The sequence below is a fragment of the Pseudomonas morbosilactucae genome (assembly GCF_023241665.1).
Taxonomy (GTDB): Bacteria; Pseudomonadota; Gammaproteobacteria; order Pseudomonadales; family Pseudomonadaceae; genus Aquipseudomonas; species Aquipseudomonas morbosilactucae.
Window position 1 is genome coordinate 1 of sequence record NZ_JALQCX010000047.1, and the last position, 57,671, is coordinate 57,671.

Sequence of the window (57,671 nt, forward strand, 5' to 3'; positions counted from 1 at the left end):
GAACGAAAACGAACCGAAAGATTCGAGATGCTCACAAAACACCGAAAGCTATCACATACCCAATTTGCTGAAGCGAGGCCATCTGGTCACGACTCAGTACCCGAATTTCTTGACGACCATAGAGCGTTGGAACCACCTGATCCCATCCCGAACTCAGCAGTGAAACGATGCATCGCCGATGGTAGTGTGGGGTTTCCCCATGTGAGAGTAGGTCATCGTCAAGATTAAATTCCGAAGCCCCAATTGCGAAAGCAGTTGGGGTTTTGTTTTTGCGCGAGAAAAAAACTTTTATCCGTTGATGCAACCCTCGCGTTACTGCTTCAGGCTGCCAGCACCCAGCCACAGTGCTAAGGTTCGCCCCTAGCTTTTTGCATTTTCCAAGGAAGCCTTTATGCCGGACACCACGTCCCTCAACGCCGGTTTCATGGTGGTTCACGGTAATCGCCTGGATGAGCTGCGCAGCCTGGTGGTCAGCTGGATGCGGCGTTATCCCCTGGCGCCCTTGGAAAATGAAATCGCCCTGGTGCAGAGCAACGGCATCGCCCAATGGCTGAAGCTGGCTTTGGCCGAAGACCCTGAAGATGACGATATGGGCGGTTGCGGTATCGCCGCCGCGATCGACGTGCAATTGCCCGGCAGCTTTATGTGGCAGCTCTATCGCATGGTCTTGGGACGAGATGAAATTCCGCCCAAGTCCCTGCTGGATAAAGCCCCGCTGACTTGGCGCCTGATGCGCTTGCTCCCTGAACTTATCAACGAGCCGCACTTCGAGCCGTTACAGCGCTTCCTGACCCACGACACCGACCTACGCAAACGCTACCAACTGGCCGAGCGCCTGGCGGATCTGTTCGACCAATATCAGGTCTACCGCGCCGACTGGCTGGAAGACTGGGCCGCTGGCCGGCATCAGCTGCGCAACGTGCGTGGAGAGGCCAAGCCCCTGACCCCGGCCAATGCCTGGCAAGCTGAACTCTGGCGTGCCCTGCTGCTGGATGTGGGGGAGGAAGGCATGGCGCAAAGCCGCGCCGGTGTGCACCAGCGTTTTATCGAGCGGATCAACAGCCTTGAAGTGGCGCCCAAGGAATTACCCTCGCGAGTGATCGTTTTCGGGATTTCTTCGTTGCCCGCCCAAGCCCTGGAAGCCCTGGCTGGTCTGGCCCGTTTTAGCCAAGTCCTGCTCTGCGTGCACAACCCTTGTCGTCACCATTGGGCAGACATCGTCGCCGATAAAGACCTGTTGCGGCACCAATACAAACGCCAAGCGCGTAAGGCAGGCATGCCTATGGCGCTGGACCCGCAAACCTTACACCAACACGCCCATCCGCTGCTGGCTGCCTGGGGCAAACAGGGTCGTGACTACATCAATCTGTTGGACAGCTACGACGATCCCAACAGCTATCGTTCGGCCTTCCGTGACGGTCGCATCGACCTGTTCAGCGACGCACAGCCGCACAGCCTGCTCAACCAACTGCAGGATGACATCCTCGAACTGCGCCCCTTGAATGAGACCCGGGAACACTGGCCCGCCGTCGATCCGCAAGACGATCAGTCGATCCGTTTTCACATTGCCCACAGTGCCCAGCGCGAAGTGGAAATCCTCCACGATCAGTTGCTGGCTCGCTTCAGTGCCGACCCTGATCTGCGTCCTCGGGACGTGATCGTCATGGTCCCCGACATCGACAGTTACGCGCCACACATCCGCGCCGTATTCGGCCAGCTGGAACGTGATGACCGACGCTTCATCCCCTTCACCCTCACCGACCAGGGCCAACGCGGCCGCGACCCCTTGCTGATCGCCGTGGAGCACTTGCTCAAGCTCCCCGACAGCCGCTTCCCGGTCAGTGAGATTCTCGATCTGCTGGACGTCCCCGCCTTGCGCGCGCGCTTCGGTGTGGAAGAGGCCGACCTGCCGACCTTGCACCGCTGGATCGAAGGTGCGGGCATTCGCTGGGGCATGGACGCGCCACAGCGTGCAGCCCTCGGTTTGCCTGAAGAGCTGGAGCAGAACAGCTGGCGTTTCGGCCTGCGGCGCATGCTCCTGGGATACGCCGTGGGCCGCTCCGACGCCTGCGAAGGGATTGAGCCCTACGACGAAATCGGGGGCCTGGACGCGGCCTTGATCGGCCCGTTGGTGGCCCTGCTCGACGCCTTGCAGATCGCCTATCAGCAACTCACCCAGCCCGCCAAACCGGTTGAATGGGGTGAGCGCCTGCAGCGCCTGATGCAGTTGTTCTTCCTGGCCAGTACCGAGCACGACGACTACCTGCTTGGCCAACTGGAAGACCTGCGAGAAACCTGGCTGGAGACCTGCGAATCCGTTGGCCTGCAGGACGCGCTACCACTGACCGTGGTCCGCGAAGCCTGGCTGGCCGGCCTTGACCAAGGGCGCTTGTCGCAACGCTTCCTGGCCGGCGCGGTGAACTTCTGCACCCTGATGCCGATGCGTGCCATTCCCTTCAAGCTGGTCTGCCTGTTGGGCATGAACGACGGCGATTACCCCCGCGCCCAACCGCCCCTGGATTTCGACCTGATGGGTAGCGACTACCGACCCGGTGACCGCTCCCGGCGTGAAGACGACCGCTACCTCTTGCTGGAGGCGCTGCTGTCTGCGCGAGACCAGCTTTACGTCAGTTGGGTCGGTCGTAGCATCCGCGACAACAGCGAACGCCCTGCGTCGGTATTGATTGGCCAGCTACGCGACCATTTGGCCAGCGGCTGGGCCCTGGGCGACCCGGAGCATTCGCTGCTTGAAGCCTTGACCCAGGAGCACCCGCTGCAACCCTTCAGTGCTCGCTACTTCCACGACGGCGACACGCTCTTCAGCTACGCCCGGGAATGGCAGTTGCTGCATCAGGATCAACCCGAACAGGGTGCGGTGGAACTGTTGCCGCCTTACCTCCAGGAAGAGCCCTTGAGCCTGGCTCAATTGCAGGATTTCTTACGCAATCCTGTGCGGCATTTCTTCAGTCAGCGTCTGAAAGTGTTTTTCGAGGCCCTGGAAGCGCCCCTGGCCGATGAGGAGCCTTTTGTCCTCGACGCCCTGCAACGCTATAGCCTCAGCGACAGTTTGCTGGAGGCCGCATTGAACAGCGGTGACCCCGAGCACGCCCTGCAAGCCCAAGCACAACGCCTGCAAGCCAGCGGTCTGCTGCCCATGGCCGGTTTTGGCGAATGCCTGCAACGGGAGTTGATCGAGCCCCTGCCTGACCTGTTGCAACGTTATCAACAGCTGTTGAGCCTGTGGCCTACGCCCCTGACCAGCGCTTCGCCCATCAGCCTCGAACTGGGCGGTGTGTTGCTGGAAGGTTGGTTGAGTGGCCTGCATCAGCGCAGTGACGGCGGGCTGCTGTCGATCACCGCTATTCCCAACAGCATCGGTTCGATCAAGAGCCGCAAATGGCACCGCCTGACCCGGGCCTGGGTCGAGCACCTGGCCGCCTGCGCCAGCGGTTATTCGTTGACCACCGCCCTGGTGGCCAGTGACGACAGCCTGCTGCTGGCCCCCCTTGAGCGCCAGGCGGCCCTGGACTGCCTCGGCGAGTTGTTGCTGGCCTGGCAAGCCGGTATGTGCCGGCCATTGCCGGTGGCTGTGAAAACCGCTTTTGCCTGGCTGGCCCAGAGCGATCCGGACAAGGCCGAGGCCGCCGCACGCAAAGCCTATGAAGGCGATGGCGTGACCAGCGACGGCGAGCGTCGAGAAAGCCCAGCCCTGGCGCGACAATATGCCGATTACAACGCCTTGATTGCCGATGAAACCTTCGGTGGTTGGGCCGAAACCCTTTACCGTCCGTTGCTGCAAGCACCTTGGCGCTCGGCGCTCAGCGAGGAGGCCGGATCATGACCGCCCCACAACGGCCCCTGGCCCTGGCGTTCCCACTGCGTGGCAGCCAACTGATCGAGGCCAGCGCCGGCACCGGCAAGACCTTCACCATCTCGGCCCTGTACCTGCGCCTGGTGCTCGGCCATGGCGGCGAAGCGGCAGGCTTTACGCGGGAGTTGCTGCCCCCGCAAATTCTGGTGGTGACCTTTACCGATGCCGCCACCAAGGAGCTGCGTGAGCGAATTCGTACGCGCCTGGCCGAAGCCGCCCGATTCTTTCGTGATGAGCTGGAGGCGCCCGACAGCCTGATCGCCGAGCTGCGGCAACAGTTCAGCCCCGAGCAATGGGCCGCCTGTGCCAATCGCCTGGATATCGCCGCGCAATGGATGGACGAGGCCGCGGTCTCGACCATCCACAGTTGGTGCCAGCGCATGCTCCGCGAGCACGCCTTCGACAGCGGCAGCCTGTTCACCCAGACCCTGGAAACCGACCACAGCGACCTGCTGGGTGAAGTGCTGCGCGATTACTGGCGGCTGTTTTGCTATCCGATGCAGGGCGATGCACTGAACTGGGTAAGGGCCAACTGGGGCGGGCCGGCCGCGCTGTTGCCGCGGGTCCGGGCCTTGTTCGGTGGCGAGCGGCGCGAGGCGCAAAGCCTGACACCCAGCGAGCTGATCGAGGCCAGCCTACAAGAGCGTCGCGAAGCCCTGGTGGCGATCAAGGCGCCTTGGCGGCAATGGGCCGGAGAGTTGCGGGATATCTGCCTGCAAGGCGTGGCCAGCAAAACCGTGGACGGCCGCAAGATGCAGGCCCGTTACTTCGAGCCCTGGTTCGAGAAGATCAGCGCCTGGGCCGAGGACGAGTCCGCCGAGCAATTGGACATCGGCACCGGCTTCAGCCGCTTGACCCCTGACGGCATGAGTGAGGCCTGGAAAGGCCAAGCCCCAAGCCACCCTGGCATCGACGCCATGCCCGGCCTCAAGGCCGCCCTCGACGCGCTGCCGAGCCCCGATGCGGCGGTGTTGCAACATGCCGCTCAGTGGGTCGGCGCACGCTTTGAGGAAGAGAAGCGCCGGCGCGCCGAGATGGGCTTCGACGACATGCTGCTGCGCCTCGACGCGGCCTTGCAGGCGGAGTCCGGCGAGCGCCTGGCGGAGCTGATTCGCGAGCAGTTCCCAGTGGCCCTGATCGACGAATTCCAAGACACCGACCCGGTGCAGTACCGGATCTTCGAAAGCATCTACCGCATCGAAGACAACAACCCGGACACCGGCCTGTTTCTGATCGGCGACCCCAAGCAGGCGATCTACGCCTTCCGTGGCGCCGACATCTACACCTACCTGCGGGCGCGCCAGGCCACCAGCGGCCGCCTGCACACCCTGGGCACCAACTTCCGTTCCAGCCACGCCATGGTCAGTGCAGTGAACCATGTGTTCCAGCGCGCCGAGGCTCGGGAGCAGGGCCGAGGTGCCTTTCTGTTTCGTGAGGCCGGTGACAACCCGGTGCCGTTCCTGCCAGTGGCGTCCCAAGGGCGCAAGGAGCACTTGCAGGTTGACGGCCAGACGCTACCGGCCTTGAACATCTGGCACCTGGAAACCGAGCAGCCCTTGTCGGGGGCTCAGTATCGCCAGCAATTGGCGGCGGCCTGCGCCAGTGAAATTGTCGAGTTGCTCAATGGCGGCCAACAGCAGCGCAGCGGTTTTGTACGTGACGATCAGCCCCTCAGGGGCTTGTTGCCGGCGGACATCGCGATCCTCGTACGCGACGGCAAAGAGGCCCAGGCGGTGCGTGGCGAACTGGCGGCGCGCGGGGTGCGCAGCGTCTACCTGTCGGACAAGGATTCAGTGTTCGCCGCCCAGGAAGCCCGGGACCTGTTGGTCTGGCTCAAGGCCTGTGCCGAGCCGGATGTGGAGCGCCCTTTGCGGGCGGCCCTGGCGTCGTTGACCCTGAACCTGTCGCTGACGGAACTGGAGCGCCTGAACCAGGACGAACTGGCCTGGGAAGCGCGGGTCATGCAGTTCCGCGGATATCGCGGAATCTGGCGCAGCCAGGGCGTGCTGCCGATGCTGCGGCGCTTGCTGCATGACTTCCAGTTGCCCCAGGCCCTGGTGCAGCGCAGCGATGGCGAACGGGTCCTGACCAACCTCTTGCACCTGTGCGAATTGCTGCAGCAGGCTGCCGCCGAACTGGACGGCGAGCAAGCCCTGATCCGTCACCTGAGCGAGCACCTGGCTTTGTCCGGGCAAGCCGGTGAAGAGCAAATCCTGCGCCTGGAAAGCGACGAGCAACTGGTCAAGGTGGTGACCATTCACAAGTCCAAGGGCCTGGAATACCCGCTGGTGTTCCTGCCTTTCATCTGTTCGGCCAAACCCGTAGACGGTAGCCGGCTGCCCTTGCATTACCACGACAGCAGCGGCAAGGCCCAAGTGACCTTGCGGCCCACCCCTGAATTGATCGTCCAGGCTGACGATGAGCGCCTGGCCGAAGACCTGCGCCTGCTCTATGTGGCCCTGACCCGCGCCCAGCATGCCTGCTGGCTGGGCGTCAGTGATCTCAAGCGCGGCAACCACAACAGCTCCGTGTTGCATCGCTCAGCCCTGGGTTACCTACTGGGCGGCGGTGCGTCACTGGGCGAGTCCGCCGGGTTGCGCAGTTGGTTGCGGGACCTGCAACAGGATTGCGCCACCCTCAGCGTCGAGCCGCTGCCCCTGGCTGGCGACACCCGCTTCCAGCCCCCACGCAACAAGGCGACCTTGCTGGCCCCGCTGATCCCTCAGCGACGGGCGGCAGAGAACTGGTGGATCGCGTCTTACAGCGCCCTGCGCATCAGCGACAGCCTGGGTGCCGGCAGCGAAGCCCCGGAAAACCCCCAGGCGCAAAAACTCTTCGATGACGAACGCCTGGACCCGGATGCGCCGCGAGAAGTGTTGGCCAGCGGCGGCGATATCCACCGCTTCCCCCGGGGCCCGAACCCGGGGACCTTTCTTCATGGGCTGTTGGAGTGGGCCGGAGAAGAAGGCTTCAGCGCTACGCCTGAGGCCATCGACGACGCCATCGCCCGGCGTTGCAACCGACGCGGCTGGGAAGGCTGGATCGGCACCCTTAGCGCTTGGCTGCAACCGCTGTTGCAGACCCCGTTGGCCCTCGGTGCCGGGCAGGCGCCAGTGGTGTTGTCCGGGTTGACGCAGTATCGGGTGGAGATGGAGTTCTGGTTCGCCAGCCACAAGGTTGATGTGCTCAAGCTCGATGAGCTGGTGCGCCAGCACACCCACCACGGCGTGCCTCGGGTGACTGCCGAGCCGGTGTTGCTCAATGGCATGTTCAAGGGGTTTATCGACCTGACCTTCGAGCACCAGGGGCGCTATTACGTGGCCGACTACAAATCCAACTGGCTGGGCGTGGACGACGCCGCCTACACCGAGCAGGCCATGGAACAATCGATCCTCGACAACCGTTACGACCTGCAATACGTGCTCTACCTGCTGGCCTTGCATCGCCAACTCAAGGCGCGCCTGGCGGACTATGATTACGACCGGCACATAGGGGGCGCCCTGTACCTGTTCCTGCGGGGCACCTGTGCCCCTAGCCAGGGCGTGTTCTTCGCCCGGCCTTCCCGAGACCTGATCGAGCGCCTGGATCGCCTGTTCCAGGGCAAGCCGGACCTGCCCAAAGCCGAGCCCGCCTGGGAACAGGGAGTGTTGTTATGACCGAAGACCTGTTTGCGCCCACGGACGATTTGGCGCCGTCCACTCTGGCGCCACTGACCCGGGCCGAAGACCTGCTGCAGCTATTGGACCTGTGGGTCGAACGCGGTTGGTTGCGCGCCCTGGACAAGGCTTTTGTCGGCTTCCTCTACGAGCTGGATCCCCGCGGCGACTCCTTGGTGCTGATGGCGGCCGCGTTGACCAGTCATCAGTTGGGCCACGGCCATGTTTGCCTGGACCTGTTCGAGACCCTCAAAGAACCGGATTTCGCCCTGTCCCTGCCGCCTGAAGGTGACTCCCAGAGCGGTGTGATCCTCCTGCCTTCGCAAGTCCTGGTGGCCCTGGACGGTGCCCATTGGTGCAAGACCCTGGCCGCCAGCCGCTTGGTGGCGCTGGCCGCCGATCACAGCGAAGAGGCCGGGCAGCGGCCGTTGGTGTTGTCCGGCAAGCGCCTGTACCTGCGCCGCTACTGGGCCTACGAGCGGCGCATCGACAATGCCCTGCGCCAACGCCTGGCCCAGCAGGAAGCCACCCCCGATGACCTGTCGCGCCGCCTCACCGAACTGTTCGGTGCGGCCAAGCCTTCCGGGCCCATCGACTGGCAGAAGCTCGCCTGCGCCCTGGCCACCCGGGGCGCCTTCAGCATCATCACCGGCGGCCCTGGCACCGGTAAAACCACCACCGTGGTGCGTCTGTTGGCCTTGCTCCAGGCGCCGGCGGTGGAGCAGCGCAAACCCTTGCGTATCCGTCTGGCGGCCCCCACCGGCAAGGCGGCGGCGCGGCTCACCGAGTCCATCAGCCTGCAGGTGCGCTCCCTGGCGGTGGCGGATGAGGTGCGAGAGAAAATCCCCAGCGACGTGACCACCGTGCACCGCTTGCTGGGCAATCGCCCGGGCACCCGGCACTTCCGCCACCACGCCGGCAATCGCCTGCCCCTGGATGTGCTGGTGGTGGACGAAGCCTCGATGATCGACCTGGAAATGATGGCCAACCTGCTGGACGCGCTGCCGTTGCATGCGCGCCTGGTGCTCTTGGGGGACAAGGACCAGTTGGCCTCGGTGGAGGCCGGTGCGGTGCTGGGCGATCTGTGCCGGGATGCCGAAGGTGGCTGGTACAGCCCCGACACGCGGCAATGGCTCGAGGCCCTGAGTGGCGAAGACCTGGCCGGCAGCGGCTTGCAGGAAGACCGCGAGCACAGTCACCCCCTGGCCCAACAGGTGGTGATGCTGCGGCACTCCCGGCGCTTCGGCGAAGGCAGCGGCATTGGCCAATTGGCCCGTTGGGTCAACCAGCAGCAGGCGGAGGAAGCCCGTCGCTTGCTGGCTGCCCGCAGCCACGCCGACCTCTATTGCCTGAGCCTCAAGGGTGAGCAGGACCGCGCCCTTGAGCGCCTGCTGCTGGAGGGGCATGGCGATGGGCCGCAAGGTTACCGGCACTACTTGAGCTTGCTGCGCACGGAGCGCCCGCCAAGCGAGGCCAGCCTTGAAGACCCGCGCTGGACCCAATGGGCGCGCAAGGTGTTGCAGGCATTCGACCAGTTCCAGTTGCTCTGTGCGGTGCGCAAAGGCCCTTGGGGCGTGGAGGGTTTGAACCAGCGAGTGACCCAGGCGCTGTTCAAGGCGCGGCTGATCGACAGCGACCAGCAATGGTACGAAGGGCGCCCGGTGCTGATGACCCGCAACGACTACGGCCTGGGCCTGATGAACGGCGACATCGGCATCGCCCTGCGCCTGCCCGAGCAGGAGGGTGCCGAACCCGGACGTCGGGTACTGCGCGTGGCTTTCCCGCGTAACGACGGCCAGGGCGGCGTGCGTTTTGTGCTGCCGAGCCGGCTCAACGATGTGGAAACCGTGTACGCCATGACCGTGCACAAATCCCAGGGTTCGGAGTTCACCCACACCGCGTTGATCCTGCCGGACGCCTTGAACCCGGTGCTGACCAAGGAGCTGATCTACACCGGCATCACTCGGGCCAAGGATTGGTTCAGCCTGATCGAGCCCCGCGCCGGGGTCTTTGAAGAGGCCGTGCGGCGCAAGGTCAAGCGCCTCAGCGGGCTGATGCTGGAACTCGGCTGAGGCCGGCCTAGAGCACCGCCGCCTGGGAGGCCTGGGCCGGCGCTTGCAGCCCCATAAAGCGCCGCACCCGTTCGCCGTCCGCGTCTTCGCGGATGGCCCGGGGGCTGGCGTCGAGTTGGACATGGCCGTTTTCCATGAAGATCACCCGGTCGGAAATCGACATCGCGAAGTCCATCTCGTGGGTGACGATCAGCAGGGTCATGCCTTCCCGGGCCAGGTCGCGAATCACATTCAGCACATCCCCCACCAACTCCGGGTCCAGGGCCGAGGTGGGCTCGTCGAACAGCATGATCGCCGGTTCCATGGCCAGGGCTCGGGCGATGGCCACCCGTTGCTGCTGGCCGCCCGACAATTGGTGCGGGTACTTGTGGGCGTGGGCCAGCAAGCCGACCTTGTCCAGCAGCCCATAGGCGTGTTGTTCGCTCAGCGAGCGCTTGGTGCCGTGGTAGCGCGGCGCCAGGGTGACGTTGTCGAGAATGCTGCGATGGGGGAACAGGTTGAAGTTCTGGAACACCATGCCGATCTGGCGCACGCCGTCGCGCACCTGAGCGCTGTTGAGGTTGTCGCCGGCGCTGATGAAGCTGTTGCCGAACAGCACGATCTCGCCCTGATCGATGCGCTCCAGGCCGTTGATGGTGCGGATCAGCGAGGTCTTGCCGGACCCCGAGGGGCCGATGATGGAAATCACCTGGCCACTGTTGACGCTCAGGTCGATGCCCTTGAGCACCTGATGATCGCCATAGCATTTGTGCAGGTTACGCAGTTGCAGGGCCGGGGCGCTGCCGGCGCCGGGGTGCGCCTCGACGCGGCTGGCCTGTTGCCGGGTCTGTTGCTGGAACCGCGCCACAGTGCTCTCGTCCAGGGTTTGCGGCTTGCGCAGATTGAGGTCCAGGTGCTGCTCCAGGCGTTGCAGCAGCCAGCCGAACAGGCTGACGATCAGCACGTAGTACACCGCCACGGCGGCCAGGGTTTCCATCACCAGAAAGTTCTGCGCATACAGGCGTTGGCCCACCGTAAGCAGTTCGGTGAGGGAGATCACCGAGATCAGCGAGGTCAGCTTGACCACGGTGATGTACTCGTTGATCAGGGTCGGCAGGGAGATGCGAAACGCCTGGGGAATCACGATCAGGCGTTGCAGGCCCAGGAGGCCGATGCCCAGGGCGCGGCCCGCTTCCTTCTGCCCCTTGGCCACCGAGATCAGGCCGCCGCGGTGAATTTCCGCCATGTACGCGGCCTCGGTCACCACCAGGGCGAACAGGCCGGAATAGAAGGGGTTGGACAGCACCGAGCCGGTCACCGGAAATAGCTGGGGCAGGTTGTAGACGAACACCACCAGCACCAGCAGCGGGATGCTGCGGAAGAACCAGATGTAGATCGCCGCCGGCGTCCTGATCCAGGCGGCGCTGGAGAGTTTGGCCGAGGCCAGGACAAAGCCCAGCAGCATGCCGATAAACCAGGCCAGGGCACTGAGCTGGACCACGGTGACGCAGGCCTGCCAGAAGCTCGGCAGCGAGAACAGGGAGAAAAAGTAGGACCAGTCGAATTGCATAAAAACACCTCAGCCGCTTCGGATTGCAGGCTTCAAAACGGGCGTGCAGCCCTCGATCGCGGATCAAGCACAGGGCGCTTCCGTGCGCCCGAAAGCACTCACTCGGTCACGGGTTCCAGGTTGTACTTGCTGAGGATCGCCGCGTACTCGCCATTCTTCTGGCTGGCGGCAAAGGCTTCCTGCAATGCCTTGTAGGTGGCGTCGTTGCCCTTCTTGACGAAGATGCCCAGGGTTTGTTGGTAGATCGGGTGGGCAGTGGTGACCACCACGCGGCCGTTGGTGCGCTCGGCGATCATTTTTGCCGCGCCGGCGATTTCCACTTGGGCCTGAATGTTTTTCGACAGCAGGGCCTGGGTCACTTCCGGCGCCGACGGGTATTCGCTGACGCTGATGGCGCCCTTGTTGTTGGGCACGCAGTAGTCGCTGGACAGTTTCTGCAGTTGGCCAACCCAGGTGGTGCCCTGTTCCAGGCCGACTTTCAGGCCGCACAGGTCTTCAGGGGTTTGCGGGTTCAGGCCGCTGTCCTTGGGGGCCATGATCGCCGCCCCGGTTTTTGCGTAGGCGATGGTCAGGGCCTGGGTCTGCCGTTCCGGGGTGATGTACATGCCGGAAATGATGGCGTCGTAGCGTCCGGCGTTGAGGCCGAGGATCAGGCTGGGGAACTTGGTGTCGACGAACTCGGCCTTGGCTTGCAGGTGCTTGGCCAGGGCATGGGCCAGTTCCGGGTCGGAGCCCACCACGTTCTTCTCGCTGTCGTAAGACTCGAACGGCGGGTAGGTGATCTCCATGCCGATCTTCAACTGGCCCGGGGTCGCGGTGGCGGCCAGGGCGGTATGGGCGGCGCACAGGCCGAGGGTGATCAGGGTCAGGCGCACAAGGTTGTTTTTGTTGAGCATCAGGCGGCACTCCAGGGTGGGTTGGGCAAGGCAATCAGGACGGTTGGGTTTGGTGTTTCAGGTGCCCGAAGCTGGACGGCTTGCGGGCTTTTTCCGGTAGCTGGATCTCGCCGTTTTCCACGCGCTTGCGCAGGTACTGGTAGGTCTGCAAGGCCTGGCCGTACATGTGCTCGCCAATGGCGATTTGCTCGTATTCATCGGTGCCGTTGGCGAACTGCGGCAGTGGCTTGATCTGGGTATGAAAGTCACAGGCGTAGAACAACGGGAAGGCGTAACGCTCCTCGCTGACGCTGCGCACGCGGTGGGCGGTGGCGACAAAGGCCCCGGCGGTCATCACTTCGAGCATGTCGCCGATGTTCACCACAAAAGCGTCCGCCACCGGTGGGGCATCGATCCACTGGCCGAGGCTGTTCATCACCTCCAGGCCGGGCTTGTCGGCCAGGAGAATGGTGAAGCACTCGTAGTCAGTGTGGGCGCCGATCCCCGGGGCATCCTGGGCAGCGCCGTCGAAGGGGTAGTGGATCAGCCGCAGCTTGGAAGGCGGGCGGGTCACCAGCGGGTCGAAGTAGTCCTCCGCCAGGCCCAGGGCCAGGGCAAAGCCGCCAAACAGCCGCCGACCGAGGGCGAACACCGCCGCGTAGTAGGCTTGCGCTGCCTCCTTGAAACCCGGCAGCGTCGGCCATTCGTTGGGCCCCAGCAGCGGGGTGTTGGCCAGCACCAGGGGATCGTCGGCCGGCACTTCGAAGCCGATGTCGAAGGCTTCCTTGTGGTCCGGCTTGCCCTTGGAATACACCTCCTCGCCTTCAGGGACAAAGCCCTTGTGGGTCTTCGAGGTGCCGATGTAGTGCTGCATCTTGCTGGCCAGGGGCTGGGCGAAATAGTCCTTGGCCGCCTGACGCAGGTCGGCGATCAGTGACGGGGCGATGCCGTGCTGGGTGATGTACAGGAAACCCACTTCACTGGCGGCCTTGCCCAGTTGCTCGGCCACCGCCAAGCGGTGCTCCAGCTCGACGCTGAACAGGCCGGCGATGTTCACCACCGGGATGCTGTTGAAATTGGCCTTGGCCTGGGGGGTATCGATCTTCTCGGGCATGACGCAAGAACCTCAGGGACGGATGGAGTGGCTGAAGCGTTGGAAGTGTTCGCGCTCGGTGCGGGCCATCCACAGGTTCAGCGACCAGAGATCGGCCACCGGCACATTGGTGAAGGGCAGGTGATGCAGGTAGCCGTCGGCGCCGAATTCCGGGGTCAGGGTGCTGACCTGGTAGCCACGGGCCTGCTGCGAGCGCCAGATGGCTTCCCAGTGCTGTTGGTGGAAGGCCAGTTCCCGGGCGTATTCCGGTGCGCCGGGGTGGGGCACTTGCGGGCCTTGGTCATAACCGACCCTGGCCTGGATATGGTGGACCCGTTCGACAAAGGCGCTGAGGTCGTCGCAGGGATCGTCCAGCAGGCGCTCGCAGGTGACGACCCAATGGCTGATGTCACTGGTGAAGCGCAGGTCCGGCACTTGGCGAATCAGTTCCAGGGTCAGCCAAGGGTTGAACAACGAGCGCGAACGATGGGTTTCGAAGCTGCAGAACTGGCCGTGCTTGCGGGCCAGCTCCAGGGCCTGGCCGAAGAACTCCACTTGCTGGGCCAGGGGCCAGCGGTCGTTGCCGGCCAGCACATTGACGAAGCGCGGCCTCAGTTCGGCGGCCCAGGCAAGTTTGCGGTCGAGGTCCTGCAGGTGTTCGGCGGGGAGGGCCTTTTGCTCCGGCAATACGTCGTAGGCGGTAAACACAGTGCTGATGTAGCCGACCTGATTGGCGCTCAGGAAGGTGGCGAATTCGGCGCGCTCGCGGGCGTCCAGGGGCAGGCGGGCTTCCATGCCGTCGAAGCCGGCCTCCAGCAACTCGTCGAGTGCCTGGGCCTTGCTGGCGGTGTAACCCCACAGGGTGCGGAAAAGATCGAGTTTCATCGGCGAACCTCAAGGATGCCTGGGCTACGTAAAGCACGGCATCGGCAGGTGACCGAAGCGCGCTGTGTACGGCAGTAGCTGAAGACATTCCCCGAGCCGGCTATCTGTGTAGCCGGTCTCGCCGAGGGCGGCGCTGGGCCGCTGACTCTGGCACCGATCTTAATCAGGCGCAGCGGTCGGGAAGAATAGGCTGTGGCAAATCGTTACTTCATTTTTTTCTAAACCAATAGCCTGCTATGTATGTGGCCATCTCGCGGGGTTTTCCGTGGCTGTGCTATCGTTGCGGCATCATTTCATGACGATCATTGAGTATTCCTGCATGGACGTGGCTGTCTTGAGGACAGAACGCTTTTGGGGTGTCAGGCGGTGCCTGCTCGCGGCCCTTTTGTGCCTGTTGAGCCCCTTCACCCTGGCCCATTCTGCGGCTGACGCGCCCCTTGGCCTGGCCGATCAGCGCGCCAAGGCCGTGACCCAGGTGGTGCTCGGCATTCTCAGTTATGCCCGCTGGCCGGTGGAGCCTGCGCAACTGCGCCTGTGTGTGGTCGGCCCCACCGAATACACCGACGACTTGCTCAAGGGCAGCACCCAGCGCACCGGGCGGCCGGTGGTGGCGCGGCGCTTGCTGGCCAGCAGCCCGGCGATTCTCAATGAGTGCGATGCGCTGTACATCGGCAAGTTGAGCAGCGAAGAGCGGGGTCGTCTGTTTGCCTCGCTGCTGGGCCTGCCGGTGTTGAGCATCAGCGAGGGCGGTGACCAATGCACAGTGGGCAGCCTGTTCTGCTTGCGGGTCAGCGATGAGCAGGTTTCCTTCGAGGTCAATCTGGATTCGGTGGCTCGCAGCGGTGTGCGGATTCACCCCAGCGTCCTGCAGTTGTCCCGTCGTCGTGCGGCGGCCCCATGACGATCTTCAAATCCAAGAACCGTTCGACCCTGCGCTCGGTGATCGGTCGTGGGCACTTGATTGTCGCCCTGCTGGCCATTTTGATGGCCAGCCTGTCGCTGACCTTGCTCGGGGTCCTGGCGCTGCGGGTGTATGCCGACCACAACCTGCATTTGATCGCCCGTTCCATCAACTACACGGTGGAAGCGGCGGTGGTCTTCAACGACCGTGCGGCGGCCACTGAGGCCCTGGCGCTGATTGCCTCCACCGAGGAGGTGGCGGATGCCCAAGTCCTCGACAAAAACGGCCAACTGCTGGCGAGCTGGAAACGCCCGGAGAGCGGCTGGCTGTCCGACCTGGAGATGCACTTCGCCAGCGCCTTCCTGGAAAAGCCCATCGCCATGCCGATCGAGCATCAGGGCGAGGTGATCGGCACCATCAGCCTGACCGGGCACGGCGGCAGCCTGATGCGCTTTCTGTTCAGCGGCCTGGTGGGGATTGTGCTGTGTACGGCCGTCAGCGCCTGGGTTTCCCTGTACCTGGCCCGGCGTCAGTTGCGCGGCATCACTGGGCCTCTGCGCAGCCTGGCAGAGGTGGCCCACGCCGCCCGTCGCGAGCGTGCGTTCGACCAGCGCGTGCCGCCGGCCGCGATCATTGAACTGGACAACCTGGGCAACGACTTCAATGCCCTGCTCGACGAACTGGAAGCCTGGCAGACCCACCTGCAAAGCGAGAATGAAACCCTGGCGCACCAAGCCAGCCACGACAGCCTGACCGGCTTGCCGAACCGCGCCTTTTTCGAGGGGCGGCTGATTCGCACCTTGCGCAGCGCGGCCAAGCTCAACGAGCGGGTGGCGGTGTTGTTCCTCGACAGCGATCGTTTCAAAGACATCAACGACAATTTTGGCCACGCGGCCGGCGATGCCGTGCTGGTGGCCGTGGCGTCGCGGATTCGTGCGCAACTGCGCGAAGAGGACTTGGTGGCGCGCTTGGGCGGTGATGAATTCGCGATCTTGCTGACGCCGCTGCACCGGGTCGAAGACGCCCGGCGCATTGCCGACAAAATCAGTGCCAGCATGCAAGAGCCGATTCCCTTGCCGGGCAACACGGCGGTGTTGACCTCCCTCAGCATCGGCATGGCCATCTACCCGGATCATGGCGCCACGCCCGGCACCCTGCTGGACGCTGCCGATGCGGCCATGTACCAGGCCAAGCGCCAGGCCCGTGAGGATCAATCCCCGGACGACGAGGCGCATCCCCCTATCGTTCACGTTAAAACCAGGAGATGACGGTCTTGTTTTCTTTAACCCCACGTTTTTTTCGCTTCATCGGCGTGCTGCTGTTCAGCGCCTTGCTCGGCCTGGCCGGCTGCCAGAGCGTGCCGCCCAAGGGCCTGACGCCACAGCAGATTGCCGTGCTCCAGCACGAGGGGTTCGAGCTGACGGATGAGGGCTGGGCCTTCGGCCTGTCGGGCAAGGTGTTGTTTGGCAGCGATGTGGAAAGCCTGAACCAGGCCAGTACCGAGATCGTCCAGCGCATTGCCAAGTCCCTGCTCAGCGTCGACATCCAGAAGGTACGCGTGGACGGCCACACCGACGCCTCGGGCAAGGAAACCTACAACGAACAGCTGTCCATGCGCCGTGCCAAGAGCGTGGCCAAGGTGCTGGTCGAGGCCGGCATGGCCGAGCGCAACGTCCAGTTGCGCGGCCTCGGCAGCAGCCAGCCGGTGGCGTCCAACGACACCGTCGCCGGGCGCACCGAGAATCGCCGGGTGGCGATTGTGGTCATTGCCGACTAATCGGCGAAGCGCAGGGTACGACTCTCGCCCATCAGCAGCGGCTGGTTTTGCTCGGTGACGTTGCGGATGTAATCCCACAACAGGGTAATGCGCTTGAGCTTGCGCAGGTCCTCCCTGCAGTACATCCAGAATTGCCGGGTAAGGTTGATCTGCTCCGGCAGCACCGGCAGCAGGCGCGGGTCCTGGGCGGCGAGGAAGCACGGCAGGATGGCCATCGAGCGGCCTTGCTGCGCCGCCACGTACTGGGCGATGACGCTGGTGCTGCGCAGGTTGGCGCTGGCGCCGGGCACCACGTTGGCCAGGTACAGCAGCTCGGAACTGAAGGCCAGGTCGTCGACGTAACTGATGAATTGATGCTCACCCAAGTCCGCCGGGCGGCGGATCGGCGGGTGCTGGTCGAGGTATTCCTGGGTGGCGTAGAGCTGCAGGCGGTAGTCGCACAGCTTGCAGCACACGTAAGGCCCGTGTTCCGGGCGCTCCAGGGCGATCACGATGTCGGCTTCGCGCTTGGACAGGCTGATGAAGTGTGGCAGCGGCAGGATGTCCACGGAGATGGCCGGGTAGGCGTCGAGGAAGTGGCTCAACTGCGGGGTGATAAAGAAGCTGCCGAAGCCCTCGGTGCAGCCGATGCGTACATGCCCGGACAACGCCACGCCTGAGCCCGAGACCTGTTCGCAGGCCATGTGCAGGGTGCTCTCGATCGATTCGGCGTAGCCCAGCAGGCGCTGGCCCTCGGCGGTCAGGACAAAGCCGTTGGTCCGCGACTTCTCGAACAGCAAGGTGCCCAGTGCGGTTTCCAGCGAGGTGATGCGCCGTGACACCGTGGTGTAGTCCACAGCCAGGCGCTTGGCGGCGCTGCTGGCTTTGCGGGTGCGGGCCACTTCCAGGAAAAACTTCAGGTCGTCCCAGTTCAGGGAGCCCAATGAGGTGATGTTTTTTTGCATGTTTGACCGGATTTTATGTGCGTTCTTATTAGAAGTTTGCACATCTATACTCCAAAAACAGTCCGACACCAACTCGCGACGTCCTCTCTATACAAGGCGCCTGCGCGCCTTGGCTCCCTGCATAAGAACCCAAGAAGTCAGGAGACCACGATGAACGCATCCCTCACGCCCGGTGGCACCACACTGCAACAGGTCAAGTTGCTGATCGACGGTGAATGGGTCGAATCCCGCACTGATCAATGGCAAGACATCGTCAACCCGGCGACCCAGGAAGTCCTGGCCAAGGTGCCTTTCGCCACCGCCGCTGAAGTCGACGCCGCGATCGCCGCCGCCCAGCGCGCCTTCCAGACCTGGAAACTGACCCCCATCGGTGCGCGCATGCGCATCATGCTCAAATTGCAGGCGCTGATTCGCGAACATTCCAAGCGCATCGCCGTGGTCCTCAGCGCCGAGCAGGGCAAAACCATCGCCGACGCCGAAGGGGATATTTTCCGCGGCCTGGAAGTGGTTGAGCACGCTTGTTCCATTGGCACCCTGCAAATGGGTGAGTTTGCCGAGAACGTCGCCGGTGGCGTCGATACCTACACTCTGCGCCAGCCCATCGGCGTGTGCGCCGGCATCACCCCGTTCAACTTCCCGGCGATGATCCCGCTGTGGATGTTCCCGATGGCGATCGCCTGCGGCAACACCTTCGTCCTCAAGCCATCCGAGCAAGACCCGCTGTCGACCATGCTGCTGGTAGAACTGGCGCTGGAAGCCGGTGTGCCGGCCGGCGTGCTCAACGTGGTGCACGGTGGCAAGGATGTGGTGGATGCGCTGTGCACCCACAAAGACATCAAGGCCGTGTCCTTCGTCGGCTCGACCGCCGTCGGCACTCACGTCTATGACCTGGCCGGCAAGCATGGCAAGCGTGTGCAGTCGATGATGGGCGCGAAAAACCACGCCGTGGTGCTGCCGGATGCCAACCGCGAGCAGACCCTCAATGCCCTGGTGGGCGCAGGCTTCGGTGCCGCCGGCCAGCGTTGCATGGCCACCTCGGTGGTGGTGTTGGTGGGCGCGTCGAAACAATGGCTGCCGGACCTCAAGGCCCTGGCGCAGAAGCTCAAGGTGAATGCCGGCAGCGAGCCGGGCACCGATGTCGGCCCAGTGGTTTCCAAGCGGGCCAAGGCGCGGATTCTCGAATTGATCGAAAGCGGTGTGAAAGAAGGCGCCAAGCTGGAGCTTGATGGTCGCGGCATCCAGGTCCCGGGCTTCGAGCAAGGCAACTTCATCGGCCCGACCCTGTTTTCCGGGGTGACCACGGACATGCAGATCTACACCCAGGAAATCTTCGGCCCCGTGTTGGTGGTGCTGGAGGTGGACACCCTGGATCAGGCCATTGCCCTGGTCAACGCCAACCCGTTTGGCAACGGCACCGGCCTGTTCACCCAGAGCGGCGCCGCAGCGCGCAAGTTCCAGAGCGAAATCGACGTCGGCCAAGTGGGCATCAATATCCCGATTCCGGTGCCGGTGCCGTTCTTCAGCTTCACCGGTTCCCGCGGCTCCAAGCTGGGTGACCTGGGCCCGTACGGCAAGCAGGTGGTGCAGTTCTACACTCAGACCAAGACCGTCACCAGCCGCTGGTTCGACGATGACAGCGTCAACGACGGTGTGAACACCACCATCAACCTGCGTTGAGGAGCCTGACATGAACATCGCATTTATCGGCTTGGGCAACATGGGCGCGCCCATGGCCCGCAACCTGATCAAGGCCGGGCATCAACTGAACCTGTTCGACCTCAACCAGAGCGTGCTGGCGGAGCTGGCGCAACTGGGCGGCCGCATCAGCGCCTCGCCCAAGGCCGCCGCCGAGGGCAGCGAACTGGTGATCACCATGCTCCCGGCTGCAGCCCATGTGCGCAGCGTCTGGTTGGGAGAAGACGGTGTATTGGCGGGCATCGGTCGCGGCGTGCCGGCGGTGGATTGCAGCACCATCGACCCACAGACCGCCCGTGAAGTGGCGACTGCCGCAGCCAAGCAAGGCGTGAGCATGGCCGATGCGCCGGTGTCCGGCGGTACCGGCGGCGCCCAGGCTGGCACCCTGACCTTTATGGTCGGTGCCAACGCTGAACTGTTTGCCACCCTGCAACCGGTGCTGGCGCAGATGGGCCGCAACATCGTGCATTGCGGTGACGTGGGCACCGGGCAGATCGCCAAGATCTGCAACAACTTGCTGCTGGGTATTTCCATGATCGGCGTCAGCGAGGCCATGGCGTTGGGCGACGCCCTGGGCATCGACACCCAGGTGCTGGCCGGGATCATCAACAGCTCCACCGGGCGTTGCTGGAGTTCCGATACCTACAACCCCTGGCCGGGGGTGATCGAAACCGCCCCCGCGTCACGGGGCTACACCGGCGGCTTTGGTGCAGAGCTGATGCTCAAGGACCTGGGCCTGGCCACCGAGGCGGCGCGCCAGGCCCACCAGCCGGTGGTTCTCGGTGCCGTGGCGCAGCAGTTGTATCAAGCCATGAGCCAGCGCGGGGAGGGCGGGAAAGACTTCTCGGCCATCGTTAACAGCTACCGCAAACCGCAGTAAACGTTTCTTTCCGGGGGCTCGTGTCGGGCGAGCCTTCGGCTTTTCCAGCCTGTCTCCTGTCCCCCTCCCAGCCTGGCGCGCACAGCGCAATGTGTAGACAGGGTGGGCGTCCTCTGCGGAGTCGAACATGACTCGCAGCGCTCTCTTTCTGTGACGGTCCTCGGTTCTGGTCAACCTTCCAGCCCCAACTCCCAGTAAGCACATCCACCGCGGCGCATCAGATGTTTGCCTATGAGGCCCGGCCGACAGACGCCCCTGAGTCGCCCCTGAGCCCTGTTGAAGAGGCCTTGTCACTGACTCGAAATCCCTTGCCGGACATGGGTGGTAATGGAAAACAGCGCCTGTCCCAGTGGTCGAATCGTCAATTAGGTTAAAGCCATTTAAGAAGATAAACGGCATAATGCCGCCTTGTCGGTTACAGGCCAGAGCTAGCCTCTAGCTGCAATCCATGCTTTGGTCGGACAAGCCTCTTAATCCATACGTAGGCGAGCAGCGTCGGTACGAGTGGCTGTCGGAGTCGTTTGAGTTGTGTCATCTGAACGCCGCGGATGTTCGTAAGCGGTTTGGGTGGCGAGTTTGATGTGGAAATAGCGTTTGCCCGGAAGTTGCAAGACAGATAGGCAGCAAAACATCAACTGTGTGTCGTGACCCCCGACTAGTTGACGTGTTGAACCTTGAAGAATTATTTAATGGGAGTTTTACCTGATGTCGGGCATCAAACGGGCGAGTGTTGACAAGTTCAAAAGCAGAGAAGCTCTAATCGGTATTGTTGGCCTAGGCTACGTCGGCCTGCCGCTGATGCTGCGCTACAACGCCATTGGTTTCCGCGTACTGGGTATCGATATTGATGACACCAAGGTGTCCCGGCTTAACGCCGGTGAAAGCTATATCGAACACATCAGCGCAGCGAAAGTCACCGAGGCACGCCAAAGCGGTTTCGAGGCTACCAGCGATTTTCGCCGTGTCAGCGAATGTGATGCATTGATCCTGTGTGTGCCCACGCCTCTGAACAAATACCGTGAACCGGATATGAGCTTCGTGATCAACACCACGGAAGCGATCAAGCCCTATCTGCGTGAAGGTCAGGTGGTATCCCTAGAGAGCACCACTTACCCGGGCACGACCGAAGAAGAACTTCTTCCTCGCGTTCAGGAAGCCGGTTTGCAGGTGGGTGAGAATATCTTCCTGGTTTACTCGCCCGAGCGTGAAGACCCGGGCAATCCAAACTTCGAGACTCGCACTATTCCGAAAGTGATCGGTGGGCATACGCCTGCCTGCCTTGAAGTGGGTATCGCTCTGTACGAGCAGGCGATCGACCAGGTCATTCCCGTCAGTTCCACCAAGGCGGCGGAAATGACCAAGCTGCTGGAGAACATTCACCGCGCTGTGAACATCGGCTTGGTCAATGAAATGAAAATAGTCGCCGACCGTATGGGCATTGATATTTTCGAAGTGGTCGATGCCGCAGCCACCAAGCCTTTTGGCTTTACCCCTTACTATCCGGGCCCAGGGCTCGGTGGGCACTGCATCCCCATTGACCCTTTTTACCTGACCTGGAAGGCTCGCGAGTACGGTTTGCACACGCGCTTCATCGAGCTCTCAGGTGAAGTCAACCAAGCGATGCCCGAGTATGTGGTCAGCAAGTTGATGGACGGCCTCAACAACGACTCCAAGCCGTTGAAAGGTAGCAAGGTGCTGGTGCTGGGCATTGCCTACAAGAAAAACGTGGATGACATGCGTGAGTCGCCCTCCGTTGAGATCATGGAGCTGCTTGAAGCCAAAGGGTGTGTCGTGGCTTACAGCGACCCGCATGTTCCGGTTTTTCCAAAAATGCGCGAACACCACTTCAACCTGTCCAGCGAAGCGCTGAGCGCTGAGAACCTTGCGTCGTTTGATGCCGTTATCCTGGCCACGGACCACGACAAATTCGACTACGAGCTGATTCGTCAGCATGCGCGGCTGGTGGTTGATAGCCGCGGAAAATACCGTACCCCCGAAGCTCATATCATCAAAGCCTGATCGCTGGAGTGCTCCTTTTGAAACGTTTTGCTCTTATCGGTGCCGCCGGTTACATCGCCCCGCGTCACATGCGCGCCATTAAAGACACGGCCAACGAGTTAGTCTCGGCGTATGACATCAATGACTCTGTAGGCATCATTGACAGCCTGTCGCCACAGAGCGAGTTCTTCACCGAATTTGAGCGTTTCATCGAGCACGCCTGGCAACTCAAGCGTGATAGCAGCACAGCCCTGGATTATGTCTCGGTCTGCTCGCCCAACTACCTGCATCACGCCCATATCGCCGCCGGATTGCGTTTAGGTTGTGATGTCATTTGCGAAAAGCCGTTGGTGCCCACTCCCGAAATCCTCGATGAGCTGGCCCAGGTTGAACGCGAGACTGGCAAGCGTGTGTACAACATTCTGCAGTTGCGCCATCACCAAGCCATTTTGGACTTGAAAGAAAAGGTCGCCCGTGAGGCCCGTGACGGTAAGTACGAGGTTGAACTGACGTACATCACGTCACGGGGTAAGTGGTACATGGAGAGCTGGAAAGGCGATCCACGCAAGTCGTATGGGGTCGCAACCAATATCGGCGTGCACTTCTACGACATGCTGCACTTCATCTTCGGCAACTTGCAGCGCAACGTCGTGCACTTTGCCAACGAATACAAAGCCGCCGGCTACCTTGAATACGAAAAGGCCCGTGTGCGCTGGTTCCTCTCCATTGACGCCCAGGACCTGCCGGATTCGGTCAAGGGTAAGAAACCGACCTATCGCTCCATCACCGTCGACGGCGAAGAGATGGAGTTCTCTGAAGGTTTCACTGACCTGCATACCACCAGCTACCGCGAAATCCTTGCAGGCCGGGGCTATGGCCTGGAAGACGCTCGGCACTGCGTCGAAACCGTGAATACCATTCGCGCGGCCGTCCCTGAGACGCCGCAGGATCAAGAGGGCCACCCTTTCCTCGCCACTTTGGTCCGCTGAGGCTCGCATGAATTATCAGGCTCATCCCTCTGCGATCATCGACGACGGCGCACAGATTGGCGACGGTTCGCGGGTATGGCATTTCGTCCATATCTGCGCTGGCGCGCGCATCGGCGACGGAGTTTCCCTTGGGCAGAATGTCTTCGTGGGAAACAAGGTAATCATTGGCGATCACTGCAAGATCCAGAACAACGTTTCGGTCTACGACAACGTGACTCTCCAGGAGGGCGTTTTCTGTGGCCCGAGCATGGTGTTCACCAATGTCTATAACCCTCGCTCGTTGATCGAGCGCAAGAGTGAATACCGCGACACGCTGGTGAAGAAAGGTGCGACCCTGGGCGCCAACTGCACCATTGTTTGCGGGGTGACCATTGGTGAGTTCGCCTTCGTCGGCGCAGGGGCGGTGATCAACAAAGACGTGCCAGCCTATGCGTTGATGGTGGGTGTGCCTGCCAGGCAGATTGGCTGGATGAGTGAGTTTGGTGAACAGCTTGACCTGCCGCTAGAGGGCGCAGCGCAAGCGCGTTGCGGCCACAGCAACGCGCGGTATGTACTGAGCGGCAAGACATTGAGCAAGGAGCAAGCATGATCGAGTTCATCGACCTCAAGGCCCAGCAGTTGCTGATCAAGGACCGGATTGATGCCGGTATCCAGCGAGTCATGGCTCACGGCCAGTATATCCTCGGCCCGGAGGTCAGCGAGCTGGAGGAGAAGTTGGCTGCGTTTGTGGGGGCGAAGCACTGCATCAGTGTGGCCAATGGCACAGACGCTCTGCAGATTGCCCAAATGGCGTTGGGTATTGGCCCCGGTGATGAGGTCATCACTCCTGGCTTTACCTATATTGCGACCGCCGAAACGGTTGCCCTGCTGGGCGCCAAACCCATCTACGTGGATGTCGACCCGCTTACCTGCAACCTCGATCCGAAATTGCTGGAGGCCGCGATTACCCCGCGTACCAAGGCAATCATTCCGGTGTCGTTGTATGGCCAGTGTGCTGACCTGGACGACATCAATCGGATTGCTGCCAAGCATGGCATTCCTGTCATCGAAGATGCTGCGCAGAGCTTTGGTGCCACCTACAAGGGCAAGCGCTCGTGCAATCTGACGACCATTGCCTGTGCCAGTTTCTTCCCGAGCAAGCCTTTGGGCTGCTACGGCGATGGTGGCGCGCTATTCACTAATGACGAAGAGCTGGCGAAAGTCATCCGCCAAATTGCCAGGCATGGTCAGGATCGTCGGTATCACCATATCCGAGTAGGTGTTAACAGCCGCCTGGACACGATTCAAGCGGCCATCCTGCTGGCGAAGCTTGATGTGTTTCCTCGAGAGTTGGAGCAGCGGCAGGCGGTGGCGGGGGTCTATGAGCGCCTGCTGAAGGACATTGATGTTGTCGCTCCCCATGTGGAGAGCGGCAACACCAGCGCCTGGGCGCAGTACACCATTCAGGTGGACGGCCGTGAGGACATCCAGCAAGTACTGAACGCGTCAGGCATTCCTACTGCCGTGCATTATCCGATCCCCTTGAACAAACAGCCTGCGGTGGCCGACGCGAGTGCAGTGCTGCCTATCGGTGATGCCATCGCACGGAAAGTACTTAGCCTGCCCATGCACCCCTACCTTCTGGAGTCGCAACAAGTCGAGATAGTTGACGCTCTGAAAGGTGCTAGATGTGATTAGTGGCTGGGTCAAGAAGTCGGATTTTCTTCGTAATATTCTGACGCTGCTGACCGGTACTGTCATAGCCCAGGCTATACCTATACTGATAAGCCCGCTGCTCACGAGGATTTATACGCCGGAAGATTTCGGCGTATATGCTTTATATATTGCGGTCGTTAATGTTTTAGTGGTCTTGGCAACCGGTCAGTATGAGAACGCCATTTTGCTTCCGCGCGAGAATGAGCAGGCTTATGCTTTGGTGGTTGCGTCCTCGGTTATTACTTTATCTTTTACGGCTGCGTTGTTTTTAATTGTCGTGGTATTTCACGATTATATTACCAGTCTGTTGAAGGTTGACTTGGGCTGGTTGTTGTATCTTATACCGCTAGGGGTATGCATATCTGGGCTGCTGAGTATTTTGAATTACTGGAATTCGCGGAAGGAAAACTATAAGCGTCTTTCAACTAACTCTGTGCTTAACAGTGTCACCAACGGAAGCCTTTCCGTTGTGCTTGGGTATGTTTGGAAAGGGGGCGGGGGGCTGGCCATCGCTCAGTTGAGTGGCTTGGCGCTTTCGGTTTCTCTGTTGTTAAAAGAGTTTTTCTGCAGTCCTGAAAAGTATAGGGTTGATAGGAAAAAGCTGGTTGGTGTGTGCGTTAGATACAAGAAGTTTCCTCAAATATCCATTCCCCATGGATTATTCTCGAATCTGTCAAATAATCTGCCTGCCATCATATTGACTGCATATTTTTCCCCAGCAGTGGCGGGTTTTTATTTTCTGGCTTTCCGCGTGGCGGCGCTACCGCTCACCATAATAGGAAACGCTTTTTATCAGGTGTTCTTTCAGCAATTATCAAAGGTTGAAGATAAGAAAAAATTTTACAAAGATAAGTTTCTCAAGGCGAACCTATTATTGATTCCCGTTTTTGTTTGCGGGTGGTTTTTGCTGCCGGCCCTGTTTCATCTGTTTTTTGGTGAGGCTTGGATCGAAGCAGGTAAATACACGCAAGTAATTTTACCGCTTTTGTATATGAAGTTTCTAAGTAATGTATTTTGTTCGGCAGTCTATATATTTTTTGAAAGGCAGGCTGAGAATTTCTTTTTTGGGGTAATTATCAATCTCTCCATTGCTGTTTCATTGATATGGGGTGCCCGTGCAGAAAACATTGAGCTTGCTCTATTGTTGATGATGGCCAGCAACAGCTTGATAATTATAGTTAAACTCATTCGTTGTCGAAAAATTTTGGAGCAAAAGTAGTGCTGGGAATTTACAAGAAATTGTTTGAGTCCTTGCGTGTGGCAGGTGTTGCCTACTGCGCTTACAAAAGTCTCAATCACCTGGACGAGGATTTGGACGGCGTACGAGGTGATCTTGACCTGCTCGTGGCGTGTGGTGATTTCAATCGATTCCAGGAAATTGCCCAAGCGACGGGTTTTGTATGTGCTAGCCATAAAGAGCCGTATTACTACGTAGCACTTGATCCAGAAACTCATAAGTTTGTCATGCTCGATGTTTGCACCAAGATTAACTTTGGCCCTAAACCATACAAGCCTTATCGGCTTGATCTTGAGTTCAATAATCTGAGTATAGAGATTGGCGAGATTAATAAGCTCTCTGCAGCAGATTATTATCCGTTGATGTTTTACATGCGCACCGCGTCGAAAAGTGAAAAGCCGGAAGACCTTCAAGAACTTCAGGATGGAATCGCTTCACAACACATCTCTGGTGGAGAAGTCCTTACGATGGTTGAGAGGCGATGCGGCAAGTCTTGGAAAGAGATTTCCGAGGATGTTGCCAATGCGCGAAGCTGGAAGGACATAAAAGATAAGTACAGAAAAGCGGTGGTCGAGACTGCGGATGCTCGCAAGCTGTGCGTTGGGCCGATCAGGTCAGTCTTTTTGTTCAAGCTACTTCGAGTGATCAAGTCACGGCTCGGCATTCCTCCTTATAAGGTCCGGCGGACGGGGTATCTTGTCGCCTTCGTTGGGGTGGATGGCGCGGGCAAGACCAGCACAATCGACTATGTGAAAGACCTGGACTACTTTAAGTGCACCGGCGTGAAAAGAGTTTACTTCGGGAATAACGAATACAAGTTGCCCGGCTTGAATAAGATGCTGAGCATAGAGTGGAAAAGTTTTCCCGTACGTTTGTTTTTTTCAACGCTTGGCCTGATTGACAGGCAGTTACGGGTTCTGATTGCGCAATATTATATTATGTTAGGCAATGTCGTTCTGGCGGATCGATATTATTATGATGATGAAATAGGCCGGCTTGAGCAAAAAGAGCAAGGGGTCAAGGTTTCCCCGCTGAAGCGTGTCTATCGGATGATTTTTGGCGCTAAGATGCTGAAAAAGCCGGACGTGGCGGTTTTTCTCGATGTGAGTCCTGAAGTTGCTTATCGGCGAAAACAGGACTACAGCTATGAAATCATGCTAGAGCAAAATAAGCTTTATAAAGAATATATGTATGCTCAGCCTAGAGTTCTTGTTGTAAATGCAGACCAGAGTCAGTCGCTCGTCTATAAAGAGGTTGTTGAATCAATCCTGAATCTGGATGATAAAAATTGCTGACTGGAAAGTTAAGGGAGTACGTCGTTTTTTATAAAAGAACGGCGCTTGATTTCTTGTGTCGAATAAAAAATCCTTACTTTGTATTTGTGTATGTTTTTATCGCTGGCAGATCGAACGAGTACGTTGATCACTCTTGGTTGAATGCCCAGTTGTTGGGCAGGCTGATGTCCCTGAAAGGCTTTCGTAGCTTCAAGTTGACAGGGACTGGTGTCCTTCTGCTGATTGGCCCGGACAGTGTCGTGAAGGTACCTCTGGGAGAGGCAGCCAGTCATTCTCTCAAGCAGAACTTTCAAAACTATAAGCTGCTAAAAAATACGTCCTTATCCCATTATGTGGCCTACAACCTTGAGTTTCTTAAAGGCTGTTACAAAATGGATTTGCTTTCGAGTGCAAACGCTAGCGCCGATGAAGTGAAATCAATCATCGAGGACCTTCGTTCGTTTTCTGAGACAAAGGAGTTGTCTTCGGAGTTTGTGGCAGGTAAGTGTGCGCAAGGTGTAGATGTTTTAAAGCGGTTTACTGGAGAAGAGGTCGCTGTTCCCGGTGATATCTTGCTTCACAGTTCAGTCATGCATGGCGACCTGACTGAAGGCAATATTATGAAGAGTGCCGAAAATAACAATGTGTTGATTGATCTTGATAGATTTGATTTTTTTGGCATAGATGGTATTGACGAGCTTCACTTTAAAGTTACGCAAGAGAGTGTAAGGCGCAAGTGCAGCTTTTTTGAGTCTCTAAGCGATATGATCGCTCATGAACAGCAGCGTGGTCTGCTGACGGTCTATCTGCTTCATAGAGTAGCAGTGGAGCATGTGGAAGGCGTCGTACTCGATCGTAGATATTATGAAAAAGCGTTAAGTCTCTATAAGGCTTTAAAGCGCTGAAAAAAGTTATTGGCTAGCCAGCCTTCATCATCAAGCTTGAAGTTTTCAGCGAGTGGTTGTCGGTGAGTGGATGTTGTCAAAATAGTTAGGGGAGATTTCATGCACATACTCGTCATACCATCAGAGCATTTTGTCACTGAAAGAGTACCTTTGGGAGGTATCTTTCAGTTCGAGCAGGCCAAGGCACTTCAACGCGCAGGGCATAAGGTCGGGGTTATCGCTGTCGGGTTTATCTCGCCTCGATATTTTAGGGGGGGCTATCCTTACCAGAGTAAAGAGACCGTTGATGGCTTGGCGGTGATCAGAGACTATAAAAAAATATACCTTCCCCATAAGGTTTATCCCATCTGGCGTATTTTTGGAAAATACATCAGCTTGTTCAAGCGTAACTTCCAGAAGTATGTGGAAGAGTACGGTGCTCCGGATGTTGTTCACGCGCACAATTCATTTTATGCAGGCGTCATAGCTGATTTTGTGCAGCGGGAATATGGGATACCTTTTGTCTTGACCGAGCATAGCTCCGCGTTTGCGCGGGGTATGGTCCCCTCTCGGGCGAATGAAGCGTTGAAAGGCGTCTTCAAACGCGCCGCCTCTATTTCCTGCGTTAGTTCACCGTTCAAGAGTGAACTCGAACAGCGCTTTGATGTTCCTGTTTCTGTTCTTCATAACTTGGTGGATCGACTTTTTTTTGCGGATGACCTTGATCGGCCAGCCGACGAGCAATTCAAGTTTATTAGTATTGCTTCCCTGGACTCGAATAAAAACCTGGCGCTGGCCTTGGCCTCATTTGCATCCGAGTTGAAGGGGGAGCGAGCATCCTTCACTGTTGTGGGGGATGGGCCTCTGCGCGACGAGCTTGTTACGCTTTGTAAAACACTTGGTATCTCGGATCAGGTGAGGTTTTTAGGTCGGTTGTCCAGGAAAGATGTACGAGATGAAATGATGAAAGCCGACTGTCTGGTTTTGTCGAGTAATTACGAGACTTTCGGCGTTGTTCTAATTGAGGCGCTGGCGTGTGGCTTACCGTTGATTGCCACACGTTGCGGCGGACCTAATGATATCGTCAACGAAGGAAATGGCCTGTTGGTAGATGTTGGAAGCCAGGACCAATTGGCTTCTGCCATGCGTGCCATGATGAATAATCATCATGAATACTCCAGCGAGGAATTGCGCAATGATGCATTCGCTCGTTTTGGTGAGGCAGCCTTTGTGAAAGAGGTTGTTAGTGTCTATGAAAAGGCCCTTGGCAAATATTAGTTGGCGAGTTGAACGTTATGTCTGCAGAGATTAAATATCGTCCGGAAATTGATGGCTTGCGCGCAGTCGCTGTCTTGTCTGTCATGCTCTTTCATGCCGGAGTTCCGGGGTTTTCCGGCGGTTTTGTAGGGGTCGATGTCTTTTTTGTAATCAGCGGTTTTTTGATTACGGGCATTCTTTTGAAAGAACTGGCAGCCGATCGATTTTCGTTAGCGGATTTTTACGAGCGTCGAGCGCGCCGGATCTTGCCGGCACTGTTTTTTGTTTTGCTGTTTTGCCTATGCGTCGGTTGGGTGGTCCTTGATCCTTATGCCTTCAAGTCTTTGGGGGAGGCGTTGGTTGCTACCGCATTATTTGGCTCAAACATCTTATTTTGGAGGGGGACGAGTTATTTTGCTGCAGCATTTGAAAACCCGCTATTGCACACTTGGAGTCTAGGGGTTGAAGAGCAGTTTTATATTTTCTTTCCGATTTTTCTCTGGTTGGTCTGGCGTTATGTAAGACGTTGGTTGTGGTGCGCCCTCATACTGGTCGCCTTGGCCTCGTTATTAATCAGTAATTGGGGGGTGGAAACCGGGCGCAACGCTGCGGCGTTCTATTTGCTTCCCTCACGGGCATTTGAGTTGCTTTGCGGTAGTTTGGCCGCCTTGGCATGCTTTCATAAAAAGCTTCCCGTCTTTCGGTCTGCAATCACCGACGTTTTAAGTTTATTGGGTGCGGCCCTTGTCTGCGCTGCTGTAGTCATTTTTGATAACGAAACGCCTTTTCCTGGCTGGCGCGCCTTGGTACCCACTGTGGGAACAGCGCTCATACTGCTTTACACCCGTCCTGAAAGTGCGCTGGGTCGACTGTTGACAGCCCCCCTCTTGGTGGGTGTCGGTCTTGTATCCTACAGTGCATACCTTTGGCATCAGCCTGTCTTTGCATTTGTCAGGGCCAGTGAGGTCAACCTGGGTCTTTTTTCAAGCCTCGGTCTTATTCTTCTATGTTTGGCCATGGCATGGGTGAGTTGGCGATTTATCGAGCGTCCTTTCCGTGACCGTGAATACTTGTCTCGACAGAAAATTTTCTGGGGGGCGGGTGCCATATCGGTTGCTGTCATCAGCATTGGGGCTGGTTTGATTGCGACACAAGGGGCAAAGGGTCGGTTTACCGCGGAGGAGTTGCGCTGGTTCGCCTACTCGGACGTCGCGCTGCAGTCCGGTTACGTCACCAAGAGATTTGACAGCCTGACGGGCGACTTCAAATCCGAATCCGCAGGCCGCAAGGTTCTGATCATCGGTGACAGTTTCGCTCAAGACTTTACAAATATGCTCTATGAGTCGGGGGCTTGGCCGGACGTTGAGGTGCGTACAGTCTACATACCGTCCGCTTGCCAGATCGCCCTTCTGCCTGAAGGGACGGAGCAGTATCTGTCCCCCCCTGACGTACCGAGATGCTCGCGCGAGTCGACTGTCAGTTCAGCACTGCCGAAAATCAAACAGGCGGATATCGTGGTGCTGGCGGCCAATTGGAAGAAGTGGTCGGCCCAAAATCTACCTCGGACATTGAAAGCCATGGGCTTGCGCACGGATCAGAAGCTTTTCGTTATTGGCCCGAAGGAGTTTGGCTTCTTAAGTGCCAGTCATCTATTGCAGTTGAATGCTTCGGGGCGGCTTGAGGCCAGGCATACGATTTCAGAGAATTTGTCAGAAGTTAACGATATTCTGAGGAAGGAGGTGCCCGCCGATGCTTTTGTGGACCAGATCCAGTTGATCTGTGGTGAGCAAGAGCATTGCCCTGTCGTTACGGCTCAAGATCACTTGATTTCCTATGATGGCAAGCATTTGACGGAGCATGGGGCGAAGTACATTGGAAACATTCTCTTTGCTCGATCTGTGCTGGCGGAAAACCATGAGCGGGAGGACTAAATATGATTGCCTTTTATCCTTCAATCAGAGTCTCTGCACAAGGCGCTCGTCTTGCTCCAGCTCTGTTGATCTCGAGCGGTGACGAATTTTGAATATGCAAAAAGTCTCCATTGTTGACTACGGCTGCGGAAATCTTGCGTCGGTCGTCAACATGATTCAGCACGTGGGCGGAGAGGCAGAGATCATCAGTTCGCCAGATCAGCTTGGTGCTGTTAAGAAGCTGATTCTTCCAGGCGTGGGCGCCTTCGCACATGGTATGTCCAGCCTGCGCGCCGGTGGTTGGATAGAGGCACTGGATCAGGTGGTGCTGGAGCGCAAGATACCCACCATGGGCATCTGCCTGGGGATGCAACTGATGACCCGAGGCAGTGAAGAAGGGCAGGAGCCAGGGCTGGGTTGGATTGATGCGCAAGCGCGTAAATTCCGACCGACTGATACTCGGCTCAAAGTTCCACACATGGGCTGGAGTGAGGTGAGTCAGCGAAAAGTTGATCGGTTGCTGCCATTGTCCGATGGCGCTCGTCGGTTCTATTTCGTCCATTCGTATTGGGTTGATTGTGTCAACGAAGACGATATCTTGCTGCAATGCGAGTATGGAGAGAATTTCGTAGCGGGTTTTAGTCGTGATAATCTTTGGGGTTTTCAGTTTCATCCAGAAAAAAGTCATAAGTTTGGCATGGAAGTATTTCGTAACTTCTTAGAGGTGTGATGTGCTTAAACATCGAGTTATACCTGCATTGCTGGTACGTGAAGGCGGGCTAATAAAGACGCAGAAGTTTGGCAAGTCTACCTATATTGGTGACCCTATTAATGCCATACGTATCTTCAATGAAAAAGAAGTTGATGAGTTGGTGTTGCTTGATATTGATGCCAGTCGCCTAGGGCGTGAGCCAGACTACGAGTTGATTCAAAGTGTCGCCAGTGAATGCTTCATGCCTCTCGCTTACGGTGGTGGAGTTTCCAGCATTGAGCAGGCGCGGCGTATTTTTACTATGGGCGTTGAGAAGATCGTCCTGCAAACATCAGCCCTTGAGAACCCTAGTCTGATCACCGAAATTGCCCAGCGCTTCGGTAGCCAAAGTGTGGTACTTTCCGTCGATATTAAGCGTGATTGGCTTGGCCGCTATAGGCTTTGGTCCTCAGCCAAACGCTCCAAGATCAAACAGGATTGGTTGACTCATGTCCGGGAACTGGTCGCAGCAGGCGTTGGAGAGGTACTGCTCAACTCGGTTGACCGCGACGGTATGCAACAAGGCTATGACTTGCAACTAATACAGACTGCTGCTGATGCAGTGGATGTCCCGCTTATCGCCCTGGGGGGGGCAGGAAGCCTGAACGATTTTGCCTTGGCCGCACAAGCAGGCGCTTCCGCCGTAGCGGCCGGCAGTCTGTTCGTGCTTCATGGCCCGCATCGTGCGGTGTTGATCAGCTACCCCAGGTACTCCGAGCTCCAGACGCTTTTTCAGGTAAAATGATGGTTAACAAAGAAAATCGGGTTTGTTCGCGCTGTGTCATGGACTCAAGTGCCTCGGCAATAGTATTTGACGAGGCCGGTGTTTGTAACTATTGCCGCGAGTTCGATCGACGTGTTGGTGGTGTAGTTTTCGCTCAAGAAGTTGACCGTGCAGAGCAGCGGAAAGCTTTTATCGAGAAGGTCAAACGAGCGGGGCAGGGCAAACAGTACGACTGTATCGTTGGCCTTTCTGGCGGCGTTGATAGTTCCTATGTGATCCATCTGGCATTGGCGGAAGGGCTTAGGCCTCTGGCGGTGCACATGGACAATAACTGGAACTCGGAGCTGGCAGTCAACAATATAAAAAACCTGGTCACTAGTCTGGGTGTTGATCTTTATACTCATGTTATCGATTGGCCAGAATACAAGGGTCTGATGCAGGCCTTCTTCGATTCTGATGTGATTGATATTGAGCTTCTCTACGATAATGCCATGCTCGCAGTGAATTATGAGCAGGCCCGGAAATACGGCATCAAGTATATTCTTTCTGGTAGTAATGCTGCCACTGAAGGCATGCCGATGCCCGAAGGGTGGAACTGGTTTAAGTGGGACAAGCGAAATATCAAGGCCATTGGTCAGCGCAATAATGTGAAGATCAAGACCTTTCCAATTATTGGTACCTTGGGGTTTGGTTACAATCGCGTTGTCCGTCGTATCCAGTGGGCGCCGTTTCTTGACTTGTATGACTATCAAAAAGAGTCGGCTCTGGAACTGCTAGAAGAGAAGTATGCTTATAAGCGCTACCCTTATAAGCACTACGAATCTGTGTTCACGCGGTTTTATCAAGGGTTCATTCTTCCTGAAAAGTTCTCTGTCGATAAACGGAAGCTGCACTTCTCCGCGTTGATCATGAGCGGGCAAATGACTCGCGAACAAGCCATGTCTCTGTTGGGCGACTCACCCTATGCCTCGCCCGAAGAGCTGGAACGTGACCGGAAGTATTTTCTCAAGAAGATGGGCTGGTCCGATGGCGACCTTGAGGCCTATCTGAAGCGTCCAGAAAAACCCCACGATGCCTACCCGAGCGAGCGAGCGCTGTGGGACTTCGTTCGTAAGATGTACCAATACAAACGGGGCTGAGCTTAGTTGTTCGGGCATTGCCGACGCTGCTGCCAACAGGCAGCAGCGTTCCTGTCGGGGGTGAATGAACAGGCAGTGTGGTCCACGGAAGGTCCTGCAGGGCTTCCGGTCAAGGCCGCCGGCCTGGTGTTCATTGTGGGTCATTGCTGTCCTGAAGCGTTGAGCTCCCTGCAGCTCCAAGCAGCCATGGCTTCCGTCTTGGAGAGCCGGCTGGTTCATCAAAATTTCAACCTGTCCGGTTTGAACGACGGTGTGTAGTAAATAGGCGCCTGGGGGCGCGCATTGATGCAAAAGCTTAGTGTATTGGTATCGGTCAAGAATGAGGCTCGTTACATCGAGTCAGCGCTGCGCTCCATCGAGCCGGCTGTTGATCGGCTCGGTATCGAAGTCGTGGTGGTCGATGATGGTTCGACCGACGGCACTGCGGACGTGATCGCGCAGTTGGCGCTGCCGTTTGTCACGCTGGTTCGCACCCCCGGAATAGGCAAGGCCGCCGCGTACAGCCTGGCTTATGAAAAAGCGACAGGGTCGTGCTTCGTATTGTTTGCCGGAGATGACCTGATTGTTCCCGATGTACTGGTGAACCGTGTTGCACCACTGCGCGACCTGGAGCCCGATCAGCGCGCAGTGACATTCTGCAAGCTCAAGTCCTTCTCCGAGCAGGGGCGATACGACGGCATGGAGCTGCCCAAACATCCGCAGCGTGGGCTGGAGTCTGGTGGCTGCATAGCCTTTAACCGTGCGTTCGGCGACATGGCTTTTCCGATTCCCGTGAGCCTGGCCAATGAAGACAGTTGGTTGATGTTGCAGGTCAGGTTTGCAGAGGTTCGTGTGACTCATGTGCCGATAGTGGGGTTGTTATATCGGATTCACGAAAACAACAGCTACAAGCGCGGTGTTCCTTTTGCCCAAGTCAACGAGCAGATGTGGCTGCGTCAAAGGGCATCGTTCTATTTCTATGAGAAGTACAGGGATCGGCTTTCCCAGGTTCAGCAGCGTCAGCTGTTGCTGGAGTTCTCATTGCAACTGCTGCGTTATCTGGGCTCGTCTTTCTTGCTCATGCTATTGCCGGGGCTTTCACTGAAATCGAAGGTCAAGGTTCTGTTCAACTCCAGGCCCTCGCTCTACTGGATCAGGGAACGGTTCTACGGTTTTTTCTCGGGTAGATAGTCATGCGCATTTTGATTCTTTCCCAGTACTTCTGGCCGGAAAGCTTCATCATCAATGATGTCGCCAGAACGCTCCATGAGCAGGGGCATGAAGTCGTCGTCGCTACGGGTAAGCCGAACTACCCGGATGGCGATGTTTTCGACGGCTACAAGGCGTCCGGTAGCCAGCGTCAGCGTTACCTGGAGCGGATTGATGTGCTCCGTGTTCCGCTTTGGCCGCGCGGCAAGGGCGGGGCGAAAAACCTGGTGCTCAACTACCTCTCGTTTGTCCTCGCCGGTCTTTTTTACCTGCCTTGGATGCTTCGTGGGCGTCAGTTCGATGCCATCCTGGTATTCGCCCCATCGCCCATTCTGCAGGCGATTCCCGCCATCCCCTTGAAGTGGCTGAAGCGGGCCAAGCTGGCCCTTTGGGTTCAGGATCTTTGGCCGGAAAGCCTGGAGGCCACCGGGTTCATTCGTAACCCGCGTGTGCTGCGCGCCGTGGGATGGGTGGTACGGGGCATTTATCGCTTTTGCGATGTCCTGCTGGTACAGTCGCGAGCGTTTGTCGAGCCAGTAGCGCGATACGCCAATCGGCAAAAAATCGTCTATTACCCTAACTCCATGGATGTCAGGCCCGTCGCAGGAATAGCTGTTATTCCCGATGAGTTCAAGGCCCTACTGGAACAGCATTTCTGTGTGGTGTTTGCCGGAAATCTGGGGACGGCGCAGGCACTTGATACGCTAGTCCAGGCAGCAGCACAGCTGCGCGACGACCCGCAAATTCGTTTGGTGCTGGTCGGCAGCGGCAGTCGATTGGGCTGGCTCGAGGCGCAGAAACAGGCCGGTGGTCTGGACAACTTGATACTGCCCGGGCGCTTCCCGATGGAAGTGATGGGCCAGGTTTTTGAACGCTCCTCGGCGTTGCTGGTGTCGCTCAATGATGAAGAGGCGTTTGCCCAGACCATCCCGAGCAAGATTCAGGCATATCTGGCCGCTGGCCGTCCTGTCATTGCCTGCCTGAATGGCGAGGGTGCTCGGGTTGTCAGCGAAGCGCAAGCGGGGCTTGTATCGCCCGCCGAGCAAGTGGTGCCACTGGTGCAGAACATCCGTGCTGTAAAGGCGATGAATCAGGCTGAACGAGCCGAGATGGGGCGCTCGGGGCGAGCGTATTTCGATGCGAATTTTGAGATGACAGCGCAAGTCGAGCGACTTGCGACGCTGTTGCAGTAATGAAAGGGCGTAATTGATGAAGGTTCTAGTGCTTGGTGTCACAGGGATGCTCGGGAATGCGGTTTTCCGCGTCTTTGCTTGTGATCCAGCCTTTGAGGTCTGGGGAACACTGCGCAGCGGTAGTGCAATGCGATACTTCCCATCGCAAAGCCATGAGCGTTTGCTCGCCGGTGTCGATGTGCTCGATCAAGATGCTCTCGCGTCGGCCATCGCCAAGGTGCGTCCTGACGTAGTGATCAATTGTGTCGGCCTGATAAAGCAGTTGGCAGATGCCAATGACCCGCTCACGGCGCTGCCGATCAACGCAATGCTGCCTCACCGCCTGGCACGGCTTTGCGAGCTGGCCGGGGCGCGCCTGATCCATGTCAGCACCGACTGCGTGTTTTCCGGGAAGCGCGGGTTGTACCGGGAGAGTGACCTATCGGACGCTGAGGACCTGTACGGCAAATCCAAATACATTGGCGAACTGCACGATGTGCCCCATGCGATCACCTTGCGGACTTCGATCATCGGCCATGAGCTGAATTCTGATTACGCGCTGGTCGACTGGTTCCTATCGCAGCAAGGCAGCGTCAAAGGCTTCAGCCGGGCTATCTTCTCGGGGCTGCCCACTGTGGAGTTGGCGCGTGTGATGAAGGATTACGTTCTTCCTCACCCTGAGCTCAATGGCCTGTATCATGTGGCGGCAGAACCGATCAGTAAGCTGGATTTGCTGCAACGAGTTGCCGCCCAGTATGGCAAGGCGATCGAGATTTATCCCGATGATACACTGGCGATCGACCGTTCACTGGATGCTTCGCATTTCAGCCAGGCCACGGGTTACAAGGCCCCGGCTTGGTCGGACCTCATTCGTGAAATGTTTGAGCAGCGCTGATTGACGAGGTTTGGGGCGGCGGTGAGGGCTTGATGCACGGCTCCAAATCTACGGAGTAAATATCTTGGCGGCTGCATTTTTCTGGCTGTCCGTGAGTTCTCTTTGGTATCGCTCGCTGAGCCATTTCTCGTATCTGCCTAACCCGTTGTTTTGTCTACTCCTGTCATCTCAGCGGCTGGCGCTGCCGCTGCTGACGATGTCCAAAGGGATGAGCCGCCTCAGGCTGTTACAGGGAATGTTGGTCCCCGGTTTTAGTTTTTTATGTTCTTCTTTGTGCACATTGTGCTTTTCATCTTCATCTACGTTGCGTTATTCACTGTCGATTACATCCACGCGCTGTATATCGTTCAGGCTGCACGGATTGCAGCTTTGGGTGTCGCTCGGACGAAGGTGGTGGCGCAAGTGGCGAATGATTCAAATTTGGAGTGGCCATGTTCGACGACAAGGTATTAATGATCACCGGAGGCACTGGCTCCTTCGGTCACACGGTGTTGCGGCGTTTCCTCAACACCAGCGTTCGAGAAATTCGCATCTTTTCCCGTGATGAAAAGAAGCAGGAAGACATGCGTATCGCCCTGGCCAACGACAAGGTCAAGTTCTACATCGGTGATGTGCGGGACTACGACAGCCTGAAACAAGCCATGGTCGGTGTGGATTACATTTTCCATGCGGCGGCGCTGAAACAGGTTCCGTCTTGCGAGTTCTATCCCATGGAAGCGGTCCGCACCAACGTCAATGGCACCGAGAACGTGCTCAATGCGGCGATCTCCGCAGGCGTGAAGCGTGTCGTGGTGTTGAGTACCGACAAAGCGGTTTATCCGATCAACGCCATGGGCATATCCAAAGCCATGGGTGAAAAGTTGATGGTCGCCAAGTCGAGGATGATTCCGGAGGGCGGTACGGTCGTCTGCGCAACACGTTATGGCAATGTCATGGCGTCCCGCGGTTCGGTGATTCCGCTGTTCGTGGATCAACTGCGCAGTGGTGAACCGCTGACGGTTACCGACCCCTCGATGACCCGTTTCCTGATGTCCCTTGAAGACTCCGTCGACCTTGTCCTGCACGCTTTCGAACATGGCCAGCAAGGTGATCTTTTCGTGCAAAAGGCGCCAGCCTCGACCGTGGGCGACCTTGCGCAGGCGGTCAAGGAACTGTTCGGGCGCGATAATCCGGTTCGGGTTATCGGTACCCGGCATGGCGAGAAGCTCTACGAGTCCCTGGTCTCTCGCGAAGAGATGGCCAAGGCTGAAGACATGGGGCGCTACTACCGTATTCCGGCAGACAATCGCGACCTCAACTACAAAAAGTACTTTGTAGAGGGCGAGGAGAAAATTTCCGAGCTGGACGATTACACCTCGCACAACACCGAGCGCCTGGATGTACCGGGTATCAAGCAGTTGCTGCTAAAACTCGACTACATCAAGGAGCAGCTCGATGCTTAAGGTCATGACCCTGGTCGGAACTCGCCCCGAGCTGATCAAGATGAGCCGAGTGATCGCCGAGCTTGACCGCCAGGTCAACCACGTTCTGGTGCATTCCGGACAGAACTACGACTATGAGCTGAACCAGGTTTTCTTTGATGACCTGGAGATCCGCAAGCCCGACCATTTTCTGGGTGCGGCCGGGGAAACGGCGGCACAGACCATTGCCGAGGTGATTTCCAAGGCCGACGCGGTGTTCGAGCTGGAGCAGCCGGATGCCCTGCTGTTGTACGGCGATACCAACACCTGCCTGGCTGTGATTGCCGCCAAGCGTCGCAAGATCCCGGTCTTTCACATGGAGGCGGGCAACCGCTGTTTCGACCAGCGTGTGCCCGAGGAGCTCAACCGCAAGGTGCTCGATCACCTCTCCGACATCAACATGGTGCTGACCGAACATGCTCGCCGTTATTTGATCGCCGAGGGCATCCGCCCGGAAACCATCATCAAGACCGGCTCGCACATGCATGAAGTGTTGGATTACTACATGCCCAAGATCGAGCAGTCCGATGTGCTTGAGCGCAGCCAGCTGGAAGCCGGGAAGTTCTTCATCGTCAGCGCGCATCGCGAAGAGAATGTCGACACGCCGGACAACCTGCGGGACTTGCTCGCGACCTTGCGCGCCCTGGCTGACGAGTACGGCTACCCGCTGATCGTTTCAACCCACCCACGCACACGCAAACGCCTCGAGGCGCTGGGCGAGTCACTGGAGCATCCGCTGATTCGTTTCGTGAAGCCCTTTGGCCTGCTGGACTACATCAAGTTGCAGATGTCGGCGTTCTGCGTGCTCTCTGACAGTGGCACCATCACCGAAGAAGCTTCCTTGCTGAACCTGCCAGCGGTCACGCTGCGTAACGCCCACGAACGTCCCGAGGGCATGGATGAAGGCACGCTGATCATGAGCGGGTTGAAGAAAGACTCGGTCCTGGCGGCCGTGAAGGTCATCACCTCTCAGCACAGCGCGGGCACTCGCACCACGCCGCTGGTGCCGGATTACGAGGGCGGGCCGGTTTCCTTGCAGGTTGTACGTGTGGTCTTGAGTTACACGGATTACATCAATCGTACTGTCTGGCACAAAGCCTGAGTCTCTTATGCGAGTTTTATTGACTGGCGCCAGTGGTTTTGTGGGGCGTGCGTTGCAGGCGCGGATACTCACCGATGGCGAGCATGTTCTGCGCAGTGCTTTTCGTAACCCGCCGGGTGACCAGGCGGCGCATGAGATCTGCATGGCCCCCGACCTGGGCCCCGATGGCGACTGGCGGGAAGCGCTTGCCGATGTGGACGCGGTCATTCATTGCGCTGCCCGGGTGCATGTCATGGCTGAGCGCGAGTCCGATCCGCTTTGCGCATTTCGCCTGGCCAATACCCAGGGCACCCTGGCTCTGGCACAGCAAGCGGCCGCCGCGGGCGTCAAGCGCTTCATTTTTCTCAGCTCGGTGAAAGTCAACGGTGAGGGCACGGTCGAGGGGCAAGCCTATCGGGCCGAAGATGCCCCTGCGCTGGTCGACCCCTACGGCATTTCGAAGTGGGAGGCTGAGCAAGGCCTGCTGGACATTGCTCGCGACAGCGCGATGGACGTCGTGGTCGTTCGCCCCCCCTTGGTCTACGGCCCCGGGGTGAAAGCCAACTTTCTCAGCATGATGCGCTGGCTGCATCGAGGTGTACCGCTGCCTTTGGGGGCTATCAACAACCGGCGCAGTCTGGTTGCCCTGGACAACCTGGTCGATTTGCTTGTCGTCTGCCTCAAGCACCCCGCAGCCGCCAACCAGCGCTTTATGGTCAGTGACAACGAGGACGTCTCGACGTCGGTCCTGTTGCGTCGGCTGGCCGTTGCGCTGGGCGTGCCCGCGCGACTGGTGCCCGTTCCGCAACGCTGGATCGAAGCCACTGCCGGGCTGCTCGGGCGTGGCCATCTGAGTCATAGGTTGTGTGGCTCGTTGCAGGTTGATATCAGCAGGACCTGCTCTGTGCTGGATTGGACGCCACCCGTTTCTCTCGACGATGCGTTGGCCGCAACCGCTGCACACTATCTGGATACGTTGAAGAAATGACAGTGTTAGGTGTTCTCGCATTTTCTGCCCTACTGGCTTGGCTGTTGACCGCCGTGCTGCGTCGCTATGCGTTGTCTCGCAGTGTTCTGGATATTCCCAATGCCCGTAGCTCCCACACGGTGCCCACTCCTCGTGGCGGCGGCGTGGCGATTGTGGTGAGTTTCCTGGGGGGGCTGATCGCACTCACCGTGCTTGTTTCCGATGCGCCGCTGTCGCTGTTCTGGGCCCTGTTGGGGGCCGGTGCCGGTGTGGCCCTGTTGGGGTTTCTGGACGATCACGGTCACATTGCCGCGCGCTGGCGCCTGCTGGGGCATTTCCTCGCGGCCCTGTGGGCGTTGTATTGGCTTGGGGGGGTGCCGGCACTGAGCATCTTCGGCCTGAGCGTCGATTTCGGGGTGTTCGGATATGGCCTGGCGGCCCTTTACCTGGTCTGGCTGTTGAACCTGTACAACTTCATGGATGGCATCGATGGCATTGCCAGTGTCGAGGCCGTTTGTGCGTGCCTGGGCGGCGCTCTGTGTTTTTGGTTGGTGACCGACGACGTCACGTCCCTGGAGTCGGGTGCATTAGCGGGGATCTACTTGCCGGTACTGCTGGCCATGGCGACGGCTGGTTTCCTGGTGTGGAATTTTCCGCCTGCGAAGATCTTCATGGGGGACGCCGGTAGCGGTTTCCTTGGGGTCGTGTTGGGTATTCTGAGTCTTCACGCCGCGTGGCACGATCCTTCCCTGCTCTGGTGCTGGCTGATCCTGCTGGGGGTCTTTGTGGTCGATGCGACCCTGACGCTGTTCAGGCGCCTGCTCAGGGGCGAGAAGGTGTATGAAGCCCATCGCAGTCATGCCTATCAGTTTGCGAGTCGCCAGTATGGTCGGCACCTGCCGGTGACTGTCGCGGTTGCGGGGCTCAATCTGTTATGGCTGCTCCCTCTCGCCGTGTGCGTCGCCAAGGGGGTAGTGGGGGGGGTGAGCGGGTTGGTCCTGGCCTATGCCCCCCTCCTGTTCATAGCGTTCAAGTACCGTGCTGGGCTTGCGGAGCAAGAGGGATGAGAGTGAGGTCGGACGCTATACGCCAACGCCTGCTTGGCTTGTCGCGACAGCGCAAGCGGGCATTGCAGGTCATCACGGATGTTTTCCTGCTCTGGGGCGCTCTTTGGCTGGCCTTCCTCATTCGCCTGGGCGGCTCGCACCAAGTCAACTTGAGTGAGTACCTGTGGCTGTTCATGGCCGCTCCGGCCACGGCGATTCCGCTGTTCATCCGTTTTGGCTTATACAGGGCGGTCCTGCGCTACTTCGGCAGTTCTGCGCTTGTCACCATTTTCAATGCGGTCAGCCTGTCGGCCCTGCTGCTGGCGTTGGTCATTTACCTGGTACGGCCCGACGCATTGATGCCGCGCTCGGTGGTGTTCATCTACTGGGGGCTTTCATTGCTGCTGGTAGGCGGTCTGCGTTTGCTCATGCGGCAGTATTTCATCGGCGAGTTGCTCCCGCTGCGTAACATCGCCAACGAGCAAGGTCTGCAACGGGTCGCCATTTATGGCGCCGGGGCCGCAGGCAACCAGTTGCTGGCTGCACTGCGCATGGGCCGGCGCATGCTGCCGGTTGCTTTTGTCGACGATGACGAGAGTATTGCCGGGCGGGTCATTGGCGGTTTGAAGGTCTACAAGTCCAAGCACATCCAACAGATGATCGACGATACGGACTCCCACGAAGTGCTTCTGGCGATTCCTTCGGTGTCGCGTTCCCGGCGTCGGGAAATTCTTGCCTCGCTGGAGGCGTTCTCGGTTCATGTCAGAACGATCCCAGGTTTCATGGACCTTGCCAGTGGGCGCGTCAGCGTCAGTGACCTGCAGGAAGTGGACATCGCCGACCTGCTCGGTCGCGATGCCGTGCCGCCGCAGAAGGTACTCTTCGATCGCTGCATTCGCGGCCAAGTGGTCATGGTCACAGGGGCCGGCGGGTCGATCGGGTCCGAGCTGTGCCGCCAGATCATTGCCACTGGCCCCACCACCTTGCTGCTGTTTGAACACAGCGAGTTCAATCTCTACAGCATCCATACCGAACTTGAGCAGCGTGTTCGCCGTGATTCGCTGTCGGTGCGCTTGATGCCCATCCTGGGGTCGATCCGCAACTCGGCGCGCTTGCTGGATGTGATGCGTACCTGGGGCGTCAACACGGTCTATCACGCAGCGGCCTACAAGCATGTACCGATGGTTGAGCACAACATCGCCGAAGGCGTGCTGAACAATGTGCTGGGTTCGACCTTTACCGCCCAGGCGGCAGTCAAGGCGGGGGTGGATAACTTTGTACTGATTTCAACGGACAAGGCGGTGCGTCCGACCAATGTCATGGGCAGTACCAAGCGCCTGGCCGAGATGGTCCTGCAGGCGTTGAGCGCCGAGTCGGCCCCGGTGCTTTTTGGCGAAGGTGAGACCGCCCACCACCTCAACAAGACACGTTTCACCATGGTGCGCTTCGGCAATGTGCTGGGCTCGTCCGGTTCGGTGATTCCGCGTTTCTACGAGCAGATTCGCAAAGGCGGGCCTGTCACGGTCACTCATCCCAACATCACTCGTTACTTCATGACCATTCCTGAAGCCGCGCAGTTGGTGATCCAGGCCGGTGCCATGGGGCAGGGAGGGGACGTGTTCGTGCTGGACATGGGGTTGCCGGTGAAGATTGTCGAACTGGCGGAAAAGATGATCCACCTCAGCGGCCTTGGCGTGCGCTCGGACGTCAATCCCCATGGCGACATCGCCATCGAGTTCACCGGGTTGCGTCCCGGGGAGAAGCTCTATGAGGAGCTGTTGATCGGTGACAATGTCAGCGCCACGGAGCATCCGATGATCATGCGCGCCAATGAAGAGTACCTGTCCTGGGAGGCGTTCAAACAGGTGCTGAGTGATTTGCTGGCGGCCGTTGATCGGGATGACTATGAACGGGTTCGCCAACTATTGCGCGAGACGGTCAGTGGGTACGTCCCTGAGGGTGAAATTGTCGACTGGATTCACCTGAAGCGTCGAACCTGACCGCTGGGGAGGATGGTCGAGAACCCGCGTTGAGCGGGTTCTCGGTTTTTGAGTCAGGCAAACACGAAGTACTTGCGCACGGTTTCCACCACTTCCCAGGTGCCTTTCATGCCCGGCTCGACGATGAAGATGTCGCCGGCGCGCAGGTGGATCGGCGCTTGGCCGTCCGGGGTGATGACGCAGTAGCCTTCCTGGAAATGGCAGTACTCCCACTTCTCGTACGCCACCCGCCATTTGCCGGGGGTACAGATCCAGGTGCCCATGATCTTGCTGCCGTCTTCGCTGGTGTAGGCGTTGAGGTTGACGGTGTGCGGGTCGCCTTCGAGTTTTTCCCATTTGCAGGCGTCGAGCACCGGCAGCGGGTGGGTATCACGCAGCACGGTAATAGGTTTGGACATTCTGGCGCTCCTGGCAGTTGGCAGATCGGAAGTCGCACCCTATAGCGCCCGGCATCGGCAGGGTTGTCTGGGCTCGACATCAATCTATCCAGAAGCGCAGCCCGGTCCCCGCGCGTGTCGCCGGCGAGCGCAGCAATGCCCGGGCCTGCCGGGGCGAGGGCGGGGATTGCCGGTTGAAATTATCGTTCGCCAAAAAGCGCTTTTTTCGCAGGATTTACGAAATATCTGAAGCGCGGCGCGGAATTTCGCAAGAATCTACACGGGCATCGCTCGTATCATTCAGGTCGACGTGATCGAGAGCCACACCATGGACAACACACCCCGCTGGTGGGATATCAGCCCGCCCTTGAGTACCGCGACCCCGACCTGGCCGGGGGATACGCCATTTCAGGAAGAACGTGTCTGGCAGTTCGGACCCGAGTGCCCGGTGAATGTCGGGCGCATCACCTTGTCACCCCACACCGGCGCCCATGTCGATGCGCCGCTGCATTACCGTGCCGATGGTGCGCCCATCGGTGAGGTCTCGCTGGACGTGTACATGGGCCCGTGCCGGGTCGTGCATTGCCTGGGCAGCGGGCCGCTCGTGCAGCCCGAGGATTTGGCCGGGCACCTGGAGCAGTTGCCGCCGCGGGTGCTGTTGCGCACTTATCAACAGGCGCCGCTGGCGGTCTGGGACGAGCATTTCACGGCGGTGGCCCCGGCCACCGTCGAGCTGCTGGCCAGCCTCGGCGTGCGCCTGATCGGCATCGACACGCCGTCCCTGGACCCGCAGCAATCCAAGACTATGGACGCCCACAACGCCGTGGCCCGCCAAGGCATGGCGATTCTCGAAGGCGTGGTGCTCGATGCCGTGCCGGAAGGGGATTACGAATTGATCGCCCTGCCGTTGCGTTTTGCCCACCTGGACGCCAGCCCGGTGCGGGCGATCCTGCGGCCCTTGAACCGATAATTTTCACTACAACGAAGCTGGCTGCCTCGGCGCGGGCCTTTGATCCGTGCCCAGCCCCGAGCGATCGGCCAGCCGCTACCTGATGGGAGGAGCCCCCGCCATGAGCCAATGTCCTTATTCAAGCAACCCGCCGGATGAATGGCATAACGCCGAGCTGAATTTCTCCGACTCCATGAGCTACGGCGACTACTTGGACCTGGGGCGCATCCTCAGTGCCCAGCACCCCTTGTCGCCGGACCACAACGAGATGCTGTTCATCATCCAGCACCAGACCTCCGAGCTGTGGATGAAGCTGATGCTGCACGAACTCAAGGCCGCCCGTGAGCACGTGCGCCTGGGCGAGTTGCCGCCGGCGTTCAAGATGCTGGCGCGGGTGTCGCGGATCTTCGATCAACTGGTCCACGCCTGGGCGGTGCTGGCCACCATGACCCCGTCGGAGTACAAGTCGATCCGGCCTTACCTGGGCCAGTCCTCGGGTTTCCAGTCGTTCCAGTACCGGGACATCGAATTTATCCTCGGCAACAAAAGTGCGGCCTTGTTGCGGCCCCACGCCCACCGCCCGGAACTGCTGGAGTCGCTGCAGGCGTCGATCAGCACGCCGTCCTTGTACGACGAAGCGATCGGCCTGATGGCCAAGGCCGGCTTGAACATCGACCCTCAGCGCCTGACGCTGAACAGCACCGCGCCGACGCTGCACGACCCGTCGGTCGAGGCCGCCTGGCGCGAGGTGTATGCCGACCCGACCCGCTACTGGGACCTGTACCAGTTGGCGGAGAAGTTTATCGACCTCGAAGACTCATTCCGCCAGTGGCGCTTCCGCCACGTGACCACCGTGGAACGGATCATTGGTTTCCAACCCGGCACCGGCGGCACCGAAGGCGTGGGCTACCTGCGCAAGATGCTCGACACCGTGTTGTTCCCCGAGCTGTGGCGGGTTCGCTCCTCGCTCTGATCGCCAAACGCCCCGCCTGCCGGGGCGTTTTCATTTTCGCCCGGGTCTCGGGCGCCAGCCGTGTACGGGCAAGGGCTGACGCCAACACCGCCCGAGGGATAAAGTGGCCGCCCCCAGCGGCTTATTTTTATTTCATCAGGCAGACCACGTGGCTCAGACCTTCGAGCTTGAAACCCTCAACATGCGGCTCAACGACCCGGAGTTTGCGCCCCTGGACCTGCACCAGCGCATTCAGCGGGCGTTGCGCGGCCTGATCCTCGATGGCGCCTTGGGCCCCGGGGTGAAGTTGCCGGCGAGTCGGACCCTGGCCAAGTCGTTGGCGGTGTCCCGTGACACCGTGGAAAACGCCTACGAGCAGTTGCAGCGCGATGGCTTCATCCAGCGTCGCGGGGGCTCGGGCAGTTACGTCAGTGACAGCATTGGCGCCCAGTTACGCGGTGCCGCCCGCCGCCGCGTGCGCTTGCAGGAGCAGCCCCCGGCTGCTCGGGAGCCAGGCTCGGGCCTGAGCCGCCGTGGGCGGATGATGTTCGAGCGAGGCGGCGTCACCGATCAGCAAGTGGTCACCGCATTTGCCACGGGGTTGCCGGAAACCCGCAGCTTTCCGCTGGCGGTCTGGGAGCGCCTGCAACGCCAGGTGCTCAAGGAACATCGGGGTAGCGTGTTGCTGCACGGCGACCCGCAAGGTGCCGAACCGCTGCGCAAGGCCATCGCCGCCTACCTGAACCTGGAGCGCGGGGCCAAGGTGCGGCCCGAACAGATTCTGGTGCTGAGCAGTACTCGTCAGGCGTTGTTCCTCTGCGCCCAGCTGCTGGTGGACGCCGGCAAGCCGATCCTGATGGAGAACCCGGGTTACTTCGGGGCGCGTAAGGCCTTCGAGTCCGCTGAGGCGCGGATCGTGCCCATCGACGTCGACGGCCAGGGCATTCGCACTGACCTGTTGCGGGCCGATCGCAGTGGCGCCTCCTGCGTCTATGTGACGCCGTCGCACCAATACCCCACCGGCGCCACCCTGTCCCTGGAGCGCCGCCTGGAGCTGACCCGTTGGGCCGCCGAGCACGACAAGTGGATCATCGAAGACGACTACGACAGCGAGTTCCATTACGACGGCCTGCCCACGGCCTGTGTCCAGGGCCTGGACCCGTATCAGCGAACCCTCTACGTCGGCACCTTCAGCAAGACCCTTTCACCCGGCCTGCGCATGGGCTACATGGCCTTGCCCGAGGAGTTGGTCAGTGCCTTCAGCAGCGCCCGCAGCATCATGGATGGGCACACCCCGCAGATTCTTCAACTGACCCTGGCGCGGTTCATGGAAGAGGGCCATTACAACGGCCATGTGCGGGCCATGCGCAAGCTTTATGCCGGGCGTCGGCAAGCGATGCTCGGGGCCATCGAGCGGCACCTCAAGGGCATCGCCATCGCCTTGCCGCCGCCGGGAGGGTTGCAGATCCCTTGCCTGCTGCAATCCGGTTGGACCGAGGTGCAGACCCAGCAACGGGCAGCCAGGGTCGGTATCCAGTTGCCCGGGCTCAGCCGGCTGTACGCCGGGGAGCAGAAGCAGCAGGGCTGGTTGCTGGGCTACGCCTCGTTGAGCGCCCATGAGATCGACGCGGCCATGGCGCGCCTGGCCCAGGCCCTGAGAAAGCGTTAGCCCGGGCCAGGCGTCGAGCTTCAAGGCTGGGCGGCATTGGCCGGCAGTCGGGTAGCCCGGCCATGGATCAGCAGGTGCACGGTCAACCCGGCCACCAGCCCCCAGAAGGCGCCGCCGACCCCCAGCAGGGTGACGTTGGCCGCCGTGGCCAGGAAGGTGATCAGCGCGGTTTCCCGGGTGGGCGCATCGGCCATGGCATTGGCCAGGCTGCCGCCGATGGCGCCCAACAGCGCCAGGCCCGCCAGGGTGGTGATAAAGGCCTTGGGCAGGACCATGAACAGGGTTGCCAGGGTCACCCCGAAAGTCCCCACCAGGATGTAGAACAGCCCGCAGGCGATACCGGCGATGTAGCGTTTGCCGGGGTCCTTGTGGGCGTCCTCGCCGGTACAGATCGCCGCTGTGATCGCTGCCACGTTGAAGGCGTGGGCACCGAATGGCGCCATGAGCAGTGAACCCAGGCCCGTGACGGTGAGCAACGGGTTGGCGCTGGTCTGGTAACCGTCATTGCGCAGCACCAGCATCCCGGGCATGTACTGGCCGGTGAGGGTGATGACGAACAGCGGCAGCGCCACCCCCAGCAAGGCTTGCACAGAGAACTGCGGCGCGGTGAACACCGGCACTGCGAGGCTCAAGTGCACCGCTGAAAAGTCGATTCGCTCCTGGGCGATCCGCAGCGCCAGGCCGATGACCAGGATGCCCACCACGGCAAACCGTGAAGTGAAACGTCGCAGCAGCGCGTAGGACACCAGCAGCACGATCACCAGCAGCGGGTCGGCACTGGCGCCGCCAAAGGCGTTGATGCCGAACTGCAGCAAGATGCCCGCCAGCAGGCCGGCGGCGATGCCCTTGGGGATCATCCGCACCAGTTTGTCGAAGGCCCCGGAGGCGCCGAGGAGGATGAACCCCAGGGCCGAAATCAGGTAGGCGCCGATCACCTCGGCGTAAGGCGTGAAGGGCATCACCGTGGCCAGGAAGGCGGCGCCGGGTGTGGACCAGGCGGTGATGATCGGTGCCCGGTAGCGCAGGCTCAGCCACAGACCGCTCAGGCCCACGCCCACCGATACCGCCCAGACCCAGGACGCGGTCTGGGCCGGTGACAGCCGCGCCAGTTCGGCGGCCTGGAACACCAGGACGAAGGTCCCGCCGTAGTTCACCAGCACTGAAATCAGCGCCGCCACGGTGGGCGAAAAAATATTGGCCAGTCGAAGGCCTGCCGCAGTTCTGTTCATAAGCCACTCTCCATCCAGTCACAGGCTCCCTGGCTCAACCGCCGGGAGGGGCTCGATTCTAGGGAGAGAGCGGACTGTTGATTCAGGCCACATTTGCAGGAATTGGCAGACCGCTTTTGCGTGGCCAATAAAAAAGCCCGGCCTTGATCCAAGGCCGGGCTTTCAGTCTTGCAGCGCTACTGCGGCTTAGCGCAGGGCGGGTTGCGCGGCCTTTCTCGCCTGGCTCACGCGGTACAGGCCCCAGATCACCAGGACCCACACCGGAATGGCATACACCGAGGCACGGATGCCCGGGATCATCCACATCACGCCCACGATCATGACCATGAAGGCCAGGCACAGGTAGTTGCTCAGTGGCGACCAGAAGGCCTTGAACGACGGCACTACACCTTGTTCGGCCATGGCCTTGCGAAAGCGCAGGTGGGTCAGGCTGATCAGCGCCCAGTTGATCATCAGTGCCGCCACCACCAGGGCGAACAGCAACTCCAGCGCTTCGTGGGGCGCCAGGTAGTTGACCAGCACGCACAGCAGGGTGATCAGCGCGGAAATGCCCAGGGCCAGCACCGGCACGCCTTGCTTGTTGAGCTTCATCAGCGCTTTCGGCGCATCGCCCTGTTCGGCCAGGCCGTAGAGCATGCGGCTGTTGCAGTACACGCCGCTGTTGTACACCGAGAGCGCCGCCGTCAGGACCACGAAGTTGAGGATCTGCGCGGCTGCATCACTGCCGATCAGCGAGAAGATTTTCACGAACGGGCTGCTGCTGTAGGCGTCGCCGCCGGCACTGAGGCTCACCAGCAGTTCATCCCACGGGTACAGCGACAGCAGCACCGCGAGGGCGCCGACGTAGAAGATCAGGACCCGGTAAACCACCTGGTTGATCGCCTTGGGGATCACTTTGCGCGGCTCGCTGGCTTCGGCGGCAGTGATGCCCACCAGCTCCAGGCCGCCGAACGAGAACATGATGAAGGCCATGGCCATCAGCAGGCCGCTGTAGCCGTTAGGGAAGAAGCCGCCGTGGTCCCACAGGTTGCTGAACGAGGCCTGTGGTCCGCCACTGCCGCTGAACAGCATGTAGCAACCCAGGACGATCATGCCGAGGATGGCCACCACCTTGATGATGGCGAACCAGAACTCGGCTTCACCGAAGAACTTCACGTTCATCATGTTGATCAGGTTGACCAGCACGAAGAACACCGCAGCGCTGACCCAGGTGGGGATTTCCGGCCACCAGAACTGCACGTACTTGCCCACGGCGGTGAGTTCGGCCATGCCCACCAGGACATACAGCACCCAGTAGTTCCAGCCCGCAAGGAAGCCGAAGTAGCCGCCCCAGTACTTGTGGGCGAAGTGGCTGAAGGAACCGGCCACTGGCTCCTCGACGATCATCTCCCCCAGTTGCCGCATGATCAGGAAGGCGATGAAGCCGGCAATGGCGTAGCCCAGAATCATCGACGGTCCGGCGGACTTGAGTACCCCGGCAGAGCCGAGGAACAGTCCGGTGCCGATCGCCCCGCCCAGGGCGATCAACTGAATATGGCGGTTCTTCAAGCCACGCTTGAGCTCGCCCGGTTGCGAAATTTGATCCACTAAATGCGCTCTCTTCTCGTTGTTATCAGGAACGATCCCCGTTGTGGAGGATTCGATCTCGGCTAGATGCTGACGGATCAGATATTACTCTCGGTGAACTTCTCGTCATACAGTTGAACGTTGTTAAGTTGCTGTTCCTGCAACCAGATTTTGATCGACTCGACCATCGGCGGCGGTCCGCAGACGTACATGTCCAGGGGCCCGTCGCGCAGTTGGCTGAGGTCGAAATGCTCGGGGATGTAGCCCCGCTTGCCGGGCCAATCCGCTGGCGGGTCACTGAGCACTTCGGTGTAGCGAAAGCCTGCAATGCGCTCGGCGTAGGCCAGGATCCGCGTGCGTTCGCAGCGGTCGGCAGGGCCGCGCACAGCGTAATACAGGTGCACCGGCTGCTCGCAGCCTTGGTGGGCGATCTGGTCGAGCATGGCCAGCAGCGCCGACAACCCCGTGCCCCCGGCCACCAGCACCAGTGGCTTGTTGATATGGCGCAGGTAGAAGGCGCCCAGCGGAGCCTCCAGCTTGATGTTGTCGCCCACCAGGCAGCGCTCGCGGATGTAGTTGCTCATCACCCCGTCCGGCAACAGGCGAATCAGGAATTGCAGCTGATTGCTTTCGTTGGGGCGGTTGGCGAAGGAGTAAGCGCGTTGGCTGTCGGTGCCAGGGATGCTCAAGCGGGCGTATTGCCCCGGCAGGAAATCCAGCAAGGGTTCGCTGCTGCCCAGGTCCAGGTGCAGGATCGCCGTGCTCTCGCTGACCTGGCGCACCTCGATCACCGAGCCATTGAGCTGGGCCGGCCCGGGGGCGTTGCACAGGCTGGAATCGAAGTCGAAGTAGAACGCGGCATCGGACTGCACTCGGGTCTGGCAGGTGAGGACCTTGCGTTGGGCCAGGTCCTGGGCGGAGAGGGTTTCCTCGTCCACGTAATCCTGGCTGTAGCGGCCCGACTCGCAGCGCCCCTGGCAGGTACCGCACACACCTTCGCGGCAATCCAGGGGAATCTTGATGCCATTGCGCAGGGCGGCGTCGAGCAGGATTTCATTGGCCTGCACGGGAAAGAACAGCGTCTTGCCGTCGGCAAAGCTGAAGGCGACCTTGTGGTTCATCGTCGGTATCCCAGGCAATCAGAGGTGGTAGAAGTCGAGCACCGAGTTGATCCGGTCGTTGAGCAGCAGCACATGCTTGCGGGCGATCAGCCAACTGTCGCCATGGGGCTTGAGGCGATAGGTGGCGTGGCCGTAGAACTGCTCGGAGGTGGCCAGGCGATAGAACAGCGTGTGCCAGTTGAGCTTCACTTCCAGGTCGCCATCGTCCTGCTCGCGAACCCGCAGGTTGCTGACCTGGTGCAAGGTGCGAGGCATCGGCGTGGCGGACGCCGCCTTGCCGGTGCGCAGGCGGAACACCCGGTCTTCCAGGCCGCCACGGTTGGCGTAGTAGATCAGCGACATGCCGCGCTTGGGGTCGGTGGTGTAGACGTGCTCGGAATCCCACTGCGGCAAGTGGAATTCACTCTGCTCGTCGAACAGCGCCAGGTAGGCGTCCCAGTCCTGGGCGTCGCAGAGTTCGGATTTGCGGTAGAAAAACTGTTCGATCTGGTACTGCAATTGCGCATTCATGGTTACACCTCACGCAGCTTCAGGGGTTGCTTGGCCAGGCCGTCCAGCAGGAATCGCTGCCAGTTGCTGTGCTGGTTGACGTACAGCCCTTCGTGGGTGAACTCGGTGCCGGTCATGGCCGGCTGGATGCCGATGGCTTCGCTGTTGCGGGTTGGCCCGGTGGCCCATTTGTGGCTGCCCCGAGAGATGTCGCTCCAGCGCTCCAGGCGTGCCTGGAAGCCGCGCTGGGCCTCGCGAAACTCCACCAGGTCGTCGGGGGTGCCCATGCCCGAGACGTTGAAAAAGTCTTCGAACTGGCGGATGCGGTTTTCCCGGTCAGCGTCCGACTCGCCCTTGACCCCGATGCACTGGCTGATGATCTCGGTCTGGTTCCAGGCCAGTGGGCGGATGATGCGCAACTGCGAGCTGATCTGGTCGAGGAAGAACAGGCTCGGGTAGACGTTGAGGTTGCGCAGCCGGTGCATCATCCACTCGGCCTTGTCCTGGCCATATTCCTCCACCAGGCGCGGCATGATCGTCGCGTAGCCGGAGCGCACGCTGGGGTTGGGCATGTCGCTGAACAGCACGCTGTGGCCATTGTTGAAGGCGAACCAGCCGTCGTCGGTGTCGGCATCGCCGGCGCCGAGCTTGCTGTAGTCCAGGGTGCTGGCGCTGCCGCCGTTCTCGCTGTTGACCTGCTGGCGGTGCTGCACCGTGGCCACGTAGTTGTAGTGCACGGTGCTGACGTGATAACCGTCCAGGCCGTTCTCGTTCTGCAGCTTCCAGTTGCCGTCGTAGGTGTACGCCGACTTGCCGGGCAGCACCTCCAGTTCACCGGTGGGGGACTGGGCGACCATCATGTCGAAGAACACTTTGGCGTCGCCGAGGAAGTCTTCCAGGCTGTTGTCGGCATGCACGTCGAGGCTGATAAACACGAAGCCCTTGTAGCTCTCGATGCGGGCCTTTTTCAGGCCTCGGGTGGCCTTGTCGAACCCTTCGGCGTATTCCGCCGGCGCCTTGACCTTCACCAGGCGGCCGTCGCTCTTGTAGCACCAGGCGTGGAACGGGCAGGTAAAGGTCGACTGGTTGCCCTTGCCGACCCGGGTCAGGGTGGTGCCGCGATGCTGGCAGGCGTTGATCAGGGCATTGAGTCGGCCTTCGCCGTCGCGGGTGATGATCATCGGCTGGCGCCCGGCGCGCATCGTCACGAAGTCGTGGTTATTGGCCAGCTCACTTTCGTGGCAGGCGTAAATCCAGTTCTTCTCGAAGATCAACTCCATTTCCAGGTCGAACAGCTCGGGCTCGGTGAACATGTCCCGGGCGATGCGGAACACCCCGTCGGCGGGGCGAAAATCCACACAGCTCTCGATAAAGGCTGTCCATTGTTCGGTTGTTCTGGCACCACTCATGGGTCGCTACCTTTTTTATTCAGGCCAATCGGTGCGTGCATTAGAGGGAGTCGGGGGGCGGGGTGGCTATCCGCTTTGTGGGTCAAGGTCATCCACAAAATTGCCCGCCCGGTGGGCGCCTTGCCGGCCGGGGCTGGATGGCAGCAGAGGGCGGAGTGCAGGTCGAGGCCCGGGCCGGTAACACCCGCCACTCGCGGTGGGCGTGGAATACCCAAGGTCGTGCACCGGGTGATCGAGGGCTGCACCACGGTGCACCGATGAGCTACTGTGACGCCCAGCCGCAAGGCTGGATCGAAGAGCATCGGGCAGGGTTTATCCACTTAGTCAGCCATTGCTATCCATTGGCTAGGCAGTGGCGCCCGCTGGCGTGGAAGTTGCTCTTCAACCCCCAAGACGCGCCGTCAGAGCGCGCTGAAAAATATTGCCGTGGGTGTGCCGTGATGAATAGCAAAGCTGATTCGCAGTTTCGCGATATTCGTATCGAACGCTTCGACCTCGAAGGGGCCAGAAGCTGGATGTCAGGTATCTGTGGGCCCCATCGCCTGGAGACCGCCAGCCCCGAGCGCATCCGTTTCCACCACAGCGCTAACGTCTTCCGGTCCCGGGCCACCACCCTGGGCACCATCGAATACGGCACCGACGTCACCGTGGACATCGAAGACGCCGAGCGCTTCAGCAGCTACAGCCTGAGCCTGCCCCTGTGCGGTGAGCAGGAGTTGAGCAAGGACGGCGTGCGGCTGATGTCCAACCCCGACCAAGGGGTGATCATCTCGCCCAATGAAAGCCAGGTGCTGGCGATTTCCGGCGACTGCCGCAAGGTCCAGGTGGTGATTACCCGCAGTGCCATGGGCGAGGCTCTGGAAGGCTTGCTGCAACGCCCTCTGGATGCGCCATTGCGTTTCGAGGCGGCGATGAACGCGGTGGACGGCGCCTCGGCTTCTTGGTGGCGCATGGCGCGCTACTTCATCGCCGAGCTGGAAAGCAGCAACGAGCTGTACGAGCAGGTGGCCTTTACCCGGGACATCGAAAGTTCGTTGATCAAGGGCCTGATCCTGGCCCAGCCGAACAACTATTCCGAAGAGTTGCGCGAGGTGCTGGGCGTCAAGCTGCCCCATTACCTGCTGCGTGCCCGCCAGTACATCCACGACAACGCCCGCGAGGCCTTGCACCTGGAAGATCTGGAAGCTGCGGCCGGGGTTTCGCGCTTCAAGCTGTTCGAGGCCTTCAGGAAGTATTTCGCCCTGTCGCCCATGGCGTACCTGAAAAAGTACCGGCTCAACGCGGTGCGTCAGGAGCTGCTGGAACACGGCTCGGCGCGCAATATTTCCGAAATCGCCCTGGGCTGGGGGTTCACCCACCTGGGGCGTTTTTCCGCCGAGTACCGCAAGCTGTTCGACGAGTCGCCGAGCACCACCTTGCAGCGCCACCAGGCTCGGCGCCTCAGCGGTTTCTGAAGGTTATTTGCGTTGCACCAGGTCCAGCAACTCGTCCCGCTCCTTGATCTTCTGCAGGACGATTTCCGAGCGGATGTCGGTGACCCCGGCCGTGCGATTCAGGTGGTTGACGATGAAATCCGAGAAGTGCTTGAGGTTGCGTGCCTGGATCCGCAGCACGTAGTTGCTGGCCCCGGTGATCACGTAGGCGCTGGCCACTTCCGGCCACTGCTGGACCTTCTGGATAAAGGTCTCGTGCCAGTTATCCACATCCTGGCGCAGGGACACGTGGACGATGGCCTCCAGCTCGATGCCCAGGCGCTCGGCGTTGAGCACGGCGCGGTAGCCGCTGATGACCCCTTCACCCTCCAGCATGCGCAACCGACGCAGGCAGGCCGACGGCGACAGGGCGACTTTTTCCGCCAGTTCCTGGTTGCTGATGCGCCCGTCCTGTTGCAGAAAGTGCAGGAGGCGCAGATCGGTGGAGTCGAGCATCATGAGTTGAATAAATCCGCGTTTTTTTCGGTCGGGTTCGAATTTTATTCGAGATTAGTACGGTATGACGCTGCACTTTGCACGAAAATTCTCCCGGGCTTCGTCCATTATTTTCAGGCTCCGCGGACCGCTTCCCCCTCGGCCCGCCTGACCGCTCATCTACAAGAACAGGACGCCCCATGATCAGCAGAAACCATTGCCTGGCCCTCGACGAGCAGGACCCCCTGGCCCCCTTGCGTGAACAGTTCGCCCTGCCGGACGGGGTCATCTACCTCGACGGCAACTCCCTGGGCGCACGCCCGGTGGCGGCCCTTGAGCGGGCACGCCAGGTGCTTGAACAGGAGTGGGGCAACGGCCTGATCCGCAGCTGGAACACCGCCGGCTGGCGCGACCTGCCGCAGCGCCTGGGCAACCAGTTGGCGAGCCTGATCGGTGCCGGTGAAGACGAGGTGGTGATCACCGATACCACCTCGATCAACCTGTTCAAGGTCCTCAGCGCGGCCTTGCGCGTACAGGCCGAGCGGGCGCCGACGCGGCGGGTGATCGTCAGTGAAAGCAGCAACTTCCCCACCGACCTGTACATCGCCGAGGGCCTGACCCAGATGCTCCAGCAGGGCTACTCCCTGCGGTTGGTCGACAGCCCCGAAGCGTTGCCGGCCGCCATCGGCGAAGACACCGCCGTGGTGATGCTGACCCACGTCAACTACAAGACCGGCTACATGCATGACATGCAGGCCCTGACCACCCTGGCCCACGAATGCGGGGCCCTGACCCTGTGGGACCTGGCCCACTCCGCCGGCGCGGTGCCGATCGACCTGCACCAGGCGGGCGCCGACTACGCCATCGGTTGCACCTACAAGTACCTCAACGGCGGTCCGGGTTCCCAGGCCTTTGCCTGGGTCTCGCCGGCGCTCTGCAATCTGGTGACCCAGCCGCTCTCGGGCTGGTTCGGGCATGCCCGGCAGTTCGACATGGAGTCCAGCTACGAGCCGAGCCCGGGCATCGCTCGCTACCTGTGCGGCACCCAGCCGATCACCTCCCTGGCCCTGGTCGAGTGCGGCCTGGATATCTTCGCCATGACCGACATGGCCAGCCTGCGGCGCAAGTCCCTGGCCCTGACCGACCTGTTTATCGACCTGGTGGAGCAGCGTTGTGCAGGCCATGACCTGCAACTGATCACCCCGCGTGAACACGCCAAGCGCGGCAGCCACGTGAGCTTCGAGCACCCGCAAGGTTACGCAGTGGTGCAGGCGTTGATTGCCCAGGGGGTGATTGGCGATTATCGCGAGCCGCGGATCATGCGTTTCGGTTTCACTCCGCTGTACACCCGCTTCAGCGAAGTCTGGGATGCGGTGGAGAAGCTGGGGCAGATTCTTGATCAAAAAACCTGGGCCCAACCGGAGTTCCAGGTGCGCCACAGCGTGACTTGACCTCGGCACCTCGCTCCCGCGGCAGGCGCGGGAGCGAGACACCCAGCGCCGTGCAACCATAACAATAAAGGGGCACCCAACGTGACCACGACCAACAAGGGTTTTGAAGCGATTTCCAATCGTGAGCAGGGCCTGCGGCGCCAGCTCACCGCCGGCCAGATGAGCATGATCGCCATCGGTGGCGCCATCGGCACCGGGCTGTTCATGGGCAGCGCCTACGCCATCGGGTATGCCGGTCCCAGCGTGCTGCTGAGCTACGCCATCGGCGCCCTGATCACCTTGCTGTTGATGGGCTGCCTGGCGGAAATGACCGTGGCCCATTCCACCTCCGGCTCCTTCGGGGCCTACGCCGAGTTCTACGTCAGTCCGCTCGCCGGCTTCCTGGTGCGTTATGCCTACTGGGCGGCCATCGTGCTGGCGGTGGGCGCCGAGGTCACGGCCATCGCCATGTACATGAAGTACTGGTTCGCCAACGTTCCTGAATGGGTGTGGATCGTCTCCTTCTCCAGCGTGCTGATCGCCCTCAACGCCATCAGCGTGAAAACCTTCGGCAACTTTGAATACTGGTTCTCGACCATCAAGATCGCCGCCATCGTCGGCTTTATCATCCTCGCGGTGTACGTGGTGTTCGGCTCCGGCAACCCCGACTACGGGGTGCACAACTACACGGCCCACGGCGGGTTTTTC

Annotated in this window: 46 protein-coding genes and 1 rRNA gene (1 of these 47 running past the window's edge); 35 read left to right on the top strand and 12 right to left on the bottom strand. The window is 59.7% G+C overall.

What is annotated here, in order from left to right:
- Positions 1–108 precede the first annotated feature (108 nt).
- From rrf to recD, 4 genes are all read left to right on the top strand, one after another.
- Positions 109–224, top strand: a 5S ribosomal RNA gene (gene rrf, locus M1B35_RS22790).
- A gap of 167 nt (positions 225–391) precedes the next feature.
- Complete coding sequence (gene recC, locus M1B35_RS22795) at positions 392–3,841, top strand: exodeoxyribonuclease V subunit gamma (protein ID WP_268263156.1); 3,450 nt, start codon at positions 392–394, stop codon at positions 3,839–3,841.
- Entirely contained in the window at positions 3,838–7,527 is a 3,690-nt protein-coding gene (gene recB, locus M1B35_RS22800) for an exodeoxyribonuclease V subunit beta (RefSeq protein ID WP_268263157.1), read from the top strand. The genes recC and recB overlap by 4 nt, the downstream gene beginning before the upstream one ends.
- Complete coding sequence (gene recD / locus M1B35_RS22805) at positions 7,524–9,599, top strand: exodeoxyribonuclease V subunit alpha (RefSeq protein WP_268263158.1); 2,076 nt, start codon at positions 7,524–7,526, stop codon at positions 9,597–9,599. The genes recB and recD overlap by 4 nt, the downstream gene beginning before the upstream one ends.
- A 7-nt stretch (positions 9,600–9,606) precedes the next feature.
- Here recD and M1B35_RS22810 read toward each other — a convergent pair whose 3' ends face one another.
- From M1B35_RS22810 to M1B35_RS22825, 4 genes are all read right to left on the bottom strand, one after another.
- Positions 9,607–11,148, bottom strand: coding sequence for an amino acid ABC transporter permease/ATP-binding protein (locus M1B35_RS22810; RefSeq protein ID WP_268263159.1), 1,542 nt, complete (start codon positions 11,146–11,148; stop codon positions 9,607–9,609).
- A gap of 98 nt (positions 11,149–11,246) precedes the next feature.
- Positions 11,247–12,044 (bottom strand): ABC transporter substrate-binding protein, encoded by a 798-nt coding sequence (locus M1B35_RS22815; RefSeq protein ID WP_123337491.1) that lies wholly within the window; start codon positions 12,042–12,044, stop codon positions 11,247–11,249.
- Positions 12,045–12,078: 34 nt separating this feature from the next.
- A complete protein-coding gene (locus tag M1B35_RS22820; RefSeq protein WP_268263160.1) occupies positions 12,079–13,137 on the bottom strand; it encodes an isopenicillin N synthase family dioxygenase in 1,059 nt (352 codons plus the stop codon).
- A gap of 12 nt (positions 13,138–13,149) precedes the next feature.
- The gene (locus M1B35_RS22825; protein ID WP_268263161.1) at positions 13,150–14,001 is read right to left on the bottom strand and encodes a sugar phosphate isomerase/epimerase family protein; all 852 of its coding nucleotides are present in this window, start codon (positions 13,999–14,001) and stop codon (positions 13,150–13,152) included.
- A gap of 319 nt (positions 14,002–14,320) precedes the next feature.
- Here M1B35_RS22825 and yfiR point away from each other — a divergent pair, with 319 nt between their 5' ends.
- Genes yfiR through yfiB form a run of 3 tightly spaced genes read left to right on the top strand, consistent with a single transcriptional unit; the run spans position 14,321 to position 16,679 of the window.
- Positions 14,321–14,902 (top strand): regulatory sequestration protein YfiR, encoded by a 582-nt coding sequence (gene yfiR, locus M1B35_RS22830; protein ID WP_123337488.1) that lies wholly within the window; start codon positions 14,321–14,323, stop codon positions 14,900–14,902.
- The gene (gene dgcN, locus M1B35_RS22835) at positions 14,899–16,170 is read left to right on the top strand and encodes a diguanylate cyclase DgcN/YfiN (protein ID WP_268263162.1); all 1,272 of its coding nucleotides are present in this window, start codon (positions 14,899–14,901) and stop codon (positions 16,168–16,170) included. Before yfiR ends, dgcN begins: the two co-directional genes overlap by 4 nt.
- Positions 16,167–16,679: an outer membrane lipoprotein YfiB gene (yfiB, locus tag M1B35_RS22840; protein ID WP_268263163.1), complete on the top strand. Its 513-nt coding sequence runs from the start codon at positions 16,167–16,169 to the stop codon at positions 16,677–16,679. The genes dgcN and yfiB overlap by 4 nt, the downstream gene beginning before the upstream one ends.
- Here the strand turns inward: yfiB and M1B35_RS22845 are convergent.
- Entirely contained in the window at positions 16,676–17,623 is a 948-nt protein-coding gene (locus M1B35_RS22845) for a LysR family transcriptional regulator (RefSeq protein WP_123337485.1), read from the bottom strand. The genes yfiB and M1B35_RS22845 overlap by 4 nt on opposite strands.
- Before the next feature lie 150 nt (positions 17,624–17,773).
- Here M1B35_RS22845 and M1B35_RS22850 point away from each other — a divergent pair, with 150 nt between their 5' ends.
- The 22 genes from M1B35_RS22850 to M1B35_RS22955 all read left to right on the top strand — a co-directional run bounded on the left by M1B35_RS22850 (position 17,774) and on the right by M1B35_RS22955 (position 43,865).
- Positions 17,774–19,300, top strand: a complete 1,527-nt coding sequence (locus M1B35_RS22850; RefSeq protein ID WP_268263164.1) for a CoA-acylating methylmalonate-semialdehyde dehydrogenase — start codon at positions 17,774–17,776, stop codon at positions 19,298–19,300.
- A gap of 10 nt (positions 19,301–19,310) precedes the next feature.
- Complete coding sequence (mmsB, locus tag M1B35_RS22855; protein WP_123337483.1) at positions 19,311–20,198, top strand: 3-hydroxyisobutyrate dehydrogenase; 888 nt, start codon at positions 19,311–19,313, stop codon at positions 20,196–20,198.
- Positions 20,199–20,903: 705 nt separating this feature from the next.
- Positions 20,904–22,217, top strand: a complete 1,314-nt coding sequence (gene wbpA / locus M1B35_RS22860; RefSeq protein ID WP_123337482.1) for a UDP-N-acetyl-D-glucosamine 6-dehydrogenase — start codon at positions 20,904–20,906, stop codon at positions 22,215–22,217.
- Between the two features lie 17 nt (positions 22,218–22,234).
- Positions 22,235–23,185, top strand: a complete 951-nt coding sequence (wbpB, locus tag M1B35_RS22865) for a UDP-N-acetyl-2-amino-2-deoxy-D-glucuronate oxidase (protein ID WP_123337481.1) — start codon at positions 22,235–22,237, stop codon at positions 23,183–23,185.
- Positions 23,186–23,192: 7 nt separating this feature from the next.
- Positions 23,193–23,774: a UDP-2-acetamido-3-amino-2,3-dideoxy-D-glucuronate N-acetyltransferase gene (gene wbpD / locus M1B35_RS22870; protein ID WP_123337480.1), complete on the top strand. Its 582-nt coding sequence runs from the start codon at positions 23,193–23,195 to the stop codon at positions 23,772–23,774.
- Positions 23,771–24,862, top strand: a complete 1,092-nt coding sequence (locus tag M1B35_RS22875) for a DegT/DnrJ/EryC1/StrS family aminotransferase (RefSeq protein WP_123337479.1) — start codon at positions 23,771–23,773, stop codon at positions 24,860–24,862. The genes wbpD and M1B35_RS22875 overlap by 4 nt, the downstream gene beginning before the upstream one ends.
- Entirely contained in the window at positions 24,855–26,099 is a 1,245-nt protein-coding gene (locus M1B35_RS22880; protein WP_185039431.1) for a lipopolysaccharide biosynthesis protein, read from the top strand. Before M1B35_RS22875 ends, M1B35_RS22880 begins: the two co-directional genes overlap by 8 nt.
- Positions 26,099–27,412 carry a dTMP kinase gene (locus M1B35_RS22885; protein WP_268263165.1) on the top strand — a complete coding sequence of 438 codons (1,314 nt, stop codon included), beginning with the start codon at positions 26,099–26,101 and terminating at the stop codon, positions 27,410–27,412. The genes M1B35_RS22880 and M1B35_RS22885 overlap by 1 nt, the downstream gene beginning before the upstream one ends.
- On the top strand, positions 27,406–28,296 hold the full coding sequence (locus M1B35_RS22890) for a hypothetical protein (protein WP_268263166.1): 891 nt from the start codon (positions 27,406–27,408) through the stop codon (positions 28,294–28,296). The genes M1B35_RS22885 and M1B35_RS22890 overlap by 7 nt, the downstream gene beginning before the upstream one ends.
- A gap of 99 nt (positions 28,297–28,395) precedes the next feature.
- Positions 28,396–29,553, top strand: coding sequence for a glycosyltransferase (locus M1B35_RS22895; RefSeq protein ID WP_123337475.1), 1,158 nt, complete (start codon positions 28,396–28,398; stop codon positions 29,551–29,553).
- Positions 29,554–29,570: 17 nt separating this feature from the next.
- On the top strand, positions 29,571–31,463 hold the full coding sequence (locus M1B35_RS22900) for an acyltransferase family protein (protein WP_268263167.1): 1,893 nt from the start codon (positions 29,571–29,573) through the stop codon (positions 31,461–31,463).
- A 94-nt stretch (positions 31,464–31,557) separates the two neighbouring features.
- Positions 31,558–32,172 carry an imidazole glycerol phosphate synthase subunit HisH gene (gene hisH, locus M1B35_RS22905; RefSeq protein WP_123337474.1) on the top strand — a complete coding sequence of 205 codons (615 nt, stop codon included), beginning with the start codon at positions 31,558–31,560 and terminating at the stop codon, positions 32,170–32,172.
- 1 nt (position 32,173) lies between these two features.
- Positions 32,174–32,938 carry an AglZ/HisF2 family acetamidino modification protein gene (locus M1B35_RS22910; RefSeq protein WP_123337473.1) on the top strand — a complete coding sequence of 255 codons (765 nt, stop codon included), beginning with the start codon at positions 32,174–32,176 and terminating at the stop codon, positions 32,936–32,938.
- The gene (locus M1B35_RS22915; protein ID WP_185039429.1) at positions 32,938–34,056 is read left to right on the top strand and encodes an N-acetyl sugar amidotransferase; all 1,119 of its coding nucleotides are present in this window, start codon (positions 32,938–32,940) and stop codon (positions 34,054–34,056) included. The genes M1B35_RS22910 and M1B35_RS22915 overlap by 1 nt, the downstream gene beginning before the upstream one ends.
- Positions 34,057–34,341: 285 nt before the next feature.
- Complete coding sequence (locus M1B35_RS22920; protein WP_268263168.1) at positions 34,342–35,226, top strand: glycosyltransferase family 2 protein; 885 nt, start codon at positions 34,342–34,344, stop codon at positions 35,224–35,226.
- 2 nt (positions 35,227–35,228) lie between these two features.
- Positions 35,229–36,437 (top strand): glycosyltransferase family 4 protein, encoded by a 1,209-nt coding sequence (locus tag M1B35_RS22925; protein WP_123337469.1) that lies wholly within the window; start codon positions 35,229–35,231, stop codon positions 36,435–36,437.
- Between the two features lie 16 nt (positions 36,438–36,453).
- Positions 36,454–37,311 carry a dTDP-4-dehydrorhamnose reductase family protein gene (locus M1B35_RS22930; RefSeq protein ID WP_123337468.1) on the top strand — a complete coding sequence of 286 codons (858 nt, stop codon included), beginning with the start codon at positions 36,454–36,456 and terminating at the stop codon, positions 37,309–37,311.
- Between the two features lie 431 nt (positions 37,312–37,742).
- Positions 37,743–38,753: a polysaccharide biosynthesis protein gene (locus tag M1B35_RS22935; protein ID WP_123337466.1), complete on the top strand. Its 1,011-nt coding sequence runs from the start codon at positions 37,743–37,745 to the stop codon at positions 38,751–38,753.
- On the top strand, positions 38,746–39,873 hold the full coding sequence (gene wecB, locus M1B35_RS22940; RefSeq protein ID WP_123337465.1) for a non-hydrolyzing UDP-N-acetylglucosamine 2-epimerase: 1,128 nt from the start codon (positions 38,746–38,748) through the stop codon (positions 39,871–39,873). The genes M1B35_RS22935 and wecB overlap by 8 nt, the downstream gene beginning before the upstream one ends.
- A gap of 7 nt (positions 39,874–39,880) precedes the next feature.
- On the top strand, positions 39,881–40,840 hold the full coding sequence (locus M1B35_RS22945) for a UDP-glucose 4-epimerase family protein (RefSeq protein ID WP_123337463.1): 960 nt from the start codon (positions 39,881–39,883) through the stop codon (positions 40,838–40,840).
- Positions 40,837–41,886 (top strand): MraY family glycosyltransferase, encoded by a 1,050-nt coding sequence (locus tag M1B35_RS22950; protein ID WP_268263169.1) that lies wholly within the window; start codon positions 40,837–40,839, stop codon positions 41,884–41,886. Before M1B35_RS22945 ends, M1B35_RS22950 begins: the two co-directional genes overlap by 4 nt.
- Entirely contained in the window at positions 41,883–43,865 is a 1,983-nt protein-coding gene (locus tag M1B35_RS22955) for a polysaccharide biosynthesis protein (RefSeq protein WP_268263170.1), read from the top strand. The genes M1B35_RS22950 and M1B35_RS22955 overlap by 4 nt, the downstream gene beginning before the upstream one ends.
- Before the next feature lie 53 nt (positions 43,866–43,918).
- On the opposite strand, the gene M1B35_RS22960 is transcribed toward M1B35_RS22955, so the two are convergent.
- The gene (locus M1B35_RS22960; RefSeq protein ID WP_123337457.1) at positions 43,919–44,263 is read right to left on the bottom strand and encodes a cupin domain-containing protein; all 345 of its coding nucleotides are present in this window, start codon (positions 44,261–44,263) and stop codon (positions 43,919–43,921) included.
- 307 nt (positions 44,264–44,570) lie between these two features.
- Here M1B35_RS22960 and kynB point away from each other — a divergent pair, with 307 nt between their 5' ends.
- The 3 genes from kynB to pdxR all read left to right on the top strand — a co-directional run bounded on the left by kynB (position 44,571) and on the right by pdxR (position 47,812).
- Complete coding sequence (kynB, locus tag M1B35_RS22965) at positions 44,571–45,212, top strand: arylformamidase (protein WP_123337455.1); 642 nt, start codon at positions 44,571–44,573, stop codon at positions 45,210–45,212.
- A 100-nt stretch (positions 45,213–45,312) separates the two neighbouring features.
- Complete coding sequence (kynA, locus tag M1B35_RS22970; RefSeq protein WP_123337453.1) at positions 45,313–46,164, top strand: tryptophan 2,3-dioxygenase; 852 nt, start codon at positions 45,313–45,315, stop codon at positions 46,162–46,164.
- Positions 46,165–46,312: 148 nt separating this feature from the next.
- On the top strand, positions 46,313–47,812 hold the full coding sequence (gene pdxR / locus M1B35_RS22975; protein WP_123337451.1) for a MocR-like pyridoxine biosynthesis transcription factor PdxR: 1,500 nt from the start codon (positions 46,313–46,315) through the stop codon (positions 47,810–47,812).
- Positions 47,813–47,832: 20 nt separating this feature from the next.
- Here pdxR and M1B35_RS22980 read toward each other — a convergent pair whose 3' ends face one another.
- The 5 genes from M1B35_RS22980 to antA form a co-directional block, all read right to left on the bottom strand.
- Positions 47,833–49,041 (bottom strand): benzoate/H(+) symporter BenE family transporter, encoded by a 1,209-nt coding sequence (locus M1B35_RS22980; RefSeq protein ID WP_268263171.1) that lies wholly within the window; start codon positions 49,039–49,041, stop codon positions 47,833–47,835.
- Between the two features lie 186 nt (positions 49,042–49,227).
- Complete coding sequence (locus M1B35_RS22985) at positions 49,228–50,628, bottom strand: amino acid permease (RefSeq protein ID WP_123337447.1); 1,401 nt, start codon at positions 50,626–50,628, stop codon at positions 49,228–49,230.
- Between the two features lie 77 nt (positions 50,629–50,705).
- Entirely contained in the window at positions 50,706–51,728 is a 1,023-nt protein-coding gene (gene antC, locus M1B35_RS22990; protein WP_268263172.1) for an anthranilate 1,2-dioxygenase electron transfer component AntC, read from the bottom strand.
- Positions 51,729–51,746: 18 nt separating this feature from the next.
- Complete coding sequence (antB, locus tag M1B35_RS22995) at positions 51,747–52,238, bottom strand: anthranilate 1,2-dioxygenase small subunit (protein WP_123337443.1); 492 nt, start codon at positions 52,236–52,238, stop codon at positions 51,747–51,749.
- A gap of 2 nt (positions 52,239–52,240) precedes the next feature.
- Entirely contained in the window at positions 52,241–53,626 is a 1,386-nt protein-coding gene (gene antA / locus M1B35_RS23000) for an anthranilate 1,2-dioxygenase large subunit (RefSeq protein WP_268263173.1), read from the bottom strand.
- 440 nt (positions 53,627–54,066) lie between these two features.
- On the opposite strand from antA, the gene M1B35_RS23005 reads away from it, so the two are divergent.
- The gene (locus M1B35_RS23005; RefSeq protein ID WP_268263174.1) at positions 54,067–55,080 is read left to right on the top strand and encodes an AraC family transcriptional regulator; all 1,014 of its coding nucleotides are present in this window, start codon (positions 54,067–54,069) and stop codon (positions 55,078–55,080) included.
- Positions 55,081–55,083: 3 nt separating this feature from the next.
- Here the strand turns inward: M1B35_RS23005 and M1B35_RS23010 are convergent, their stop codons facing one another.
- Positions 55,084–55,557, bottom strand: a complete 474-nt coding sequence (locus M1B35_RS23010; protein WP_123337437.1) for an Lrp/AsnC family transcriptional regulator — start codon at positions 55,555–55,557, stop codon at positions 55,084–55,086.
- Between the two features lie 176 nt (positions 55,558–55,733).
- Here M1B35_RS23010 and kynU point away from each other — a divergent pair, with 176 nt between their 5' ends.
- Positions 55,734–56,984, top strand: coding sequence for a kynureninase (kynU, locus tag M1B35_RS23015; protein WP_268263175.1), 1,251 nt, complete (start codon positions 55,734–55,736; stop codon positions 56,982–56,984).
- Positions 56,985–57,065: 81 nt separating this feature from the next.
- On the top strand, positions 57,066–57,671 hold the start of the coding sequence (locus M1B35_RS23020; RefSeq protein ID WP_268263176.1) for an amino acid permease. It continues 804 nt past the right edge of the window; only the first 606 of its 1,410 coding nucleotides appear in the window; it begins with the start codon at positions 57,066–57,068; its stop codon lies off the right edge, out of view.

Bases quoted from the DNA above. Each gene is read 5' to 3' on its own strand.
- M1B35_RS22825 (WP_268263161.1), bottom strand. From the start codon at position 14,001: ATGAAACTCGATCTTTTCCGCACCCTGTGGGGTTACACCGCCAGCAAG.
- yfiB (WP_268263163.1), top strand. From the start codon at position 16,167: ATGACGGTCTTGTTTTCTTTAACCCCACGTTTTTTTCGCTTCATCGGC.
- mmsB (WP_123337483.1), top strand. From the start codon at position 19,311: ATGAACATCGCATTTATCGGCTTGGGCAACATGGGCGCGCCCATGGCC.
- M1B35_RS22895 (WP_123337475.1), top strand. From the start codon at position 28,396: ATGCACATACTCGTCATACCATCAGAGCATTTTGTCACTGAAAGAGTA.
- M1B35_RS22955 (WP_268263170.1), top strand. From the start codon at position 41,883: ATGAGAGTGAGGTCGGACGCTATACGCCAACGCCTGCTTGGCTTGTCG.
- yfiR (WP_123337488.1), top strand. From the start codon at position 14,321: ATGGACGTGGCTGTCTTGAGGACAGAACGCTTTTGGGGTGTCAGGCGG.
- M1B35_RS22920 (WP_268263168.1), top strand. From the start codon at position 34,342: ATGCAAAAGCTTAGTGTATTGGTATCGGTCAAGAATGAGGCTCGTTAC.
- wbpA (WP_123337482.1), top strand. From the start codon at position 20,904: ATGTCGGGCATCAAACGGGCGAGTGTTGACAAGTTCAAAAGCAGAGAA.
- M1B35_RS23010 (WP_123337437.1), bottom strand. From the start codon at position 55,557: ATGATGCTCGACTCCACCGATCTGCGCCTCCTGCACTTTCTGCAACAG.
- M1B35_RS22815 (WP_123337491.1), bottom strand. From the start codon at position 12,044: ATGCTCAACAAAAACAACCTTGTGCGCCTGACCCTGATCACCCTCGGC.
- wbpD (WP_123337480.1), top strand. From the start codon at position 23,193: ATGAATTATCAGGCTCATCCCTCTGCGATCATCGACGACGGCGCACAG.
- kynB (WP_123337455.1), top strand. From the start codon at position 44,571: ATGGACAACACACCCCGCTGGTGGGATATCAGCCCGCCCTTGAGTACC.
- M1B35_RS22850 (WP_268263164.1), top strand. From the start codon at position 17,774: ATGAACGCATCCCTCACGCCCGGTGGCACCACACTGCAACAGGTCAAG.
- antB (WP_123337443.1), bottom strand. From the start codon at position 52,238: ATGAATGCGCAATTGCAGTACCAGATCGAACAGTTTTTCTACCGCAAA.
- M1B35_RS22875 (WP_123337479.1), top strand. From the start codon at position 23,771: ATGATCGAGTTCATCGACCTCAAGGCCCAGCAGTTGCTGATCAAGGAC.
- M1B35_RS22925 (WP_123337469.1), top strand. From the start codon at position 35,229: ATGCGCATTTTGATTCTTTCCCAGTACTTCTGGCCGGAAAGCTTCATC.
- antA (WP_268263173.1), bottom strand. From the start codon at position 53,626: ATGAGTGGTGCCAGAACAACCGAACAATGGACAGCCTTTATCGAGAGC.
- M1B35_RS22820 (WP_268263160.1), bottom strand. From the start codon at position 13,137: ATGCCCGAGAAGATCGATACCCCCCAGGCCAAGGCCAATTTCAACAGC.
- dgcN (WP_268263162.1), top strand. From the start codon at position 14,899: ATGACGATCTTCAAATCCAAGAACCGTTCGACCCTGCGCTCGGTGATC.
- recB (WP_268263157.1), top strand. From the start codon at position 3,838: ATGACCGCCCCACAACGGCCCCTGGCCCTGGCGTTCCCACTGCGTGGC.
- M1B35_RS22935 (WP_123337466.1), top strand. From the start codon at position 37,743: ATGTTCGACGACAAGGTATTAATGATCACCGGAGGCACTGGCTCCTTC.
- M1B35_RS23005 (WP_268263174.1), top strand. From the start codon at position 54,067: ATGAATAGCAAAGCTGATTCGCAGTTTCGCGATATTCGTATCGAACGC.
- kynA (WP_123337453.1), top strand. From the start codon at position 45,313: ATGAGCCAATGTCCTTATTCAAGCAACCCGCCGGATGAATGGCATAAC.
- M1B35_RS22950 (WP_268263169.1), top strand. From the start codon at position 40,837: ATGACAGTGTTAGGTGTTCTCGCATTTTCTGCCCTACTGGCTTGGCTG.
- M1B35_RS22960 (WP_123337457.1), bottom strand. From the start codon at position 44,263: ATGTCCAAACCTATTACCGTGCTGCGTGATACCCACCCGCTGCCGGTG.
- kynU (WP_268263175.1), top strand. From the start codon at position 55,734: ATGATCAGCAGAAACCATTGCCTGGCCCTCGACGAGCAGGACCCCCTG.
- M1B35_RS22945 (WP_123337463.1), top strand. From the start codon at position 39,881: ATGCGAGTTTTATTGACTGGCGCCAGTGGTTTTGTGGGGCGTGCGTTG.
- M1B35_RS22900 (WP_268263167.1), top strand. From the start codon at position 29,571: ATGTCTGCAGAGATTAAATATCGTCCGGAAATTGATGGCTTGCGCGCA.
- M1B35_RS22845 (WP_123337485.1), bottom strand. From the start codon at position 17,623: ATGCAAAAAAACATCACCTCATTGGGCTCCCTGAACTGGGACGACCTG.
- M1B35_RS22915 (WP_185039429.1), top strand. From the start codon at position 32,938: ATGGTTAACAAAGAAAATCGGGTTTGTTCGCGCTGTGTCATGGACTCA.
- wecB (WP_123337465.1), top strand. From the start codon at position 38,746: ATGCTTAAGGTCATGACCCTGGTCGGAACTCGCCCCGAGCTGATCAAG.
- M1B35_RS22930 (WP_123337468.1), top strand. From the start codon at position 36,454: ATGAAGGTTCTAGTGCTTGGTGTCACAGGGATGCTCGGGAATGCGGTT.
- antC (WP_268263172.1), bottom strand. From the start codon at position 51,728: ATGAACCACAAGGTCGCCTTCAGCTTTGCCGACGGCAAGACGCTGTTC.
- hisH (WP_123337474.1), top strand. From the start codon at position 31,558: ATGCAAAAAGTCTCCATTGTTGACTACGGCTGCGGAAATCTTGCGTCG.
- M1B35_RS22980 (WP_268263171.1), bottom strand. From the start codon at position 49,041: ATGAACAGAACTGCGGCAGGCCTTCGACTGGCCAATATTTTTTCGCCC.
- recC (WP_268263156.1), top strand. From the start codon at position 392: ATGCCGGACACCACGTCCCTCAACGCCGGTTTCATGGTGGTTCACGGT.
- M1B35_RS22810 (WP_268263159.1), bottom strand. From the start codon at position 11,148: ATGCAATTCGACTGGTCCTACTTTTTCTCCCTGTTCTCGCTGCCGAGC.
- recD (WP_268263158.1), top strand. From the start codon at position 7,524: ATGACCGAAGACCTGTTTGCGCCCACGGACGATTTGGCGCCGTCCACT.